This is a genomic window from Peptoniphilus catoniae, from assembly GCF_901447155.2.
GTDB classification, from domain to species: Bacteria; Bacillota; Clostridia; order Tissierellales; family Peptoniphilaceae; genus Peptoniphilus_E; species Peptoniphilus_E catoniae.
On the sequence record NZ_LR588416.1, the window covers coordinates 57,672 to 115,342 of the forward strand.

The 57,671-nt window shown below is 35.1% G+C and carries 46 protein-coding genes and 2 riboswitches (2 of these 48 cut by a window edge); of the genes, 13 read left to right on the top strand and 33 right to left on the bottom strand.

Annotated features, from left to right (window positions below; translation table 11 throughout):
- Window positions 1-1,489 carry the 5' portion of an excinuclease ABC subunit UvrB gene (gene uvrB / locus PEPCATONIAE_RS06475; protein ID WP_138160318.1) on the bottom strand. It extends 494 nt beyond the left edge of the window, so 1,489 of the gene's 1,983 nt are visible here — the first part of the coding sequence; the start codon lies at window positions 1,487-1,489; its stop codon lies beyond the left edge, outside the window.
- 141 nt (window positions 1,490-1,630) lie between these two features.
- Here uvrB and pgeF point away from each other — a divergent pair, with 141 nt between their 5' ends.
- Window positions 1,631-2,356 (top strand): peptidoglycan editing factor PgeF, encoded by a 726-nt coding sequence (pgeF, locus tag PEPCATONIAE_RS06480; RefSeq protein ID WP_138160319.1) that lies wholly within the window; start codon window positions 1,631-1,633, stop codon window positions 2,354-2,356.
- 22 nt (window positions 2,357-2,378) lie between these two features.
- Here pgeF and PEPCATONIAE_RS06485 read toward each other — a convergent pair whose 3' ends face one another.
- Complete coding sequence (locus PEPCATONIAE_RS06485; RefSeq protein WP_138160320.1) at window positions 2,379-2,897, bottom strand: folate family ECF transporter S component; 519 nt, start codon at window positions 2,895-2,897, stop codon at window positions 2,379-2,381.
- Window positions 2,898-2,944: 47 nt separating this feature from the next.
- Window positions 2,945-3,024: riboswitch (THF riboswitch) on the bottom strand.
- Between the two features lie 55 nt (window positions 3,025-3,079).
- Between PEPCATONIAE_RS06485 and PEPCATONIAE_RS06490 the strand changes: the two genes are divergently transcribed.
- A complete protein-coding gene (locus PEPCATONIAE_RS06490; protein ID WP_138160321.1) occupies window positions 3,080-4,360 on the top strand; it encodes a bifunctional folylpolyglutamate synthase/dihydrofolate synthase in 1,281 nt (426 codons plus the stop codon).
- A 432-nt stretch (window positions 4,361-4,792) separates the two neighbouring features.
- Here the strand turns inward: PEPCATONIAE_RS06490 and PEPCATONIAE_RS06495 are convergent, their stop codons facing one another.
- The 6 genes from PEPCATONIAE_RS06495 to PEPCATONIAE_RS06520 form a co-directional block, all read right to left on the bottom strand.
- The gene (locus PEPCATONIAE_RS06495; protein WP_138160322.1) at window positions 4,793-7,135 is read right to left on the bottom strand and encodes a VaFE repeat-containing surface-anchored protein; all 2,343 of its coding nucleotides are present in this window, start codon (window positions 7,133-7,135) and stop codon (window positions 4,793-4,795) included.
- A gap of 262 nt (window positions 7,136-7,397) precedes the next feature.
- Window positions 7,398-8,585 carry a beta-aspartyl-peptidase gene (gene iadA, locus PEPCATONIAE_RS06500; protein WP_138160323.1) on the bottom strand — a complete coding sequence of 396 codons (1,188 nt, stop codon included), beginning with the start codon at window positions 8,583-8,585 and terminating at the stop codon, window positions 7,398-7,400.
- Window positions 8,586-8,595: 10 nt separating this feature from the next.
- Window positions 8,596-10,299 (bottom strand): putative basic amino acid antiporter YfcC, encoded by a 1,704-nt coding sequence (gene yfcC / locus PEPCATONIAE_RS06505; protein WP_138160324.1) that lies wholly within the window; start codon window positions 10,297-10,299, stop codon window positions 8,596-8,598.
- Between the two features lie 111 nt (window positions 10,300-10,410).
- Window positions 10,411-11,250 (bottom strand): DegV family protein, encoded by an 840-nt coding sequence (locus tag PEPCATONIAE_RS06510; protein ID WP_138160325.1) that lies wholly within the window; start codon window positions 11,248-11,250, stop codon window positions 10,411-10,413.
- 6 nt (window positions 11,251-11,256) lie between these two features.
- Window positions 11,257-12,600 (bottom strand): phosphoglucosamine mutase, encoded by a 1,344-nt coding sequence (glmM, locus tag PEPCATONIAE_RS06515; RefSeq protein WP_138160326.1) that lies wholly within the window; start codon window positions 12,598-12,600, stop codon window positions 11,257-11,259.
- Window positions 12,600-13,925 (bottom strand): CCA tRNA nucleotidyltransferase, encoded by a 1,326-nt coding sequence (locus tag PEPCATONIAE_RS06520; RefSeq protein ID WP_138160327.1) that lies wholly within the window; start codon window positions 13,923-13,925, stop codon window positions 12,600-12,602. Before PEPCATONIAE_RS06520 ends, glmM begins: the two co-directional genes overlap by 1 nt.
- Window positions 13,926-14,040: 115 nt before the next feature.
- Between PEPCATONIAE_RS06520 and PEPCATONIAE_RS06525 the strand changes: the two genes are divergently transcribed.
- Together PEPCATONIAE_RS06525 and PEPCATONIAE_RS06530 are read left to right on the top strand one after the other, a co-directional pair.
- Window positions 14,041-14,685, top strand: coding sequence for a ferlin (locus PEPCATONIAE_RS06525; protein WP_180339365.1), 645 nt, complete (start codon window positions 14,041-14,043; stop codon window positions 14,683-14,685).
- Window positions 14,686-14,689: 4 nt separating this feature from the next.
- Complete coding sequence (locus PEPCATONIAE_RS06530) at window positions 14,690-15,595, top strand: copper amine oxidase N-terminal domain-containing protein (RefSeq protein WP_138160328.1); 906 nt, start codon at window positions 14,690-14,692, stop codon at window positions 15,593-15,595.
- 99 nt (window positions 15,596-15,694) lie between these two features.
- Here the strand turns inward: PEPCATONIAE_RS06530 and ilvA are convergent, their stop codons facing one another.
- From ilvA to PEPCATONIAE_RS06565, 7 genes are all read right to left on the bottom strand, one after another.
- Window positions 15,695-16,894, bottom strand: a complete 1,200-nt coding sequence (gene ilvA, locus PEPCATONIAE_RS06535) for a threonine ammonia-lyase (RefSeq protein WP_138160329.1) — start codon at window positions 16,892-16,894, stop codon at window positions 15,695-15,697.
- A 252-nt stretch (window positions 16,895-17,146) separates the two neighbouring features.
- Entirely contained in the window at window positions 17,147-17,503 is a 357-nt protein-coding gene (locus PEPCATONIAE_RS06540) for a desulfoferrodoxin family protein (protein WP_138160330.1), read from the bottom strand.
- An 81-nt stretch (window positions 17,504-17,584) separates the two neighbouring features.
- Window positions 17,585-19,162: an S-layer homology domain-containing protein gene (locus PEPCATONIAE_RS06545; RefSeq protein WP_138160331.1), complete on the bottom strand. Its 1,578-nt coding sequence runs from the start codon at window positions 19,160-19,162 to the stop codon at window positions 17,585-17,587.
- 121 nt (window positions 19,163-19,283) lie between these two features.
- Entirely contained in the window at window positions 19,284-20,120 is an 837-nt protein-coding gene (folK, locus tag PEPCATONIAE_RS06550) for a 2-amino-4-hydroxy-6-hydroxymethyldihydropteridine diphosphokinase (RefSeq protein ID WP_138160332.1), read from the bottom strand.
- 12 nt (window positions 20,121-20,132) lie between these two features.
- Window positions 20,133-20,606, bottom strand: a complete 474-nt coding sequence (locus PEPCATONIAE_RS06555; protein ID WP_138160333.1) for an HD domain-containing protein — start codon at window positions 20,604-20,606, stop codon at window positions 20,133-20,135.
- Window positions 20,606-21,160 (bottom strand): GTP cyclohydrolase I FolE, encoded by a 555-nt coding sequence (gene folE / locus PEPCATONIAE_RS06560; RefSeq protein WP_138160334.1) that lies wholly within the window; start codon window positions 21,158-21,160, stop codon window positions 20,606-20,608. The genes PEPCATONIAE_RS06555 and folE overlap by 1 nt, the downstream gene beginning before the upstream one ends.
- An 80-nt stretch (window positions 21,161-21,240) precedes the next feature.
- Window positions 21,241-21,323: riboswitch (THF riboswitch) on the bottom strand.
- Window positions 21,324-21,434: 111 nt separating this feature from the next.
- Window positions 21,435-22,754 (bottom strand): NCS2 family permease, encoded by a 1,320-nt coding sequence (locus PEPCATONIAE_RS06565; protein WP_138160335.1) that lies wholly within the window; start codon window positions 22,752-22,754, stop codon window positions 21,435-21,437.
- Window positions 22,755-22,858: 104 nt separating this feature from the next.
- On the opposite strand from PEPCATONIAE_RS06565, the gene PEPCATONIAE_RS06570 reads away from it, so the two are divergent.
- The 3 genes from PEPCATONIAE_RS06570 to PEPCATONIAE_RS06580 all read left to right on the top strand — a co-directional run bounded on the left by PEPCATONIAE_RS06570 (window position 22,859) and on the right by PEPCATONIAE_RS06580 (window position 30,637).
- Complete coding sequence (locus PEPCATONIAE_RS06570) at window positions 22,859-25,744, top strand: insulinase family protein (protein ID WP_138160336.1); 2,886 nt, start codon at window positions 22,859-22,861, stop codon at window positions 25,742-25,744.
- Window positions 25,745-26,072: 328 nt separating this feature from the next.
- Complete coding sequence (locus PEPCATONIAE_RS06575; protein WP_138160337.1) at window positions 26,073-28,019, top strand: DNA methyltransferase; 1,947 nt, start codon at window positions 26,073-26,075, stop codon at window positions 28,017-28,019.
- Complete coding sequence (locus PEPCATONIAE_RS06580) at window positions 28,019-30,637, top strand: DEAD/DEAH box helicase family protein (RefSeq protein ID WP_138160338.1); 2,619 nt, start codon at window positions 28,019-28,021, stop codon at window positions 30,635-30,637. Before PEPCATONIAE_RS06575 ends, PEPCATONIAE_RS06580 begins: the two co-directional genes overlap by 1 nt.
- A 188-nt stretch (window positions 30,638-30,825) precedes the next feature.
- Here PEPCATONIAE_RS06580 and PEPCATONIAE_RS06585 read toward each other — a convergent pair whose 3' ends face one another.
- The gene (locus PEPCATONIAE_RS06585; RefSeq protein ID WP_138160339.1) at window positions 30,826-32,031 is read right to left on the bottom strand and encodes a pyridoxal phosphate-dependent aminotransferase; all 1,206 of its coding nucleotides are present in this window, start codon (window positions 32,029-32,031) and stop codon (window positions 30,826-30,828) included.
- Window positions 32,032-32,046: 15 nt separating this feature from the next.
- Complete coding sequence (locus PEPCATONIAE_RS06590; protein WP_138160340.1) at window positions 32,047-33,258, bottom strand: dicarboxylate/amino acid:cation symporter; 1,212 nt, start codon at window positions 33,256-33,258, stop codon at window positions 32,047-32,049.
- A 174-nt stretch (window positions 33,259-33,432) separates the two neighbouring features.
- Here PEPCATONIAE_RS06590 and PEPCATONIAE_RS06595 point away from each other — a divergent pair, with 174 nt between their 5' ends.
- A complete protein-coding gene (locus PEPCATONIAE_RS06595; RefSeq protein WP_138160341.1) occupies window positions 33,433-34,710 on the top strand; it encodes an aminotransferase class V-fold PLP-dependent enzyme in 1,278 nt (425 codons plus the stop codon).
- A 78-nt stretch (window positions 34,711-34,788) separates the two neighbouring features.
- Here PEPCATONIAE_RS06595 and PEPCATONIAE_RS06600 read toward each other — a convergent pair whose 3' ends face one another.
- The 13 genes from PEPCATONIAE_RS06600 to PEPCATONIAE_RS06660 all read right to left on the bottom strand — a co-directional run bounded on the left by PEPCATONIAE_RS06600 (window position 34,789) and on the right by PEPCATONIAE_RS06660 (window position 47,924).
- Entirely contained in the window at window positions 34,789-36,045 is a 1,257-nt protein-coding gene (locus PEPCATONIAE_RS06600) for an ABC transporter permease (protein ID WP_138160342.1), read from the bottom strand.
- Window positions 36,032-36,733 carry an ABC transporter ATP-binding protein gene (locus PEPCATONIAE_RS06605; protein WP_282957739.1) on the bottom strand — a complete coding sequence of 234 codons (702 nt, stop codon included), beginning with the start codon at window positions 36,731-36,733 and terminating at the stop codon, window positions 36,032-36,034. The genes PEPCATONIAE_RS06600 and PEPCATONIAE_RS06605 overlap by 14 nt, the downstream gene beginning before the upstream one ends.
- Window positions 36,726-38,771, bottom strand: a complete 2,046-nt coding sequence (locus PEPCATONIAE_RS06610; protein WP_138160343.1) for an efflux RND transporter periplasmic adaptor subunit — start codon at window positions 38,769-38,771, stop codon at window positions 36,726-36,728. The genes PEPCATONIAE_RS06605 and PEPCATONIAE_RS06610 overlap by 8 nt, the downstream gene beginning before the upstream one ends.
- 117 nt (window positions 38,772-38,888) lie before the next feature.
- A complete protein-coding gene (locus tag PEPCATONIAE_RS06615) occupies window positions 38,889-39,530 on the bottom strand; it encodes an SdpI family protein (protein ID WP_180339366.1) in 642 nt (213 codons plus the stop codon).
- Window positions 39,508-39,798 (bottom strand): autorepressor SdpR family transcription factor, encoded by a 291-nt coding sequence (locus PEPCATONIAE_RS06620; RefSeq protein WP_138160345.1) that lies wholly within the window; start codon window positions 39,796-39,798, stop codon window positions 39,508-39,510. Before PEPCATONIAE_RS06620 ends, PEPCATONIAE_RS06615 begins: the two co-directional genes overlap by 23 nt.
- Window positions 39,799-40,013: 215 nt before the next feature.
- Complete coding sequence (locus PEPCATONIAE_RS06625; protein ID WP_138160346.1) at window positions 40,014-44,291, bottom strand: acyl-CoA dehydratase activase-related protein; 4,278 nt, start codon at window positions 44,289-44,291, stop codon at window positions 40,014-40,016.
- Window positions 44,292-44,458: 167 nt separating this feature from the next.
- Complete coding sequence (locus tag PEPCATONIAE_RS06630) at window positions 44,459-44,626, bottom strand: DUF362 domain-containing protein (RefSeq protein ID WP_138160347.1); 168 nt, start codon at window positions 44,624-44,626, stop codon at window positions 44,459-44,461.
- Window positions 44,627-44,691: 65 nt separating this feature from the next.
- The gene (gene rpsR / locus PEPCATONIAE_RS06635) at window positions 44,692-44,916 is read right to left on the bottom strand and encodes a 30S ribosomal protein S18 (protein WP_138160348.1); all 225 of its coding nucleotides are present in this window, start codon (window positions 44,914-44,916) and stop codon (window positions 44,692-44,694) included.
- An 11-nt stretch (window positions 44,917-44,927) separates the two neighbouring features.
- On the bottom strand, window positions 44,928-45,419 hold the full coding sequence (locus PEPCATONIAE_RS06640; protein WP_138160349.1) for a single-stranded DNA-binding protein: 492 nt from the start codon (window positions 45,417-45,419) through the stop codon (window positions 44,928-44,930).
- 8 nt (window positions 45,420-45,427) lie between these two features.
- Entirely contained in the window at window positions 45,428-45,712 is a 285-nt protein-coding gene (gene rpsF, locus PEPCATONIAE_RS06645) for a 30S ribosomal protein S6 (protein WP_138160350.1), read from the bottom strand.
- A gap of 111 nt (window positions 45,713-45,823) precedes the next feature.
- Entirely contained in the window at window positions 45,824-46,054 is a 231-nt protein-coding gene (locus PEPCATONIAE_RS06650; RefSeq protein ID WP_138160351.1) for a DUF951 domain-containing protein, read from the bottom strand.
- On the bottom strand, window positions 46,041-46,889 hold the full coding sequence (locus PEPCATONIAE_RS06655) for a mechanosensitive ion channel family protein (protein ID WP_138160352.1): 849 nt from the start codon (window positions 46,887-46,889) through the stop codon (window positions 46,041-46,043). Before PEPCATONIAE_RS06655 ends, PEPCATONIAE_RS06650 begins: the two co-directional genes overlap by 14 nt.
- Window positions 46,890-46,895: 6 nt before the next feature.
- Window positions 46,896-47,924: a hypothetical protein gene (locus PEPCATONIAE_RS06660; protein ID WP_138160353.1), complete on the bottom strand. Its 1,029-nt coding sequence runs from the start codon at window positions 47,922-47,924 to the stop codon at window positions 46,896-46,898.
- 145 nt (window positions 47,925-48,069) lie between these two features.
- On the opposite strand from PEPCATONIAE_RS06660, the gene PEPCATONIAE_RS06665 reads away from it, so the two are divergent.
- The 5 genes from PEPCATONIAE_RS06665 (at window position 48,070) to PEPCATONIAE_RS06685 (ending at window position 51,500) form a co-directional block, all read left to right on the top strand.
- Entirely contained in the window at window positions 48,070-48,744 is a 675-nt protein-coding gene (locus PEPCATONIAE_RS06665) for a response regulator transcription factor (protein WP_138160354.1), read from the top strand.
- On the top strand, window positions 48,731-49,810 hold the full coding sequence (locus tag PEPCATONIAE_RS06670) for a sensor histidine kinase (RefSeq protein ID WP_138160355.1): 1,080 nt from the start codon (window positions 48,731-48,733) through the stop codon (window positions 49,808-49,810). The genes PEPCATONIAE_RS06665 and PEPCATONIAE_RS06670 overlap by 14 nt, the downstream gene beginning before the upstream one ends.
- Before the next feature lie 77 nt (window positions 49,811-49,887).
- Window positions 49,888-50,028: a CD1871A family CXXC motif-containing protein gene (locus PEPCATONIAE_RS06675; protein ID WP_138160356.1), complete on the top strand. Its 141-nt coding sequence runs from the start codon at window positions 49,888-49,890 to the stop codon at window positions 50,026-50,028.
- Window positions 50,021-50,962 (top strand): 4Fe-4S binding protein, encoded by a 942-nt coding sequence (locus PEPCATONIAE_RS06680; protein WP_138160357.1) that lies wholly within the window; start codon window positions 50,021-50,023, stop codon window positions 50,960-50,962. Before PEPCATONIAE_RS06675 ends, PEPCATONIAE_RS06680 begins: the two co-directional genes overlap by 8 nt.
- Window positions 50,898-51,500: a TlpA family protein disulfide reductase gene (locus tag PEPCATONIAE_RS06685; protein WP_138160358.1), complete on the top strand. Its 603-nt coding sequence runs from the start codon at window positions 50,898-50,900 to the stop codon at window positions 51,498-51,500. The genes PEPCATONIAE_RS06680 and PEPCATONIAE_RS06685 overlap by 65 nt, the downstream gene beginning before the upstream one ends.
- Window positions 51,501-51,522: 22 nt before the next feature.
- Here the strand turns inward: PEPCATONIAE_RS06685 and PEPCATONIAE_RS06690 are convergent, their stop codons facing one another.
- From PEPCATONIAE_RS06690 to purH, 3 genes are all read right to left on the bottom strand, one after another.
- On the bottom strand, window positions 51,523-52,188 hold the full coding sequence (locus PEPCATONIAE_RS06690; RefSeq protein WP_138160359.1) for an S-layer homology domain-containing protein: 666 nt from the start codon (window positions 52,186-52,188) through the stop codon (window positions 51,523-51,525).
- 125 nt (window positions 52,189-52,313) lie between these two features.
- A complete protein-coding gene (locus tag PEPCATONIAE_RS06695; protein WP_138160360.1) occupies window positions 52,314-57,215 on the bottom strand; it encodes a phosphoribosylformylglycinamidine synthase in 4,902 nt (1,633 codons plus the stop codon).
- 8 nt (window positions 57,216-57,223) lie between these two features.
- Window positions 57,224-57,671 carry the end of a bifunctional phosphoribosylaminoimidazolecarboxamide formyltransferase/IMP cyclohydrolase gene (purH, locus tag PEPCATONIAE_RS06700; RefSeq protein WP_138160361.1) on the bottom strand. 1,055 nt of this gene lie beyond the right edge of the window, so only the last 448 of its 1,503 coding nucleotides appear in the window; its start codon lies beyond the right edge, outside the window; it ends in the stop codon at window positions 57,224-57,226.

A 57,671-nucleotide genomic window follows, 5' to 3' on the forward strand; every position in this document is an offset into this window, starting at 1 on the left:
ATACGTCATATTTACCAAGTCTTAAATCCCTGATAATTTCCATTCTCTCAAGAGTATCAACATCTGAGTGCATATAGGTTACCTTTGTTCCCATATTTTCAAGATATTTTGTAAGGTCCTCAGCCATTCTCTTTGTCAGGGTTGTAATAAGAACTCTTTCTCCCTTACTCCTCACCCTGTCTATTTCCTTTAATATATCGTCAATTTGGTGTTTAGTGGGCCTTACTTCTATTTTAGGATCAAGAAGACCCGTAGGTCTTATAATTTGCTCAACTCTTTTTTCCTCGTGTTCCCTTTCATAGGGACCCGGAGTTGCCGAAACATAAATACATTGGTTCATCATAGCTTCAAATTCGCTAAACCTTAAAGGTCTATTGTCCAAGGCTGAGGGCAGGCGGAAGCCGTAATCCACAAGGGTTTGCTTTCTCGCCCTGTCTCCGTTAAACATTCCTCTAATTTGAGGAAGAGTGGCATGGGACTCGTCTATTATAGTTATGAAATCCTTGGGGAAGTAATCTATTAAGGTGTAGGGTCTTGAACCGGGAGGTCTTTGTGAAAGGTGCCTTGAATAATTTTCAATACCTGAACAAAATCCCATTTCCCTTAGCATTTCCAAGTCGTAGTTTGTTCTTTGCTCAAGTCTTTGGGCCTCTAAAAGCTTATCCTGATCCCTTAGTTGATAAAGCCTTTCCCTTAATTCTTCCTCTATAGTTTCAATAGCCCTCTCCACTTTTTTATCCGTAGTGGCAAAGTGTGATGCGGGATAAATCATTACGTGCTTTTGATAATTTATAACCTCTCCCGTTAGGGCATCTATTTCAGAAATTCTGTCTATTTCATCTCCGAAAAATTCCACTCTTATAGACTTTTCAGATGACCAGGAGGGAAATATTTCGAGAGTATCCCCTCTGGCTCTAAAGGTTCCCCTTCTAAAATCTATATCATTTCTTACATATTGAATAGAAACGAGTTTTTTCATAACCTCGTTTCTGTCTTTTATCATACCCGGTCTTAAAGAAACCACCAGATTTTCGTAATCTATCGGGTCTCCCAAACCATATATACATGACACTGAAGCTACTATAATTACATCTCTTCTCTCAAAAAGGGACATAGTGGCTGAGTGTCTCAGTTTATCTATTTCATCATTAATGGAAGAGTCCTTCTCTATAAAGGTATCTGTTTGAGGTACATAAGCCTCAGGTTGATAATAATCATAGTAGGACACAAAATACTCCACTGCATTTTCCGGGAAAAACTCCTTAAACTCACTGGCAAGCTGATAGGCGAGAGTTTTGTTGTGGGCAATAACAAGGGCCGGTCTTTGAACCCTTTCTATAATATTGGCCATAGTGAAAGTCTTACCTGACCCGGTAACTCCAAGTAAAGTTTGGTGTTTTAAATTTTTATTTAGACCTTCAACTAAGCCGTCTATAGCTTGAGGCTGATCCCCTGTAGGCAAAAAATCCGAATGAATTTTAAAGTCCATGTTATTCCCTCCTTCCTATTAATCGAACAGTAGTTTATTATATCATATACAACTCTTCATATAAACATTTAATGACAATAGGCTAACTTTAATTGTGAAGCTTGAAAGATTTTAAAGTATAATATCCTTAGGGAGGTAGCTATGAATTCAAAACTTTTAAATGAAAAGGGTCTGCTCAATTATATAAGCGGTTCAGAATATGATATTTCTTATGAAAGAGAAAGAGAAAAGGTCAACGACTACATAGATAATATTCTCAAGTCCTTAAAGGCAAATGTAGAGTACAGATACTTCGCCTTTCAAACTCACGGGGATAATATTGAGTACTGTGACGGCAAAAGAGGAGAGGACTTTCCCCTGGGCAAAATCTTTTACCATACCGACGGACTTATTACAGATAGAGAAGATATAGCTTTAATTATAAAATTTGCAGACTGTACTCCTATTTTACTTTATGATCCAATAAAAAAAGTCCAGGCCAGCCTTCATTCAGGTTGGAGAGGAACTGTTAAAAGAATTTCAGAAAAGGCAATTGATAAAATGGTTAAGGACTTTAACTGTTCAAGGGAAAATATCTTCGCCTTTATAGGCCCCAGTATAGATATGGAAAACTATGAAGTAGGTCCCGAAGTCTACGAAGCCTTTAAAGATTTTAAAAATAGAGATAAATTCTTTGTGCCCTTTAAGGAAAAATATAAACTCAGTATGATAGATGCCAATAAGGACATACTTTTATCCTGCGGCATAGATGAAAACAAAATGGAAATTTCAAAGATTTCCACTTATAACAGCCTTTCCCTTAATTCGGCAAGAAGGCAAAAAGAAAATTACAAACTCAACTGTATCCTAAGCATAATAAAAAAATAGGGTCGGGATAATCCCGATCCTATTACTTGTCTATTGCCTTATATAAAGCCCTTATAACAATTATTGAAATAACAGCTTGAATAAAAGCTTTAATTACTCTTGCCGGCAACATTGCCATGGCTCCCTTATTGTATAAAAGAGTCAACCAATAAGTGTCAAGCCCTATATGAACTATAATACCTACCAGTGAACAAGCAACAATAGTAGCAAGAGTTAAGTTTTCCTTTTTACCCTTTAACATAGTCAGGTATACAATTCCGGGAATCACCCCTGTAAGAATTGAGCTTAGGGTAAATCCAAGGTGAAAAGCACCATGAGGATTAATCATTACCCCTACTATATCTGCAACAAAACCCACTATTCCACCTACAAAAGGTCCATACAGTAGCCCTGAAAGAATAATAGGAAAAGGTCCTATTCCCACTCTTAGGTCTTGAGTTACCATTACAGATGCGAACCTTGTTAAAACTATAGAAAGCGCTGCTAAAAAAGCTGCCCTTGCTATTACTCCTGTTGACAATTTTTCTCTCTGTTTTTCCATTAAAAAAAGCCCCTTTACTAAAATTACAAAGTAGGGCGCTAAAACAAATCAGCGGATGCGATAAAGGATCTTCGTTTAAGAACTACACCCCATTTCTTAACACTTGACGCCCTTTACCTACTCTGTTATATTCACTATATATTATTTAGAATAATTTTACAAGAATAAATATGAGGTGAAAAATGGACTATATTAAGTGGATGTTAGATAGAGGCGACCCACAAGGCGGTTATTCTTTAACAAGTGTAAAAAAATTATTGGAAATTCTTAATAACCCCCAGGACAAAATCAAAATCATACATGTTGCAGGGACTAACGGCAAAGGTTCAGTAGTAAATTACCTTTCACAAGCCTTTATTAAATCCAGTGCAAAATGCGGAACCTTCACCTCCCCCTATATAGACAATATTTGCGAATCCATTGAAATAAATGGAAACTATATACCGGAAGATGAATTTATAGACTACCTGAAAAGAATCTATCCATTAGTAAAAGACCTGGACGAAAAAAATTTTTATACAACCAGCTTTGAAATTTTCAGCGCTCTTGCCTACCTTTACTTCTATGACAAGAAGGTGGACCTTGCAGTAATAGAAGTTGGAATGGGAGGAAGAACCGACGGCACCAACACAATGAAGGCACCCCTGGCAAGTGTAATTACCTCTCTATCCTTGGACCACGTTGCAATTCTAGGCAACACTATAGAAGAAATAGCCTACCAAAAGGGCGGCATTATAAAAGATGGAGTGGATGTATTTTTATACCCACAAGTTCAAGGAGCATATGAGGTTATAAAGGACATAGCAGAGGAAAAACAGGCTAAGCTTTACACCTTCTCCCTGGAAGATGTAAAAATTTTAAAATCAGATGAACATGGTAATGTATTTACCTTTAAGGGAGAAGAATACAAAACCTCCCTTATAGGGCCTCATCAAGCCTACAACGCTTCTCTTGCCATAACGGTACTTAAAAACCTAAAGGACAAATTCAATTTAACAGACTCCATAATAAAAGAAGCCATAAGAGATGCAAAAAATATTGCAAGACTTGAGCTTATGTCACATGATCCCGTGCTTCTCCTTGACGGATCACACAATATGGACGGCATAAAAGTTCTTTTGTCCTCTTTAAAAAACTTCAACTACAATCGATTGATACTGGGCTTCAGTATGCTTAAGGATAAGGACATAAAACACGTTTTAGAAAAACTTATTCCCCTTACAGACCAAGTAGTCCTTACTGAAATTAACAACCCGAGAAAATCAGACTTAAAAGACTTGAAAAATGCAGTGGAAAAATATAAAAAAGATACCTATGCCATAACCAATATAGAAGAAGCTTTTAAAAAAACCATAGAACTTGCCAATAAAGACGATTTGATTTTATGGTGCGGCTCCCTCTACCTAATGGCCGACATTAGAAAATGTGCTTTAAAATATTTAAAAAATAAAAATGCACAGTAGATAAATCTACATCACCCGGTCATCTTGAGTGAACGAAGCATCCCACCCTCAGTCATTTCGACTGGAGCGAATGCAATGAGCGAAACGGAGAAATCTCTCTTTTTATTGCAAGATCTCTCCATGCGTTCGCTGTCACTCCTTTATTCGAGATGACAGGATTTTTAATACCCGGTCATCTTGAGTGAACGAAGCATCCCACCCTTAGTCATTTCGACTGGAGCGAATGCAATGAGCGAAACGGAGAAATCTCTCTTTTTATTGCAAGATCTCTCCATGCTTTCGTTACACTCACTTAGTCGAGATGACAAATTTGGAATAGTCATTTAGTCGAGATGACTAATTTAAAAACTGCTTCCTTTGTATGGATAACTAATATCACACAGTTAAAGGCATAAAAAAACCTATGTATTAAATAATACATAGGTTTTTATTTTATCTTCTCTTCTTTAAAAATCCTAGAGCCGCACCACTTAGTATTGCAGTTAAGATACTTAATCCCATACCAGGATCGTAAGTCTTAGGTGCCATATATACAGGTGTGGGTTCTGCAGGTTTTTCTGGAACAAACACTTCTTCTTTTGGTTCTTCCACTAGCGGTGGTGGTGTTTCTTCTTTTGGTGGTGGTGTCTCTTCCTTTGGTGGTGGTGTTTCTTCCTTTGGTGGTGGTGTTTCTTCTTTTGGTGGTGGCGTTTCTCTATCTGGTGGCGGTGTTGTTGTTGAAACTATTTTAAAGCTTTGTGCCGGATTTTCTTTATTGTTTTCAAATCCTGCTAACTTTCCATCTTCGTAAATGTCATATATTAGAACAAACTCGTCACCGTCTTTGTAGATACTTGAATCAAAGGTTATGGTTATAGTCGCTTCTCCATTTGGACTTGTGAGTTTTCCGGTTTCATAAACTATAGGACTTTCAGTCTTTACTTCTTCGCCGGTTCTCTTGTTAATAAGTTTACCAACAAATTTATATTCTTTGCCTTGGCTTAATTTGTCAAAGGTAATTTTATCTATAACCTGTGTTCTTCCGCCTTGTTCTACAGTTTTTCCTTCTCTATTTGTGCCGTCTGTTGCCAAGGTTTCAAACTTAAATGGTTCATTGGATATTTTAAATAAGACGAATCTAGGAGCGCCATAATAGCCTACTCCACCTCCACCGCCGCCGCCGGATGAACCTCCGCCAACAGGAGTGGGTATCATAAACTCTGAAACTTCAAAGTCAGGCATTGACTGAACTGCAGGTAATCCAGAATTAGGTGCTTCCGGATTAGGTGCTTCCGGATTTACAGGACCCATCGGTTGTTGTTTTAGTTCTTCGCCCTTTATATTTGTTTCATTAGGGCTATATCCCATTGTTAGACCATTGTCTTTATGATTTCTTACATAGAAGGTTTTTAGGTCGTAGTTAAGATTTGCCTCACTTCTTTGCTCTTCAACTTTATACAAGTCGGATTCGTTAGTATAGGTAATTACATATTGAAAAGCAGACAGGCTTTCGCCCTTGTTTACTTTTTGAGCCAATCTCTTTTTAGCAAATTCTTCTATGAGTTTCTTGTCAATTTTCTTTACTTGTTCCGGAGTAATATCTTCATAGGAATATTTTTCTTCTCCATCTTTTCCGTTGAAGTTAAAAGATTCCTTTATAATATTTCCATACCTTATGTGAATAGTTATAGTTCCCTTTTTAAAGTTTTTAGGACTGGTATTTCTCATAAAAGGTGCTATAATGTGAGGCTTAGGTATTCCTTCATGGCCTTGGTTCGGATTAGAACCTTCTCCCTGATCTACAGGAGGTTGAGGACTGGGTATAGGTACAGGATCAGGTGCCGGTCCAGGACCTACAGGAGGGTTAGGTACCGGTACAGGAACCAAGATTTCATTGGAAGTTTCCTTCATGTTTTCAATATCAATACCTTTTTCCGGTTGACCTTCACTGTAAATGTTAAGCTTCAGTTCTTCAGATAAAAGACCTTCGTCTTTAAGTTCCTTAATTATCTTTTGTATTTCATCATTAGGCACTTCAATACCTGCACCCTCACTTTTTGCAAGCATATAGGTTAGTTGCGATAAAACTATTGAATGTGTTTTACCGTCTTCCTTAGTAGTAACTACAAGGCTTTCACCGGTTCCAAGATTTGTTATCTTAAAGGTAACTCCCGGCATAGGCTTATCATTTTCATTAACTTTTTCTATTATAAACCCGCGATGCAGCGGTCCCTGGCCAGAAAATCCGCCGCCTCCACTGCTAAAGCATCCGGAACCTCCACCGGAGGATCCACCTCCGCCACTTTTTACAGCTTCAGGTTCTTGGATATCTGATATTTCAAGTTCTTCTGCATCAGTTTCAGCATCTTGAGCAAGACCTTTGCTTTCAGCCTCTTCTATGACTTCACTTTCTTTGTCTTCTAAAGTTCTTTCTTCATGCTCTTCTGAACTTGCTTCCGCAGCTTCTATTTCAGATTTTTCTAAAGTTGGTTCTTTTGCTTCCTTTTCTGCTTCAGACTCTTCTAAAGTTGGTTCTGCAGATTCTGGTTCTTTTTCCAACTCTTCTGAAACTACTTCTGTTGCTTCTGTTGCTGCTTCAGATTCTTCTAAAGTCCTTTCTGTTGCTTCAGACTCTTTAGGTTCTTCTGCAGGTGCTTCTGTTGCTTCTACTTCAACTGAAACAACTTTATCGGCAAGATTTGCAGTTTCTGCAGATGTTTCTTCTGCAAAAACTCCTACAGGCAGAAAGAGCAAAAGCATTGAAAGCAGCATTAGCACTTTGATTTTTCCTTTCATCCTTCTCTCCTTTCATAAAATAGAAATACCCCTCAAAATAATCTAAGGAGAGGTAAGTTTTCTCTTCTTTAAAATCGTTTTATTTTAAAGATGATATATTATGTATACTAAAATTAAGTTATATAAATTATACCATAATTATGATATTTATCCAGCTACTAATAGCTAAATTCTACTTTTTAATGCCAATAAAAGTAAATTATATATAAAAAAGATCCGGAATAATCCGGATCTGATTTTTATTATTAATTTGAGGCTTTTTTTATCTTTCTTCAAAAGTGCCGAAAACTATAGGCTTTTTACTTTCCACCATAAGTTTACCTTTAGCAAATACAGAGTCTATGTCTAAGGTATTTTCGTCTAAGAGATTTATATCGGCATCCTTGCCTACTTTAATCTCGCCCTTGTCGGCAAATTTTAAAATTCTTGCAGGGTTTGTTGTAAGTCCTCTAAGTGCAATATTAAGAGGTATATTTTCTCTAAAAACACATTCTTTTATAGCTTCAAGGAGGCAACTTGATGTACCTATGCCTATGCCTATATACTCATTTTTATCATTAAACATAGGGAAGCTTCCTTGGCCGTCTGAGGTGAAGGTAAAGTTATCAAGGCTGATTTTTTCATCTATAATTCTTTTAAGTGCCTTGGATATTCTGACCTCCCCATATTCTCTTTCCCAAAGGTCAGGGTCCTCTGCTCCTGTAAAGTCAGCGTAACCTCCCCTTTTCATGTACTTAATTGTTTCTTCAAAAAGTTCGGGATTTCTGCCTGAGTGTGTAGGCAAAAACTGTGTAATGGGAATTTCAGTTTCATCTACTGCACGGTTTAAATAATCCAGGTTGCTTTTTCCGTCACCCATGTGGATATTAATAATACCTGCCTTACCTGAAAGCATTCCTGCTACTCTTACATTTGCAGCAAGGCGAAGAAATTCTTCAAAGGTTGGTTGAGATGATCTGTGATCAGACAGGGCAATTTCTCCTGTACCTATAACTTTGTCAATAGCCATAATATCCTTCATTATGTCCCCTGTTAGGGTAGGTGTGGGGATTTGATAGGCTCCTGTATAAATATAGGTGCTTACTCCTTCCTCTTCCAAACCTCTGGCCTTGGCAAGAAGGGCATTAATATCTCTACATATACCATCTGTACCTAAGGTGCCCACTACTGTTGTAACTCCAGCCATTGTAAGGGTGGTAAGTTTTATTTCAGGAGTTCTGGTTTTAAAGCCGCCTTCTCCTCCTCCGCCTAAAATATGAACGTGGCAGTCAATAAATCCCGGGGTTAAAATTTTTCCTGTGCCGTCAATTTCTTCTACTTCAACGACTCCGCCTAAATCTATTTTTATTTCGTCTTCTATGGCGGCGATTTTATCTCCTAAAATCAATATATCTTTTATTCCCTTTTCTTCAGGGGAATAAACTTTTGCATTTCTAATAATTTTAATCATAATTCATCTCCTATTGGAAATTAATTGCAACTGCTATTACCAATATAATTGATCCCAGCAAGAAGAAAAATCCTTGCATTTTTATTTGGAATTTAGCCCATTTTGACCAGTCTATACCTGCTACTCCAAGTACACCTATAAGGCTGGCACTTACCGGAGTAAAGGCATCCATAAATCCTGCTCCCATTTGGTAGGCAAGTACGGATATTTGTCTTGAAAGTCCAACAAGGTCTGCAAGGGGTGCCATAATAGGCATAGTCAATGCTGCTTGACCTGAGTTTGATGTTACTACAAGGTTAAAGCAACTTTGGAAAAGATACATTCCTATTGCAGCTATAGTTCTCGGAACTCCTGCAAAGGCATTGCCTATTGAGTATAAAATAGTGTTTAAAGCTGAAAAGCTGTTTGCATCACTTCCGCCTAAAACTATAAGTATACCTTTAGCCATACCTACTACAACGGCGGTACCTGCAAGGTCTGCGGCTCCTGATTGGAATTTTGAAGCCATATCGTTAATTGTCATATTGTTTAACTTAAAGATTACTGCAGTTATACCTGTAACAAATCCCATTACAAAGAATTGAGATGCTATTTCAGGAATATAGTAGCCTTTTTTCATAACTCCCCAAACTATCCAAATAAGAACTAAAAGCATTTCAAAAAGTATAAGTTTGTGACCAAGTTTAAATTCTCTTGCTCCCTGGTCTTGTTCAAGCTTTGCTCTAAACTTGTTATCTGTTTCATATACAACAGACTTAGTAGGGTTCTTTCTGATCCTTTCGGCATATATCATAGTATAGGCTGCGCCCAGACCTGTAACTATTACCCAGCAGGTAAGTCTGAATCCCGCTCCTGAAAGTACTGGGATACCTGCTATACCTTGGGCTATTGCAACGCTAAAGGGACTCATCCAGGAAACGGCATTTCCAAGTTGTGAAGCGACAAAGGTTACAGTAACTGCCACTATGGAGTCGTAACCCAGGGCTATTACAAAGGGAACCATTACCATGGAAAATGGTATAACCTCTTCACTCATTCCGAAGGTTGCTCCACCTAAAGAGAATAAATAGAACAATATAGGTATTGCAAGCTTTTCAAGACCTCTTGTTTTATTAATTACTGCATAAATTCCAGCATCAATAGCACCTGTAGACATAACTATTCCAAAAGCTCCACCTACTACTAAAAGCAAAGCTACTATACCTACTGCAGAACCATACTTGTCTCCTGATACCAAGCCTTCAAATACATAGTTTAAAAATCCGAAACCGTTAAAGTCATCAGTTCCCCAAATGCCTGCGGTTTTATTTAATTTTTGTGACTTGTCATAAAAATCTTCACCATAAATTTCATAAAGGGTGTCATCTGTAAGACCTGCGGCATCAAGGCTTGACTCATCAAAAGTCTTATTTGCAATAAGATCTCCAAAGGCTTCTTCATCAATATCAAATTTTTCTAAAGTTTCTTTGTCCTCGTATAGCTTAGGAAGATTTTGATCTAAAAAATCAGCGTCTCTGTTATACATATAGCGGAAGGTTTCAGATCTTAAAACCGTTCTAGATGCAGTTTCTCCATTTGCATTTAAGTACTCCACATCATGAGTGGAAAATTTTCCGGCAGGAACTAAGAAGGTTAAAGCCCAACAAATTAAGACTACAACAAATATAATTGCATAGGTATGCGGCGTTTTAAATTTCGTAACGTCCTTTTTCATAAAATACTCCTTTCAGTTAATTAACTTTGGTTATTTTTACTTTCTGCTGTTTTAGAATAAATATATAATCTATATTTTAAATCCTAAAGGATTTATTTATTAATTAAGATTTTAAAAACCTATTACTATTCCTCCATTGTCTGCATATCCTGATGATAGGCCCTTAGTATGAACTATTATAATATCCTTGAAATTATAAAGGTTCTTTACTTTCTCTTTTAGCTCATTTGCCATATCAAGTCTATTTACATGGGATATAACTAAAATCCTCTCCTCAAAATTGTTACATACACTTCCAAGGGCATCTGCAAGCTTCATAATTGATCTCTTAAATCCCCTGTTCATTTCAAAGAGAGATATCTCTCCATTTTTTCCTTCCATAACCGGTCTTATGTTTAAAATATTTGCAATAAGTCCTGAGGTTCTTTTAATTCTGCCGTTTTTAATAAGGTTATCCAGACTTTCCAAAACAAAAAATGTAAAGTTGCTTTTAATTTTTTCTTCTATAAGATTTACAGCTTCGTTAAAATCCTCAGCCTTATCTAAAACTTCAATCATTTTTAAAAGTACTGAAGTTTGACCGGCACTTGCAGCTTGAGAGTCCACTATATAGACATTTTTGTCAGGATACTCTTTTTTAAATTCATCTACAGCTACTGCTGCAGAATTGTAGGATCCTGAAAGCTTTTTAGAAATAGTAAGTATAAATATATTGTCCTCTTTTGTATTCTTTAGGTGGTTAAGATATTCATAGGGTCCGGGGCAAGCTGTTTTTATAGGATTTTTACTATTTAACATAGCCTTTAAATAACCTTCAATGTTTAAGGTATCATCGTCTACGTATTCATAACCCTCCACTGTAATTTTAAAGGGCACGTAAGATATGTTAAATTCTTTTTCCATTTCTTTTGATAAGTCACAAGCCGTATCTGAAATTATTTTGTATTTCATAATTTATTAATTTAACCTTTCTTCTATATATTCAGCAAGATCTTCTGCATATTTTTTCAAAACTTCTTCATCTTCCCCTTCAATCATTACCCTTATTTTACTTTCGGTGCCTGAAGGTCTTATAACTACTCTTCCCTTACCTGCAAATTCTTTTTCTATATGATCTATTTTTTCTCTTATATCAGCAAAATCCATATATTTGTTTTTAAGATCTGATCTTACTTTTGCATTTACAAGGACCTGAGGGTAGGTAGTCATTAAGGAGTTAAGTTGAGATAGTTTCTTTTTTGTATTTGTCATTACTTCAAGTAGATGTAAACCGGTAGCAAGCCCGTCGCCTGTTGTGTTGTAGTCTAAAAATATAATGTGACCGGACTGCTCTCCTCCAAGTACATAACCCTTGTTTATCATTTCTTCAAGAACGTATCTGTCCCCGACTTTTGTATGAACTAAATCTACTCCTATAGTATCAAGGTATCTGCCAAGACCTATATTTGACATAATTGTACCTACTACAGTGTTTCCTTTAAGCTTGTTTCTATCTTTCAGGTAGCCTGCACAAATTGCTAAAATATGGTCTCCGTCAACTATCTTTCCTTCTTCATCTACAGCTATAATTCTGTCAGCATCTCCATCAAAACTCATTCCTATATCGGAGCCGGTTTCTTTTACCAATTTACAAATTAAATCGGGATTTGTAGATCCGCACTTGTCATTTATATTTTTGCCGTTGGGCTTGTTATTTATAACTACAACCTCTGCGCCCATTGACTCAAGTAGGGGACCTGCTATTTCAGATAAGGCTCCGTTGCCGGTATCTAAGGCGATTTTCATTCCCTTAAGATCCATATCTGCAAGGCTTTTTAAATAATTTGCATACTTGTCTTTAAGTGTGTCTTTTCTAGTTACACGACCTATATCTTCTCCCGTTACATTTTTATAGAGTTTAGTTTCTGAAAATATGTAATCTTCAATTTGATCTTCTATTTTGTCAGGTAATTTGTAACCGTCCTTGGAGAAAAATTTTATTCCGTTATGCTCAAAGGGATTGTGGGATGCTGATATTACAATTCCCGCAAGATAATCTCCCTCTCTTGTCAAATAGGCAATGGCAGGTGTAGGTATTACTCCTGCAAGCTCCACATCAAGTCCTATTGACAAAAGCCCTGATACTAAGGCGGTTTCTAAAAGGTCTCCGGAAAGTCTTGTATCTCTTCCTATTAGAATCTTTCCTCTTTTTCCCTCGGCAAGAATATAGCCTGCAGCTCTTCCTAATTTATAAGCAAGTTTAGGGCCAAGCTCCAGGTTTGCTATACCTCTTACTCCGTCAGTTCCAAATAATTTTCCCATTACATCACCCATTTATCTTTAATTAATTTCAGTAAAGTCTCCCTTTGGTTTAAAGAAGGGTCATCAAGTACAAGTTCATTTGCAAATTCAAGTATCTCTCCTATTATTTTACCCTCTTTGAAGCCTAAATTAATTATATCTTTACCATTTATCCTTAAATAATTTTTCTTTGAAATATTTTTATCTTCATTAAGAAGCTCTATTATTCTGTTTCTTCTATCTTTAAGAAAGCTTACGTCCCTGTCAATAGTGGTGCAGTAGCAATCTGAAATAAGGAGATTATATAAATCAAGTATGTTTTCTGGTCCAACTCTTCTTATTTGACGTCTTAATGCCTTGTCGGACATGATTTCATGGACCTTCATGTGGTCCTCTATTAAAATCTTAACCTTTTCTATAAGCTTATTGGGGTACCTATAGTATCTTAAAATTTCCTCGGCACGGTTTGCTCCCAATATATCGTGATTAAAAAAGTGGCCTCTTCCATCTTCACCTATAGAAAGGGTGTCGGGCTTTGAAATATCGTGAAAAAGTGCCGCCAGCCTTATACTGAGGACTGGATCTGTATGATCCACAACACACTTAATATGGTCAAATAAGGTTCTAATATGATAGGGAGTCATTTGGTCGTAGCCCACTGTCCTTTGTAAATCTGGAAAGAGAACCCCAAGGACACCTGTATCTTCCATTAGGCTAAGTGCGTCTGAAGGCTTGTCGGAAACCATAATCTTATTAAATTCCATGGCTATTCTTTCTTTGGAAATAGACTTTAAAAGTTCTCTGTTCTCAAATATGCTTTCCCTTAAATCTTCATCTAAGGTAAATCCAGCTGTCGAGAATCTTATTGCCCTTAATATTCTTAAAGCGTCTTCCTTTAATCTCCTGTCCGGGTCGCCTACAGATCTTATAATTCTGTTTTTCAAGTCCTCTTTGCCGCAAAAGGGATCTATTATATTAAAAAACCTATCCATAACCATGGCATTAACAGTAAAATCCCTGCGCTTTAAATCTTCTTCAAGACTTTTAGTATAGACTACGGACTTGGGCTTTCTATGATTAATATAATCGTTTTCCAATCTGAAGCTTGTTATCTCAACCTGGTATCCCTTGTGTAGAATGGTAACTGTTCCAAATTTTTTACCTACTGTATGAAGAATTTCATTTTTAAATAGGGCCTCAACCTCTTCAGGTCTTGCATCTGTAGTGAGGTCAAAGTCATGAGGGAGCTTGCCAAGTAAATAATCCCTTAAAGCACCCCCAACTATGTAAGCCTTGTAACTATTTTCATTTAAGATTTTAAGTATCTCTAAAATTTCATCAGGCATAATAACTCCTTAATAAATAAATTATATCACACCAAAAGACAAGTATGCCGATAAATCCTATTTATATACAAAAGCTTTTGTCTTGTGTTATAATTGACAGGAATAGGAGGTAATTATGAAAAAGAAATTATTACTTATATCACTACTCTCTCTTAGCCTTGCCTTAAATGGTTGCGGCAAAAAAGATGAGACGGCAAATGCTAAGACGGACAAAAGCAGCGAGCCTTCAGTAACTGTTTTAGACAACGAAGATAAGAATGCTTCTGAAGAAAATCCTTCTAACGAAGATAAAAATGCTTCTGAAGAAAATCCTTCTATGGATAACACCGTAGAAGAGCTTGCAGGCGACAAGACTGCTGAAGGAGAAAGTAAAGAGGAAATAAAAACCACTTCAATAAACAAGGAAACCATTAACAATTTAATTGAAAATTCAGATTATATATCAAGAGTAAGAATTCAAATGGATCCTGAAAACAATGCTACATCAACTTTTATAGAAGACTATAGAGGAGACCTTTCAAGAATTGAAATGACTCTACCTAAAAATCTTCTTGCCAACAGGGAATATATAATCTTTTATGTAGACGGAGCCAAGGGTCAAATAGAACCTACAAGAGGAGACGAATCCTTTATAGAAATAGAAAGCACAAATGATGCTAACCTTGAATATATTGAAAAGGTTTTTGAAAGTTCAAAGGCACCTACAGTAAAGGATAGTAGCGAAAAGCCTAAAACAGACCAAAAAGATAAGAAGGATTGATAAAATGAAAAAATTTTTAATATTTACCCTTGCCCTTGTTATGGCACTTGAAGTTAGCGTATTTGCAGAAAGAAGCATAAGCATAAGCTTAAATGGCAAGGAAATTAAAACCGATGCTCCTGCCTATATTAAAGATGACAGGACTCTTGTTCCCATAAGATTTATTTCAGAAGCTTTGGGTTACAAGGTGGATTGGAATGAAAAGGATAGACAGGTTACAATTTCCAAAGAAGGTATTGAAATGGTTCTTACCATTGGTAAAAAGGAAGTTTTAATTAACGGAGTAAGTAAAAGCAATGATGTTGCTCCTGAAATTACCAAGGACAGAACTTTTGTACCTATAAGGTTTATAGCTGAAAACTTCGGCATTAAAGTTGACTGGGATAAGGATAACTATGTAGTTATTTTAACCAGCAAGGAAGACAGTCTAAAGGACCCCTATGCAAAGGAACTTAAGAATATAGCGTCAGATTTTCAAAAATCCCTTGAAGATTTAAGAACCTACTACTTTGAAGATGTGTCCAAGTACAATAATGATCAAATTCTTTCAAAGCTTAATGAAATTAAGGACAAGGTTCGCTCCTTGGCAAAGAATTTAGACCAAATGGAAGCAAGGGATCAGTATAAGATTTCCTATAAGCTCCTAAAGGAAGCTATAGTATTAGGAGATAACATAATTGACAATTACAACCAGGCTCTTCTTGCAGGAGATAAGGATATTGCTAAAAGGGTAGTGGACTTGCATACTCAGCTTGCTATTAAAATAAGTGAGTTTAAATCAGCTCTTGATGCTGAATCAAAAGGACTGCCCTACAGAGAAGATAAGGACATTAAAAGCTACAATGATGCCGGTGAAAAGGGAAACCTTTTAAATGATCCAACACTTAAAAATTTATTTAACCAACTATAAAACAAAAAGACTGTGATTTTCCTTCACAGTCTTTTCTTTTATATATAAATTTCAAATACTACTTGTCTAAGCTTTACTTACTTTTAATTAAATAAAAGCTTAATCTAAATCGAAACCGCAGGATTTAAGTTTTTCTCTTATCTCTTCTGCGTGTTGGGAATTTCTTGTTTCACAGCTTATGTTTAGAAGGAAGCTGAACATTTCATTGGATTTTTTTGCCGGATTGTATTTAACCTCAGTAATGTTTCCGCCAAGATCTGCAATAATCTTTGTAGCCTTTGAAAGCTCTCCCGGTTTATCTCTAAGCTCTATATTTAAAATCGCCTTTCTTCCGGTCTTTATTAATCCTCTTTCTATTATTTTTGAAAGGATGTTTACGTCTATATTTCCTCCTGAAAGTAGGGCTACGGCTTTTTTACCCTTTAAATCAATATTTCCATATTTAATTGCTGCAAAGGCTACTGCTCCTGAACCTTCACAAACAAGCTTTTGTTTTTCCAAAAGCATTAAAAGTGCAGATGCAATTTCATCTTCTGTTACAGTTACTATATCATCAACATATTTTCTTACTATTTCATAGGTAATGCTTCCCGGGGTTTTAACGGCAATTCCGTCTGCAAAGGTATTTACCTTTGAAAGGTTAATAATTTCTCCGCCTTCTATGGAATTTTTCATTGATGCCGCATTGGCAGCTTCAACTCCAATTATTTTAGTGTCGGGTTTTAAGGCCTTAATTATAAAGCTAACTCCACTAATAAGTCCTCCGCCTCCTATAGGCACAAAGACATAATCAGCATCTGGTAAATCTTCCAATATTTCAAGACCTATTGTTCCTTGACCTGCAATTACATCTACATCGTTAAAGGGATGGATAAAGGTTTTGTTATAAGTATTGTTGTATTCTTTAGATGCAATATAGGCATCGTCGTAGCTATCACCTTTAAGTATTACCTCTGCTCCAAAAGCCCTTGTAGCTTCAACTTTTGATAAAGGAGCTTGTTCCGGCATAAATATAGTTGCCGGAATACCTAATTTCTTACATGACAAGGCTACCCCTTGAGCATGATTTCCTGCAGATGTTGCTACAACTCCTCTTTTTTGCTCTTCTTCAGTTAATTTTGATATTTTATTGTAAGCTCCTCTTATTTTAAAGGAACCTGTTACTTGAAGATTTTCAGTTTTGAGGTAGATATTCTCTCCAAGGTTTTGTGCTTCTATTAAATCTGTTTTTCTTGCAATGGATTTCAATCTAGAAGCCGCTTCATAAAAACTGTCAACTGTAAGCTTGCCATCTGTCATTTTTTATTTCCCCCTTAACCTTTTCATTAAAAATTTTTTAACTTAAAGACGTTTTTTATTTATATGTTTTTATAAGCCGGACCTTTTATTCTGACATAAATCCAAGGCTCTCTTTTTATTCTAACATTTAATGATTGGTAAAAAAAGTTTTATTTTATCTTTTAAGTGTTCTAAATGATAATGACTTTCTGAACATATTGGACAAATAAAAAAAGGTACACCATTAAAGGCATACCTTTTAAGAAAACTTTTTTAAATTTCTTGTGAATTTTCCCAAAGTCCGTGAATGTTGCAATAGCTCATTGCATATACAACACCTTTTTTATCGGTTTTAATTTGAGCTTTTACATAAGGCTTAGAAAATACTTCTTCTTCTCCATGTGCGGAAAATTCATAGCTTCCTACTTCAATTGGGAACTTGAATCCTTCAGGTTGGAAAAATACTTTAATCCATGCTATATGATGTTCTAAAGTATTAGGATGTTCAATTTCTTCTCCTACTTGAGCTACAATTGATAATTCTCCATCTTTTTGCTCTACATGTAAAGCAGGCACGTGCTTTTCATTTTTCCAATCTCCTGATTGAACAAGTTCTGTTAATTTTTTCAAATTTATTACCCCCTAAAAAATTTTTTAAACTTACATATATGTTTTACCCAATTTTGTATATTTAATTCTTTGACTTTTAATTTAATTTCCACTTACTTCAAGAATTTCATAGTAAGCCCAAAAATCTTTACTTAAATCCTTAAAAGGATTCTTGGAATACTTGTCCATAAATTCTTTATCAGGGACTCTATCAGTAAGCTTATTAAGTACTACTGCGACCTCCGCTCTTGTTATTGCCGCATCAGGTGCAAACTGATTTTCGCTTCTTCCTCTCATGTAGCCTCTTGAGGTTACATGGTCTATGGCTGTCTTTGCCCAATGGTCTTCATCTACATCTTTAAATTCCTTAGCGGGGACTTTTTCCATGGAGTCGGTTAATTTTGAAATTACTGCAGCAAATTCAGCTCTTGTTATGGATTTTTCCGGCTTAAAGGTGTTGTCTGAATAGCCTCCGAAAATTCCTTCTTTTTCCATGTAGCCTACTGCATCTGCATACCATTTATCCTGATCCACATCTTTAAAGCTTGAGAAATTTCCTCTAGGCTCCTCACCTGTCTTTATTCTTGCAAGTACACTTGCCACCTCTGCCCTTGTCATTTTTTTATTACAGCCGAAGTTTGCATCTGCATAGCCTTGCATTAAAGGCTTTCTAAGATAAGTCGTCGCTTCTTTTATTTTTTTTATGGCATCGGAGATCTCTTGACCTTTAACATCGGATTTTACTAAAACATATTGACCGTTTGCTACTGCCGCTCCAAGCCTTGCAGAGTCTTCTCTACCTGCTTTAAATACATTTATCTTCCTTGCCATGTCTACATGGTCTTGAAGAATAGTAATATTTGCTTCCTCTGAACTTATTAAAGATTTATCAGCTATGTTATCGGTAATATATTTATCTTCAGCAGGTTTTACCACAAGAGTATCTTCAGCTGAATATTTTTTATCCTTAACCATGTACTCGCTTTTAACTATAAGCTTAGTGCCTACTTCTTTTTTGCCTACCTCCACTGCAATTTTTCCATCTTTATCGGCAACAGCATTTATATTGTCCTTGCCCTCTTCTATAATTGTAAGATTGGCTCCCGGTTGTGTACTTCCTCTTAATATTTTTTCATTGGAATAAAAGCTTTTTAGTGCCAGCTTTCCATCTTCCACCTTGGTATTGGAGGTAAGATTTTTTTGAATTGAGTTTTCTTTCCCCTCCCTGTCCACATAAGTAACTACAAAAGAGTTTTCAAAGGAGTCTCCTGATGAAGCTTCCTTAACCTGAGTTTTTATATCAACTCCGAAATTTGACACTCCTGCTAAAGCATCCGCATCATTAACGGAGACTGTTACAAGATTTTGAGTTTCATCCTTTATGTTTGTTATGTTTAAAACAAGTTTAGCATCAACTGCCTTTACTCCTACAAAATCCGCTGAGGTTACCTTTAAATTTTTATCCAAGAGTAAGGTAACTGCAAATGATCTATATCGGTTTTCGTAGTTTTCAGGAAGCTTAATATTTAATTTATAATCTAAATTATCCCCTTTTTCCGCCTTGTATACTGCCGGTTGTTCCAATACCACAGATATATCTTCCATTCCATAGGAGGGTACTGAAACAATCATAATAAATACGAGAATAAATGCGTATATAAAACCTAATTTCTTATTCACACAAATCACCTCTTTACCTTTATTATAATTGACTTGGTGAAAATTTGCATTAAATTACTGTTACAAATTAACTAAATAAAACCCCTTCTGAAATTTTAAAAAAAATCAGAAAGGGTTTTGTTTACAAATATTTAATTTCAGAATTTTTATTTTTTACTTCTTCATATAAAACACTTATGGATTTATTAAGTACCGGGTGAATAAAATGAGGAGCTATTTCATAAAGCTGCTGCAAAATAAAATCTCTATATTGAATGTAGGGGTGAGGAACTATAAGCTTGTCTGTGTAAATTATCTCATAGTCCACAAAAAGTATGTCCAGGTCTATAATTCTGGGACCCCATTTTTCAATTCTTTTTCTTCCCATTTCTTCTTCTATGTCATTAAGTATTTTTAAAAGATCCTCAGGCTCCTCATAAGAGCTTGCTATAACTATTTGGTTTAAAAAGTCTGCCTGGTCGGTTTTTCCCCAAGCCTTGTTGCCTAATAGACCTGATGATTTTCTTATCTTAATGCCCTTTTCTTCCATTAGACTTATAGCCTCTTTAAGATTCTTTTCCTTGTCTCCCATATTAGTGCCAAGGCCTATATAAAAATCTCTCCTTCTTCTGGTCATTTTTACAGAGGCACTGTTAAGAGGCAGACCTATAGGTGCCCAGGGCTTTTTTACTTCAAGATCAACCCTCTTTACCTCTTGATAGCTATCAAAAATAAATTTTATAATATCAAGGCAGGAGGTCTCAATAAGGTCAAAGCTCCTTTCCTTAAATCTTTTTGTAATGTCCTTGCAAAGCTTGCCATAGTCAATGGAATATTCCAACCTATCTCCTAATGCCGCACTTGTAAAACTGTAAAATATATCGGCACTAATAAGAAATTTTTGTCCCAAGGTCTTCTCTTCCTTAAAGACTCCATGATTAGCATAAATTTCCAAATCTTTTATTTTTAAACAATCCATATTTCACTCTCTTTAGTAATTTATTTCCAAATTCTTTTTAGAATCAGGCCAGTTACACTTATCCCTTGCAGGGCAGGTAAAACAGTTTCTTGATAGTTTGTCAGCTCTGTAAAAAATTTCATCAAACTTTGACCCTTGCCCCTTTCTATGATTAAGTATGGCAGATAAAATAATCTCCCTCTCCTCTAAACTAAAATCCGTCTTATCTAAAAAGTCCTTGGCTATCTCATAGGAGGCCTCATTGTGGGGAGTACCATCTTCTATTTCCTTTACTCGTCCTATATCGTGCAGCAGAGCTGCTGAATAAATCAAATCCCTTGATAGGTCAAGGCCCTCTTCATAGGCAAGTATAGTGGCTATCCTTCCCACTGCCATAAAATGGTCCAAATTGTGTTTGCAGAAGATCCTGTACCTTTCCAATAGGTTCAGTTTATCTAAAAATTTCTGATAAGCTTCATCAAAAAAAATAATATTTGTGTTTTTCATTATAGTCCCATCATTTTAAAGGCTTCATCTCTTAAATTCTTGTCAGTTTTAATAAGTCCCTCAGCTATATAAGTTCTTGTAGAGGTGCCGGGTTTCTTTACCCCTCTCATATTCATACACATATGCTCAGCCTCCACTACAACTAAAACTCCCTTAGCATTTAAAAACTTCATAATTGCATCGGCTATTTCAAGATTAAGTCTTTCCTGAAGCTGAGGCTTTCTTGAATAAACATCTACAGTCCTTGCAAGCTTAGAAAGTCCTGCAACTCTTTGGTCAGGTATATAGGCTATATGCACCTTGCCCCAAAAGGGTAGAAAATGATGCTCGCACATGGAATGAAAGCTTATATCCTTTTCAACTACCATGCCTCCTTCAACAAGCTCAAAGGTTTTAGATAACTCTTCACTTGCATCCTTGCCAAGACCTGAAAATATTTCTTCATACATTCTTGATATTCTTGCAGGTGTTTCAACAAGTCCTTCTCTGTTAGGGTCCTCTCCTATAGCTTCAATAATCATTGAAACAGCTTTCTCAATTTTTTCCTTGTCCATTAATTTATTACATTCCTTTGCTTTTTATTAATATAAGAATAACCATTATCAAAGAGATAATGGCCCCGCAAAAAAAATCATATAAGCGGAAGCGATAAAGCATCAATTTCGTTAAAGGGCTACTTCCCATCCCTTTACACTTACGCACTTTACCTACTCTATATCAAACAACATTATACCATTAGAAGATAATTTGTAAATATTTGTAGCCTAATAAAAAAACCGGCTCCTATAAGAGCCGATTTAATGTCTTTAATCGATCTTTCAATTAATTTTAAAATGGAAATAAAGGACTTAATATTCTAAGGAAGAATATTATGGCAAGCACTGCAATCATTGGAGTGATTTCCTTCTTCTTTCCTGTTAAAAGTTTAAGCAGTACATAGGACATAATACCAAAGCTGATACCTTCAGCTATTGAATATGCAAAGGGCATCATTGTTATAGTTAAAAATGCCGGTACTGATTCTGTAAAGTCATTAAAGTTAATTTCCTTAATAGGACTCATCATGAAAAGTCCAACTATTACAAGAGCTGCTGCCGTAGATTCCGGTGGCACTATTGAAAATAGTGGAAAGAAAAATAAGGATATAAAGAAGAAAAATGCCGTTGACAAAGCCGTCAATCCTGTTCTTCCTCCATCAGCAACACCGCTGGCTGACTCTACAAAGGTGGTAACTGTACTTGTACCTAAAAGAGCACCTACTGTTGTTCCAATAGCATCAGCCATTAAAGCATGACTTGCATTAGGAAGTCTACCCTCTTCATCAAGCATTCCCGCCTTAGTTGCTACACCTGTTAGGGTACCTATAGTATCAAACATATCCACAAATAGGAATGTAAACATTATAGAAAACATTTCAAAGGTGAAGATATGATCGAATTTAAGCTTAAAGACAACAGGTCCTATATCAGGCGGTAAAGAAAATATAGATTGTGTAGGAAGTGATGAAACACCTAAAATCACAGCCACAACTGTAGAGCCCACTATACCTATAAGCAAAGCTCCCTTTACTCCCTTTGCAGTTAAAAATGCCATAAGGAACAAAGCAAAGAAAAATACGAAGGTGTTTTTAGTAAGAAGGTTGCCTAGAGTAAGAATTACTCCATCTCCCTGTCCAATTACGCCTGCATTTGAAAAGCCTATAAAGGCGATAAACAATCCTATACCTACACTGACAGCGTTCTTTAGGACAATAGGTATTGATGTAAAAATTGCCTCTCTTACGCTGAATAAGCTCAATAAAATAAATATAATACCTTCAAGAAATACAGCAGTAAGAGCAAATTCCCAAGTCTTACCAAATGATAAAACTACAGTGTAAGTAAAAAATGCGTTAAGTCCCATACCCGGAGCAAGTCCGAAAGGAAGATTAGCATACAGTGCCATTACCAACATGGCAATAACTGAAGAAACAATTGTAGCTGTAAATACCGCTCCCTTATCCATACCTGTTTCAGAAAGTATAGACGGATTTACTATAAGTATATAGGACATGGTCATAAACGTAGTAAGCCCCGCCATAAGTTCGGTTCTGGTATCAGTACCTGCTTTTTTTAAACGGAACTTCTTTTCTAAAAAATTATTTTCCATTAGATCCCTCCCGGACTCTATTATACCAAATAGCTAAGTTTATAGTATCCCTCTATAAAAATTTTTCTTTAAATCGTGTATAATATGTATCTAAGGAGGTCTAAATGAAAAATTATAAATTAATTAATGATGAATATATAAAAGACGTAGACTCAGAAGTTAAGGTCTATGAACACATAAAAACTAAAGCTAAAGTCCTCACCCTTTCAAATAAGGATGAAAATAAGGCTTTTAGTATATCCTTCAGAACCATTCCCAAAGACTCAAAGGGAGCAGCTCATATAGTTGAGCACTGCGTTTTGTCAGGATCAAGAAAGTATAAAACTAAAGAACCATTTATGGATATGATAAGGGGAAGTATGCAAACCTTTTTAAATGCAATGACCTATCCCGATAAAACTATGTATCCTGTAAGCTCAAGAAATAAAAAAGATTTATACAACCTTATGGATGTTTATCTTGATGCGGTTTTTTATCCCCTTATGAGGGAAAAAGAAGAAATTTTTAAACAGGAAGGTTGGCACTATGAGCTTGAGGATAAAAGCTCTCCACTTATTTATAATGGTGTAGTCTATAACGAAATGAAAGGTGTCTATTCAGATCCCCAAAACCTTATTTCAGATCTTATCTGCCTTAACCTTCATAAGGATTCTTCCTATGGAGTTGATTCAGGGGGAAATCCTAAAGATATACCTAGCTTAACCTATGAAGAATTTTTAAGCTTTCACAAAAAATTCTACCATCCATCAAACTCTTATATCTATCTCTATGGCGATTTAGATATGGAAGAAGCTTTGAGCTTTATTGATGAAAACTACCTTAAGCACTTTGACTACAAGGATATAGATTCAAAGATCATTCTAAATGAAGCCTTTAAAGAGCCTAAGCACATTAAGGGAAGCTTTGATGCTGATGAAGATAAAAAAAACAGAGACTACCTTGCCTATAGCTGGTGTATGGGGACTGCGGACAACAAATTGGATTCCTTTATGCAAAACTTTTTAATCGAGCTTTTAGTTAATTCCGACTCAGCTCCCCTTAAGATGGCGCTTTTAAAAAAGAATTTGGCAGAAGACATTTATGCCGAAGGATCATCTTCCCTTGCTCTGGACTTTTCAATTATTGCTAAAAACACCGACGCTTCAAGAGCAGAGGAATTTAAAAATACAATTTTTTCAAGCCTTAAGGATCTTGTGAAAAACGGTGTCAACAAGGATCTCTTAGAAGCGACTCTTAACAAATTTGAATTTGCCTTTAGAGAAGGTGGCGGTGCCTTAAAGGCAATTATCTATAATATCAGGGCCATGAACTCCTGGCTCTACGACAAATCTCCCCTTGACAGTTTAAAAACCGACGACTTAATTAAACAGCTGAGGGAAAGCATAAATACGGACTTTGTGGAAAGATATATAGAGAAGAAACTTTTAAACAACAGCTATGCTCTGCTTTTAGAAGCAAGACCTGAAGTAGGCAAGTCTAAAAAAGAAGCCCTGGAGCTTTCAAATAAACTTGAAGCCTATAAAAAATCCTTAAGCGATTCAGAAATTAACAACCTGATTAAAAAGACAAAGGAGCTTTTTGACTTTCAGCTTACAGAAGATAGCCCTGAGGATAAGGCGACTATACCCACTCTTGAAATATCAGACATAAAAAAAGAAATAACTCATATTCCAAGACAGGTAATTGAAGAAGAAGATACCACTTACCTTTTTAACCCACAATTTACCAACGGTATATCCTATCTTACTATCTCCTTTGACACAAGCCACATTAAAACAGAGGACCTTGAAAACTTAAGCCTGCTTTCAACTCTTCTCGGCAAACTGTCAACTAAAAACTATTCCTACTCAAAGCTGGATTCGGAAATCTATAAGGTTATAGGCAGCTACTCTATAAGTCCCACCTCCTATGAGGACTACTCAAATAATAAAGAGCTTAAGAGAAGACTTAACCTAAACTTTAGCAGCCTGGACATTAATTTAAAAAAATCATTAGATATAATTTCAGAAATTCTTTTTAAATCAGAGCTTGAAGACAAGGATAGAATAAAGGAAGTCCTTCTTATGGAAAAATCTTCAAACGAATCAAGTATTTTGCAAAGCGGTCACATTCTAATGATGGAAACAGTAAGAAGTTATTCCTCCAAGCAATCTTCCTATAATGCAAAAACAGGAGGACTGCCCTACTACTTCTACACCTGCGATCTGTTAGATAGGTTTGAAGAAAAATGGGAGGATTTTTATAAATCTATAAAGAAACTTTTAGCCGAATCTATAAACCGAAAAGGATTGGTAATAAACTTTACAGGTTCAGAAGAATCCTTTAAGGAAAATAAAAAATACCTAAAGGAATTTGTAAGCTCCCTTCCTAACAAAAGCTATAAAGCTTGGGACTATGAATTTAAAAAAGAAGCCAAGAACCAAGCCTTCTCCATGCCCTCAAATGTGCAGTATATATCCAAGGGCTATGATTTAGATTCACTAAAGGCAAAGTATAACGGAACCTACTCAGTCCTTTCAAATATACTTTCATCAACCTACCTCCACGACAATATAAGAGCCAAGGGAGGAGCCTACGGCGGCGGGATGAAAATTTCAAGAACAGACCTTGCAACCTACTCCTACAGAGACCCAAATCTTATTAAAACTGTAGAGGTCTATAACAATATCTATAAATTTGTAGAAAATTTAGATATGAACAAAGAGGACATTAAAAACTTTATTATCGGAACTATGAATACCTTTGATCCCCATCTTCCACCATCAGGTAAAGGCAGCCTTAACTTTTCAAGATATATGACAGGCACAAGTGAAGAAGAGGTTTCAAAGTTTAAAGAAGAGGCGATTAATACAGAGCTTAAAGATTTAAAAGCCCTTGCTCCCCTTCTTAAAGAAGCCATGGAGAAAAATTATATTTGCGCCATAGGCGGAGAAGAAATCCTTAAGGAAAATAAAAATCTCTTTAAAGAAATAATAAAACTTAATAGATAAAAATAATTTCTTTTAGTAAATCTTAATTAGGTATTTATTACCTTAAAATTTAATCGGCATAAAGGTATTAACCTTTGTGCCGATTTTTATATTTCTACTTTCCTCTAAAGTCCGACAAAGGCAAAAGGTAAAAGTTATTTTGCTATTAGCGAATGACAAAATCAAGACCGACTCAATGAATTTGTATATATTAAGCTTTAAAATAAGCTATAATATTATAAAAGAAATTAATAGATTAGAATGTGATTATGGAAATATTAAGTAGAATTTGTAAGTATTTTAAATGTGATATCTCAGAAGTATTGTAATATAGAATGGAGAAAGAATAATGAAAGAAAGTTTGTATGATAGACTAGGAGAACTTTTAAAAACAAAAGAAGAGTACAGGTCGGAAGATGGAGAACTGTTAAAAGCCAAAGTGTATTCAGATATTATGACCATGGATAAAAATTTAATTTCATTATTACTATCTGATGAAGAAGTTAAAGAAGCCTTCTTCTTAAAAGTGGATGATACTCTCGTTTTTGACAAGCAAAAATTTGCCTGGATAATTGATTCAAAAGAATTCTTGCCGGACTCTTACACGTCTTATACCAATAAAATTGGTTTAACAAGTGATGGAGATTTTATATCACAAAAAAGTGATGTGGTTTTGGATTTTCCCTATAAGGACTGTGTTCTTGAAGGAGGACAAACAAAGGACGACCAAAACAGAAAAGAAATTTTCTATAATGAAACATTAGCTCAAGATGAAATAAGACGCATGCTTGATCCAAAAGTATTTACAAAGGCAAAAAGATATACAAAAGGCGGTGTAGAAGGAGGAATTACTTTTAATGAAGATGATAATTTAATCATCAAAGGCAATAACTTAATCGCACTTGAAAGCTTATTAAAAAGATACGAAGGACAGATTAAGTGTATCTATATAGATCCTCCTTATAATACTGGAAGTGATAGTTTTGGTTACAATGATAATTTTAATCGATCAACATGGCTAGTATTTATGAAAAATAGACTGGAGGTAGCAAAAAAACTACTTTCACCAGAAGGTATAATCTTAATTCAAATAAGTTTCCATGAATACCCATATTTAAGAGTAATTGCTGATGAGGTTTTCGATAGTGGAAAACATTTATTAGATTTTAATACTCTTGTAAGACACCCTGAAAGAAGTTTGACTGGAGATAAAGAATTTAATGATGTAATAGAATATACATTATTATATTCTAGAGATAAGAATTATAAAATGCCAAAGCAAATTATAGAGAAGACTAACGATGACTACCAATATGATTTTGAGTTTAAAAATAATCCAAATGAAGTGTTAAATTTAGGAGATAAATTAGTATCTGTATATTATCCGGAAAATGTTAACATAATTAGAAGAAAAGGCCATTCAGATGGATTAAAATCAATGTCGATAAGAGGCAGTATAAGAGAAAAGAATTCAAGCGGTAGATTTTATGTGGCTAATTTAGAACCTTTAATATCAAAATATCCAAAGGGGACTATATTTACAGTTCCTGATATGGGCGATGATGGAAGGCTATTTAGAATATTTGAACTCCCAAAAGGAAATAATAAAAATGGTTTTTATTATCAGGGAAAGCCTATATCTTCAAATGTTACATTAAAACCATACCCTAATTTTTTAAATTTTGTCAAACAATATAATTTAGTAAGCGATGAAGGAAATGTATCTTTTAGAAATGGGAAAAAGCCAGAAGAATATATACAATTTTTTTTAGATATTTTAACAAAACAAAATGATATAGTTCTTGACTTCCATCTTGGTTCAGGCACAACTGCAGCAGTTGCTATGAAAATGAATCGTAGGTTTATTGGTGTGGAGCAAATGGATTATATTGAAGACATAACGATAGAGCGTTTAAAAAAAGTAATAGACGGTGAGCAAGGCGGTATTTCAAAAGCTGTCAATTGGCAGGGAGGAGGTTCTTTTGTATACTGTGAGCTTATGGAAAATGGAAATGACCTTATAAGAAAAATAGAAAACGCTGATGAGAATACTGTAAAAGATGTAAAAGCAAAAATCTACAAGGATGAAAGAATAGTTCCTTATATCACCACAGAAGAACTGGAAAGTGTGGACACTGAGTTTGAAGAATTAACTCTTGAAGATAAGAAAAAAGCTCTTATAAAACTAGTCGATAAAAATAAGCTCTATGTAAATTATTCTGATATAGATAATGCTGACTTTAATATTTCAGAAGCAGATAAAAGGTTTACTAAATCTTTTTATGAGGTGGACTAATGGATGATAAATTTTTATATGAAGAATTAGATTCAGTAAAAAAATTTGGTTTTCTAAAAGAACTACCTAACACCCTTGAAAGTGGACTTTCAGAAAAAATCCTTTTAAGAGATTATCAGAAAGAGGCCTTTCAGTATTTTATAACATATGTAGAAAACAAAGAGCTATCTAAGAATAAACAGATTCATACATTATTTCACATGGCAACAGGGTCCGGAAAGACCGTTATTATGGCGGGGCTTATCCTGTACCTATACACCAAAGGATATAGAAACTTCCTTTTCTTTGTTAACCAGACCAATATACTGGAAAAAACCAAAGAGAACTTTTTAAATGCTCTTTCAAATAAGTATCTATTTAGCAAAGAAATCGAATATTTGGGAGACAAGGTCAAGATTAAAGAAGTAGACAATTTTATGGGACTGAATAGTCTTTCAAAGGATATTAATATATGCTTTACAACTACACAAAAACTACACTTTGATCTATTAGCTCCAAAGGAAAACTCCTTGACCTATAAAGATTTTGAAAACACAAAAATCGTCTTTATATCGGATGAATCTCACCATGTAAATACCATAACTAAAAGACTGACAAAAGATGAAGAGGCTGACAAAAACTCTTGGGAATACTCAGTGATGAATGCATTTCACAGAAATAAAGATCATGTACTCCTAGAGTTTACGGCAACGGCAGATATTAAGGATAAGAATGTAAGAGCAAAATACTTGGATAAGATGATTTATAATTATCCACTCTTAAACTTTAGACAGTCAGGCTATACTAAAGACTTTCAAAATTTTGCTACTAATTCGACCCTTTGGGAAAGATCATTGATGGCTATTGTAATGAGTGAGTATAGAAAATATCTCTTCTCTGATTCCGGTGTAAACATTAAGCCTGTTGTTCTTTTTAAGTCCCAAAGGATTAATGACTCGGAAGAATTTTATGATGAATTTTTTGAAAAATTGAAAAGTCTATCGACAAGTGATTTAGAAAGCTTATACAATACGGAGATAAAAGAGCTAAGTTCTGCTCTTGAATATTTTAAAAAGAAAGATAATTCTCTAATGCTTCTAGTTAATTCATTAAAAGACGGTTTCACAAAAGATAAGTCCATTATCATGAATGGAGCGGCTGACAATACGACAGACCAGCAACTACAGGTAAATTCACTGGAAGATAAGGATAATCCAATTCGTTTTATTTTTGCCGTGGATATGCTTAATGAAGGATGGGACGTTTTAAATCTATTTGATATCGTAAGGCTTTATGATACCCGTCAAGGTGGAAAAGGAATATCTAACTATACTATTAAAGAAGCTCAGCTTATTGGACGTGGAGCCAGGTATTGTCCATTTAAGGTGGATGAAAGCCAAGAGAGATTTAAAAGAAAGTATGATTACGATTTAGACAATCCCAATAGAGTGCTTGAAACTATGTATTTTCACTCGAGAGACGACTCTAAATATATTTCTGAGCTAAGACAAGCACTTATTGCAACAGGAATGGAAGACCAAGACCCGATAAAGATCACCTATGAAGTAAAAGATTCTTTCAAAGAGTCTGAAATTTATAGAAAGGGCTTTGTATTTTCAAATACACGTGTACAAAAGGATAGGTCTAATGTTAAAGGGCTTGAAGAAAGTAAAAAAAATACTATTCATCCTTATACGGTAAGGGATTCAAGTGGAATGATTCATACTCTTTTTGGACAAGATAAAGTGCTTGAAGAACCGGCAAAATATATGCTTAATACCTCTTATAAGTTTAAAGATATACCCTATAATATTTTATCTGGTGCTGCAGAAAGTTTTAGAGAACTTAGATTTTCTGTTTTAAAAGAGAAGTATCCAAGATTAGAATCAGTCAGAGAATTTTTAACTGATGACAATTATTTAGGGAATAATGTTTTAGAGATTGTCCATAGTAATAAGATGGTCGCGGGAAGAGATATATTTAATGGGCTTATAAGAGCCTTTAACAGCATTTCTTCTTTTATATTAAGTCTAAAACCTGAGTATGAGGGATCGAGAGTATTTTCTCCAAGCAAATTGTCCGATGTTATAAGGAATAAGTCTATCTATCTATCAAGTATCGATACTAGTGGAGGTATGGGCGAATCCCAAAACACCAACCCAAATAAGAATTACCAACTAAGCCTTTTTGACCAGGACTGGTATGTTTACAATGACAACTTCGGAACAAGCGAAGAAAAACTCTTTATTAAATATTTTAATAGGGAGATTAAGCCTAAATTAGAAGAAAAAGGGGTTAAATTCTTCCTGGTAAGAAATGAAAGAATTCCAGAGCTTGCGATTTACTCTTTTTCTGATGGAGAAAGATTTGAGCCTGACTTCTTGCTTTTTGTTGAAAAAGATAAGTCTAGTACTAGATCAAACTACCAAGTTTATATAGAACCTAAGGGAAGTCATCTTTTAGATAAAGATGAGTGGAAAGAGAAATTTTTACTCGAAATAAAAGATGAACACGAAGTGGAAAACACCCTAGTTACTGCTAACAAAGATTATATGATTTTAGGACTACCTTTCTTTAATGCAGAAGAGAGAATGGAAGATTTTGAAAAGAAAGTTAGAGAGTGGTTGGAACAAGTGTAGAAGATATAACTAGTGATGAGTAGAAAGGACTGGAATATATATTTTAATAGCATGAAGAAAGAGACTAGGTAGGCTTTAATGCTGCCTAGTTTTTTCTTACTTTCTTTACTTAATTATATACTTTTTGAGCTTAAAGCAAAAATAAACCCGGTGTACTGCCGGGTTTATTAAGTGTATTTATTTAGATTTTATTTTTTATATCTTTCTGCCAAGGCTATAATTCTATCTACTGCATCTATTGCCTTTTTCTTGTCTTGTGAGAAGTTAAGTCTAATGTGTCTTGTAAATTCTTCTCCAAATTCTGTGCCGGGTGTTACAATTACATTTGCTTGAATTCTAAGAGCATTTACAAAATCATTAAGGCTTATTTTAAGTTCAGGAAGCATTGGGAACACATAGGATCCTCCCTGAGTCTTTCTTGTTTTAAATCCAGCCTTGTTAAACTTTTCAACTAAAGCGTCTCTAATTTCTTCGTGATCTTTTATTCTATCCTTTAACCAATTTTCAGGTTCACTGAACCAGTCTTTTAAAACTGCTTGTGAGTATCCTGCAGCTCTTAGAGATACAATAGCCTGTAATTTTTCCATTCTTGCAATTATGGTCTTTGAGCCGTATCCTACTCCAAGTCTGTATCCACTCATGGATTCTGTTTTTGAAGGTCCTAAAATTGTTATAAGTTTATCCTTGTTTTTCATTTTTGAAATCATGTGAGTAAACTTTTCGCCTGAAAAAATTTGTCTTGAATAAAGTTCATCAGCTATTACTGTAACATCGTACTTATCTGCCAGGTCTGCAATTTTTTCTATTTCCTCTTCGCTATAAATTACACCTGTGGGGTTATTGGGATTTGAGAAAAGTAAAAGTTTTGAACCTTCCTTAAAGGTCTTTTCCAATTCTTCAAAATCTATTCCGGCCTTATCGCTTTTATCTTCATATTTTATTCTTACATATTTTGGTTCACCATCGAAAAATTCCACAAGTTTTCTGTTGGCAAAGTAGTCAGGGGCAATTATAGTAGCCTTATCTCCTACAACAAGGTTTGCTCCTATAGCAAGAAAAAGTGCTCCTTGGGTTCCGGGAGTAATAATAATTGAATCCTTATCTAATTTTTCACCTGCAAATTCGCTGATTTTTTCGGCTAAATATTCTCTAATGGATTCTTTACCTCTGTACTCTGTATAGGCTTGAGCTCCTCCGATTTTAAAACCTTCGTTAAATCTCTCTATTGATCCCGGAATAGGTGTATGGGCATCAACATCTCCGTGAGAAAAGTCAACAGGCTCTCCCTGAATATTTTCACCTAGATAGTTAAAGCTGTCTTCTTTTTTTCTGACTTCCTGTCCTGGAGCATTGTCCACTCCTAAAACCTTAAACTTCTCAAAAATATCTCTCATTTTTACCTCCATTTATTAATTATTATATAAAACTTTCTCATCAATTTCATTTACTGACTTTGCCACTATCAAGGTACCTGCCAAATCTCCTGTAATATTTGCAGTTGTGTGAGGTATATCTATAACAGGCCAAATTGCGGCTAAAATCGGCACCAAGGTCAATGGCATACCCAAAGTTTGTAAGAGAACTGTAGACATTACAATGCCCGCTCCCTTTACTCCGGCAGCTCCTATGGAAAGAACAAGTCCCATAAAGACAAACTGAACCAGGGATGCAAGTGTTATTTCAAAACCATAAAGATTTGAAGCAAATACTGATATTACTCCAATTGCTACAGCCATTCCATTCATGTTGCAAGTATTTCCCAAGGGTAGAGTAAAGCCGTAAACCTTCTCGGAAACTCCAAGTTGCTTTTTGGCAAGGTCAATTGATACAGGAAGAGTTGCAGCAGATGATGTGGTTGAAGCTGCAACAATCATTGATGGCGCTATCTTCTTAAAAAATAGCATAGGGCTTACTTTGGCAAGTACTTTAACTAACAATGCCTGCATAATAAATATTACAACTATACAAGCTACATAGTCTGTTATTATCATATTAAGCACCTGCATTAACATTGAACTTGAAAGAGTAGTCATCATTTCAGCTATAAGGGCGAAAATACCTATTGGAGAAAACTTCATAATAACTTCTGTCATTTTAAGCATCATATCTGCGCCTTGTTCTATAAGTTTTACCAAGTCCTTTGTGTGCTCTCCCAACATAAGAAGTATTACCCCTGCCATTATGGCAAAGACAATTATTTGTAAGGTGTTTCCTGTTGAAAGGGATTCAAAAATATTTGTAGGTATCCAACTTATAAAGTTGTCGAGAAAACTGTATTCCGCAGCCTCAACAGTTTGCTCTGTAAGAAGGTCTGTAACTCCCTTACCCGGTTGACTTACAAGGGCAAAAGCCATTCCTATAGCTGCAGATATGGCAGATGTAGCCACATAAAAAGCAACTATTCTTATTCCAACTGTTTTCAGCTGGTTAACATCACCCATTTTACAAACTCCACTTATTAAAGTAGTAAGTACCAAAGGTGCAATTAACATTTTTAACAGCCTTAGAAAAATTTGTCCTAAAAAGCTTATGTATGGCACGTATCCCGGCAAAAATATTCCCAAAAGGGCGCCGAGAATTATAGCTATTACTATTTGCTGCCAAAGTTGTAACTTTTTCATAAGAAAACCTCCTTATTTCTTCAGTCTTTTATGTTATAATTATATCATCAAATTATAACTTTATGGTGATAAAATTTGTTTTTAATCTTTAAACCCTTTACTTATCTATAATTATATAATTAAATTTTACTCACCTATATGAAAAAAGTTTAAAATTTATAAAAGGAGGAGTTTATGTATAAGCCGGTTTTTAGTGAAAGTTTATTAAATGAAATAAGAAGTAAATTCGCCTATCTCAATTATGACCCGACTTATGGAAAAAGAATTTTTCTTGACAACGCAGGAGGGTCTTTAAGACTTACCGAGTCAATTACCGACAAGGTCTATTGGGACCTATTTCCTGATTGCCCTTTAAGGTATCACAAGAGAGCACTTGATATAAACAAAATTGTTACAGACTCCGAGAAGGAGCTTTTAACCACAGTTTTTGGGGCCTCAAAGGGCAGTATTATGACTGAAATCTCCGCTTCCTCCTGCTTTTTTAAAGCAACAAGAACTATAGTTGATGGTGTTAAGGGAAAAAATGTTGTTACTTCCAATGTGGAACATCCTTCAGCCTATGACTCCTTAAAAATAGCTGCAGAGAGAAATAATTTGGAATTTCGTGTAGTTGAAGTTGATAAGGAAACTGGATTTATAAATCCTCAAGACGTGGCGGATCTTGTTGATGAAGATACAGTTGTAGTAAGTATAATTGCAGCTTCAAATATCAGCGGCAACATTATGGATCTTAAAAAAATTAATGAACTTATTAGAAAAAAGAAAAAGGATGTTTATTTTATATCCGATGCGGTACAACATATGCCTCATGGCCTTGTTGATGTAGTTGAAGAAGGTCTTGATTTTGTGAACTTCGCCTTGTATAAGTTTTTCGGCAACAGAGGTTTAGGAATAGGCTACTGTTCTGAAAGGATGTCAAAGCTTAATCACGATAAACTTATTGCCAAGGATGATTCTGAATGGATGGTAGGTACTCCGGCACCGACTCTTTATCTGTCAACTTTAAAGGTTATAGATTATGTTTGCTGGATCGGCAGTCACTTTACTGAATCCAAGGATAGAAGGACTCTTTACTCTCAAGGTATTAACAAAATAGCCGAGCAGGAAAGAGCACTTCTTTACTACGCCCTTGAGGGAGATAAAACAGTGCCAGGTTTAAGACACATTGACAATGTAACTGTTCATATAGATACAGAGGATCTAACAAATAGAGATTTAATTATGGCAATAGAAATAGGAGGTATATCCTTTGAAGATGTTGTCGAAGAATACTCTAAAAGAGGAGTCACTCTCTTTAACAGAGTCAACACTTCAATATACTCAAAGAGAATTGTTGAGGCTTTAGGTTTAACAGGTGCCATAAGGGTTTCTCCTCTTCACTGTCAAAACTTTGACGAAATAAGAGAGTTTTTAATTATAACTAAAGAGATAGCGGAAAAATTTAAAAAGTAATTTAAGCTTTATTTGAAAATTTTCCAAAAATAACTCCCGGCTTTTCAGTCGGGAGTTTTTATTAAAGGTTTATAATTTTTATTCATATCTAAGTGCATCTATAGGGTTTAACTTTGCAGCCTTGTTGGCAGGGTAGTAACCGAAAAATATGCCTATAGTCATGGAGAATCCTACTGCAAGGATTACTGAACCGATTGATGGAAGTGTCGGCTCTTTCATCATACTTGATCCTGCATAGCCTATAATAGCTCCGAGAATTATGCCGAGAATCCCTCCTATTACACAAATAATTATACTTTCTATAATAAATTGCAGCCTTATATCCTTGTTGGTAGCTCCAAGGGCCTTTCTTATTCCGATTTCTCTGGTCCTTTCAGTAACTGAAACAAGAAGTATATTCATTACTCCTATACCTCCTACTAAAAGGGATATAGCTGCAATGGCACCTATAGCAAGTTGAACATTTGCCATGGCGGAGTTTGTCTCATTCATATTCTCCTGTAAAGAGTAGGTATCTATTTCCGATGACTTTTCCAAGTATTTGCCTTCATTGAAATATTTTTTAATTTTTTCTGAAAGCTCATCTACATTTTTGCTGTCCTTACCTAGGACTAAAATATATTGGTAATTCTCCTCATCTCCTGAGGAATTAAATTGGGAATTTGCAACAGTTGTAGCTATGTAGAGACTGGTTGGAGAATCTTCATTTTCTCCACCGAAAATCCCGGCATTAAAAGGTACATACTTATATATGCCCACTACTCTATAGCTTCTAAGAGAATTATTAACTGATACTTCTATTTCTGATCCTAAGGCTTTTTCCGTACTTCCTCCGTAGATTTTATCTACAACCTTGTCTGAAATTATCCCCACTTCTCTTCTTCTTTCAATGTCTTCATCGTTAAGAAATCTGCCTGCAAGAATTTCAAGCTTATCCATGTCTTTAGTGCCCGGTGATGTTCCTAAAATTGAAACATTTGCAGTTTCTCTATCCTTTGTTACAGTTCCTGAATAAGGACCTTCTGAAAGAACTATGGATTTAATATCTTCTTTAAAGGTTTCCTCCATCAAGTCTATATCTTCTTTTGTCATAAGGTCGGAGGAGGAAATATCATCGTAATTATAACCTTCCTTTGGACCAACCATAACCTGTATAGCTGCGGCATCCATTTGAGAAAAAGCTGATGATATGGTATTTGATAGGGATCTTCCTATTGTAAGGATACCTATTACTGAAGCTATACCTATTATTATCCCAAGCATAGTTAAAAAGCTTCTCATTTTATTGGCAAGTAGACCTGACAAGGATGTTTTAATATTTTCAAGTATTTCCATTTGCCACCTCAATTCTGCCATCTGTCATAGTTAAAATTCGTCCCGTTTCTTCTGCAAGCTCGGTATTGTGTGTAATAAGGACTATGGTTTTGCCCCTTTCTTCATTAAGCCTGTGGAAAATATCCATAACATTTCTGCCGGTTTTTGTATCAAGGGCTCCGGTAGGTTCGTCTGCAAGGATAATATCAGGGTCATTTGCCATGGCTCTTGCTATGGCGACTCTTTGCTTTTGTCCTCCTGAAAGCTCGTTAGGGTTATGACTTGCCCTGTCCTCCATATCTACTACTTTAAGAAGGTTCATGGCTCTTTCATTTCTCTCCTTGGAAGAAACCTTGCCATACATCATAGGCAGGGCAACATTACCTAAGGCGGATATTCTTGGAATAAGGTTAAAGTTTTGAAAGACAAAGCCTATTTTTTTATTTCTTATTTTAGACAGGTCCTTGTCCTTAGTTTCCATTGTGTCTTGACCGTTTAAGTAATAGCTTCCTTCAGTGGGTCTGTCTAAAAGTCCTATAATATTCATTAAAGTTGATTTACCTGAACCGCTGGCTCCTACTATGGAAACAAATTCTCCCTCAAAAATTTCCAAGGATATACCATGTAAAATTTCAAGCTCATTAGGCTGACCTATATAGTATCTCTTTACTATATTGGCCATGTCTATAATTTTTACTTCCCTATTCATTTTTTGCCTCGTCAGATTCTTCTATAGGACCCACTTCCATGCCTGCACTGTATTTATCAGGCATATTAATTACATTTAGACCTTGAAGCTTTGTATCAGATGTTATTACGGCTTCATAGTCGTTCTTTTCTTTAACTATTACAGGAAATTCCTCAAGGGTATACTTATTAACCTTTTCTCCTATATGGGCAAGGATAAAGCTTTTTCCATTCTTTTCATAAATTGCATTTACAGGTACTGTAAATACATCCTTTTTACTTTCAAAAATATATTTAACTCTAAGGGTCATTCCCGGTTTTATTTCATTGTTCACGTCTTCAATGGTAAGTTTTGTTTCATAATAAACCTCCCCTGATCCTTGAGTGTTAATGGCTTTATTTTGAATAGGTGTAGGATTTATAGATTCAACCTTTGCCTTAAATACCTTTGATGAACCGAGAGCGGAGCTTGTAACCTCGGCATCCATACCGATTTTAATATTATTTATATCAAATTCCTTAACCTTGGACTTTACTATAATTCTATCTACCGTATCAACCTGTGCAAGGTAGTCTGCCGGTACCTGTCCTTTTATCATGTTAATCTCTGTAACTGTACCTGATATAGGTGCCTTTATTACAGTTTTTTCAAGATCTTCATAAAGATGCTTTAAATCAACGCTGTTTACACTGTTGTCTCCTGATGCTCCTGCTATATCAAGGTTGCTTTTTAAAGAGCTTATTTCATTTTTTGCAGCAGCTTGTGCCACATCGAGATTTCTAAGGGCACTTTCATAAGCGGTTTTTAAGTCATTGGCGTTTTTTCTATAGACCTCAAGCTGATCCTGCCTTGACATTTCAGTTTTGCCCTTTTGGTCCTCTCCTAAGCTTAAATCGCTTTTAGCCTTGTTAAGGACAAGGCCCTGTTGATCTATTTCCATATTGGAAGCCTCTATTTGCTTTTGTGAGCTTTCTATTTCAGCTTCATACTTTGCCTTGTCAGTTTGAGCTAAGGTTAAATCTTCAGTTAAGCTTTTTAGCTCAGCCTTTAAGGCTTCAAGCTCTCTTTTATCTGCTTCAAGCTTTCCAAGATTTGAATTATCTTGAGGCAAAGAATTAATTCTGTCTATCTCTTTTCTTATTTGAGTCTCTCTTTCTCTTAGTGAATTTAAAAGTGAATCTGAACCGGGTACACTTGTGTCTACAGAATTTATTTTAAGACCTATGTCTATAAGCTCCTCATTAAGTCTATCTAAATCTACTGAAGAATTTGTCTGACTACTTGAGGCTGACTCTATAAGTCCTGTAAGATCATTAATTCTTTTATTTAAGTAGGACTCTCTTTCCTTTAAATTATGTATTTTTGAGTTTACAGAATTTAGCCTAGAGGAGTTTTCCCCTATAGTTCCTTGAAGACTTAAAAGCTTTTCCCTTGACTGGTTATAATTTAGCTGTGCCGCATCTACAGAATCCTTTGCTGTCTTATCTGTTGTATTTTCCTGAAGAATTTGAGAATTATATCCTAAGCTGATGGATCTTTCATAGTCATCATAAGTCCTTTCAGCACTTTGCCATTGGTCATAGGCTGCAAGAACTGCATTATTGGCAGCTATTAAGTTTGCATTGGTACCTTCATCTAAGCTTTTTTTAGCATCATTAAGTCTATCCTGAGCATTTTTAACCTGTGTTGATGTAGACTTGTTGTTGGCTGCAATTATAGCCTGCTTAGTTTCTATCTGTTGCCTTATAGTGGCATCATCAAGTCTTGCTATAACTTGGTCCTTTTCAATTTTATCTCCAACCTCAACATTTATTTCCTTAACGGGAAGAGCCTTTTCGCAATAGATTTTCAAACTGTCTTCACTTACTGCCTCACCTTGTTCGGTAACTGCAGTTTCAAAATCTTTTTTTTCTAAAGTGGTAACTTCACTTCTAGCTATTGGAGGAATTTCCTCTCCCTTAAAGAATATTTTCTTAGCAGCTATAAGTAGGAGTAAAATTATAGGCAATATAATTAATAATTTTTTGTGTTTTGATATAAAATTTTTTAGCTTTGACATCTCTGCCTCCTTCCTCACAATTATACTATAAGTAATGAATCTGTTTATTAATAAATCATTAAGACTTTCTAAATTATTTCTAAATTTACAAAAAATTACCGTCTGAGACGGTAATAATCAGTTAACCTCTTCTTTCTTGTAAAGTAAATAGGAGTAGGCTACGGGGATCGCCACCATTAGTGCAATAAGAGTAATTTCTATATAAGCGAGAATATTATAGAAAAATATAGAGGCAAGAAGCATTAGTATCCCACATACAACCCAAAGATATCCCGCCAATCTGTGAGTCTTTTCCCAAACATAATCACTGTTTAGAGTCCAGGGAACTCTTATGCCTATAGAGTAATTTCTCTTAGTCTTAGGCAGATAGTTTCCTATAGCTATAAACAAAAGGCTTAAAAATATAGTTAAATAAAATCCTACTTTTATATCTTTTCCCAAAGCATAAGCTATAGTTATATAAGTAGTTACAAGACACAAAATAGGCACTCCTATAAGAACTACATTAAGGGCATAGTCCCCTTGGTTTTTCCTTTTAGGATCAGCTGATGTAACAAAATATGAAATAATATATATGCCCAGCATAATAAGAGGCAGACCGAAAAGGGCAAAGGACTTACTTGCAAAACTATCAGGTATATCATTTGAATTAAAATGAATAGCTACAGTATCCGGCAGCCTATTATAATAAACAAATCTTATAATAAAGGGAATTATAAAAATTAATAAACCTATTTTAAATGTCGTCTTTCTTTTCATTTCCATCACCTTCTATAAAATTTAAAATATTTCCAACAAGCTCTTCAAAAACTGAAGCATTTAAACTGTAGTAGATAAAATTTTTCTCCCTTGTATCAATTACAAGACCCGCATCCTTTAACAATGAAAGATGATAGGAAAGAGTTGCCTTAGTCATATTAAAGTTTTCTGCAATTTCTCCGGCACTCATTCTTCCACCCTTAAGCATTAAAAGAATTTCTCTTCTGTTTTTATCTCCCAGGGCCTTAAAAGTTTTTTCAAAATTCATATACTCACCTGTTTCGAATTTTTTCTAATTAGATTTTAACAAGGTCCTAATAAAAATGCAAGAACTATTTAGAAAATTTTCTAAATATTTTTAATGCTTTAGACAACTGTTAAGGTCTATTGCTTTTCTTAAAGCAAGATATAAAAACTTTTCCTTTAAATTAAAAAGACCTTCATAAGCTCCTTAATGTAAGGTTACTATGAAAGGTCTTTTCTTTATCTTCTCGCCGATCTTTTATATCTGTCTGGAATTTTATAGTAGACTGCCGTTCTGCCTTCTTTTTCTTTCTTTTCAAGATTCTTCTTTGCTTGTGAAAGCATTAATTTAATTCTGTTAAATTGATTTACCTCACTGGCAGAGGCATCAAAGTCTATTGGTACTATATTTGATTCAGGGTAATGCTCCCTTATGGCCTTTATTACTCCCTTGCCTGTTATGTGATTAGGCAGGCAACCGAAAGGTTGTACACAAACTATATTGGGAACTCCCATTTCTATAAGCTCAACCATTTCAGCTGTTAAGAGCCAGCCCTCTCCATATTGATTGGCAAGGTCCACATAAGGCTTTGCAAGATTCATTAGCTCTTTGACTTTTTTTGGAGAATCATATCTTGATTTGTTAAGCCTTGCCCTTATATGCTTCCTATACATTTCAATATAGGCTATACCCATGTTGCAAAGTATTGCGGGAAGCTTATCCTTGGACAACTTTTCATTTTTTATTTGTGCATTTTTAAATGAATACATTAAAAAGTCCGTTAAGTCCGGAACGACAACCTCCGCTCCTTCCTCCTCAAGCTTTTCAACTATGTGATTGTTGGCTGCAGGCAAATATTTTACCAAAATTTCTCCAACTATACCTACCTTAGGCTTGCTTTTATTTTCTATTTCAAGATTTTCAAACTCAAATATCATCTTTGAAATATTTTTTCTAAAGCCTGCTATGGAAAAGTCTTTAGTCTTTGAACACTTTTCTATCCATCTTCTCTTTAGGATTTTACTTGAGCCCTTTATCTTTTCGTAAGGTTTAGTAGCATTGTAAAGCCTCATTATTAAATCCCCATACATCATGGAAACAATAAGCTTGTTTAGAATTCTGATTCCCTGTACAGGTCCTATTTTTAAACCGGGATGACTTTCTATACCCTGGAAGGATAGGGCAAGCACCGGCACATGACCGAAGCCTGCATCTTTTATGGCCTTTCTTATAAAGCCTACATAATTTGATGCACGACAAGCCCCGCCTGTTTGAGTAATAACTAAGGTAAGATTGTCAGTATCATACTTGCCGCTTTTTAATGCATCTATAAACTGTCCTACTACAAAAATTGACGGGTAGCAGGCATCATTGTTTACATAATTAAGACCTTCATTTACCACTGACCTTGAAAGATCGTGAAGAACCTCAACATTAAAACCTTCATCATTTAAAATATTTTGAAAAATTTCAAAGTGTAAGGGCGACATTTGAGGTAAGAGCAGGGTATGCTTACCCCTCATTTCTTCAGTATATTCAAGGGGCTTTTCATTAATAACTGAATATGTCTTATCTCTTTTTCTTTTTTCTGAGGCTTCTATTAAGGACCTTATCCTTATTTTAATAGCTCCCAGGTTATTTACCTCATCTATTTTAATTACTGTATATATTTTGTTATAGGCCTTTAAAATTTCATTTACCTGATCTGTGGTAACTGCATCTATTCCGCAACCGAAAGAATTTAGTTGAATCATTTCAAGGTTATCCTGTGTTCCTACAAACTTAGCTGCTCTATATAGCCTTGAATGATAGTTCCACTGATCAAGAACTCTAAGTCTTCCTTCAATTTCTGTTAAATGGGCAATACTGTCTTCTGAAATCACTCCCAAGCCTAAAGAGTTAATAAGCTCTGAAACTCCATGGTTAATTTCAGGGTCTATATGGTAAGGTCTACCGGCAAGAACTATTGCCTTTAGGTTCTTTTCTTTTATTTCCCTAAGGGCTTCTTCACCCTTAGCCCTTACATCCATTCTGTACCTGTCCATTTCCCTATATCCGCTTTTTACAGCCTTCTTTAATTCCCAAAGAGAAATGTTATTAAAGACCTGGCTTAATCTTTCAGCAAGTTTTTTTCTGTCGTCAAAGGATATAAAAGGATTTAAGAATTTTACCTTATTCTTTGACAGGTTTTCAAGGTTATTTTTAATTACTTCACTGTAGCCCGCAACAACAGGACAGTTTAAAGTATTGTCGGAATTTTTATAATACTTTTCTTCATAGAAAACTGAAGGATAAAAAATAAATTTTACTCCCTTTTCTATTAGGTCTTCAACGTGGCCGTGAGTTAATTTTGCAGGATAACATGCGGTTTCTGATGTAATGGACTCTATACCCTTTTCATAAAGCTTTCTGTCGGACTTGTCTGAGAGTACAACTCTGTAGCCAAGCTGAGTAAAGAAAGTATGCCAGAAGGGATAATTTTCGTAAATGTTAAGAACCCTCGGTATACCTACAGTTCCTCTTCTTGCATCCTTTTCATCAAGAGAATCGTAATCAAAGAGCCTTTTGTACTTATAGGTATAAAGGTTAGGTAGGGCATCTTTTTCACTTCTTACTATACCTGCTCCCCTTTCACACCTGTTTCCTGTAATATATCTCTTGCCGTTGGAGAAAATATTAACGCTTAAACTGCAATTATTAGTACATTGTCTGCAGTTTGTAGATATGCTTTTATATTTAAAGCTTGTAAGCTCATCCTTCTTTATAATATTTGATAATCCTGTTGACCTCTCCTTGGAAATAAGTGCCATGCCCAAGGCTCCCATTAAACCTGCAACATTAGGTCTTGTGGCTTTTACTCCCGTAACCTCTTCAAAGGATCTAAGAACAGCATCACTTAAAAAGGTTCCTCCCTGGACAACTATGTTTTTGCCCAGCTGTTTAGGATCTCTGATTTTAATTACCTTTTGAATAGCATTTTTAATAACAGAATAGGAAAGACCTGCCGCAATATCAGCTACACTGGCACCTTCCTTTTGTGCCTGCTTTACGTTAGAATTCATAAAAACAGTACATCTGCTGCCCAGGTCTACAGGCTTTCTTGATTTTAAAGCTTCCCTTGAAAATTCCTCCGGTGTCATTCCTATTGATGAGGCGAAGGTTTCAAGAAAAGATCCGCAACCTGAAGAGCAAGCTTCATTAAGAAGTATTGACTCAATAACTCCATCGGAAATCTTCATGCTTTTCATGTCTTGACCGCCAATATCAAGAATAAAGTCAACATCAGGATCAAAATATTGAGCAGCCCTAAAGTGGGCGATGGTTTCTACTTCACCGAAATCCAGGTTAAGTGCGGCCTTTAAAAAATCTTCGCCATAACCTGTAACTCCTGACGCTGCTATATAGGATTTCTCATTTTTTCTTTCATATATCTCTTTTAAATTTTTTATTGCTATATCTAAAGGCTTACCCTGATTAGATCCGTAATAGGAAAATAGAATTTCATTGTTTTCAGATAAAAGCACAAGCTTTGAGGTTGTAGAGCCTGAATCCATACCAAGATACATGGGGCCCTTATATGTTTCTAAATCTCTTCTGGGCATTTCCTTAGTTCTGTGCTCTTGTCTAAATACCTCAACCTCATCTTCGCTTTCAAAAAGTGGTTTCAATATAGATTTTTCTTCAAAAGGAGCTTCTTCAATATGGTTAACTCTATCGTATAAATCTATAAGAGAAATATAGTCATAATCAAAGCTTGCCAAGGCTGCTCCCATAGCAACAAATATTTGTGAATTGTCAGGAGCAATTATTTCATCTCCCGTTAAGGCAAGAGTTTCTATAAATCTCTCTTTAAGCATAGGCAGAAAGTGCAAAGGTCCTCCTAAAAAAGCAACCCTGCCTCTTATAGGTCTGCCACAAGCAAGATTTGATATTGTCTGATTTACAACTGACTGAAATACGGAAATGGCAATGTCCGACTTGTCGGCTCCTTGATTAATTAAGGCCTGAATATCAGTTTTTGCAAAAACTCCGCAACGTGATGCTATAGGATATATTTTTTTATAGTCCTTAGCCAATTCATTAAGGCCTGAAGCATCTGTTTGTAAAAGAGTTGCCATTTGATCTATAAAGGCTCCGGTTCCTCCTGCACAAATGGAATTCATTCTTTGTTCAACAGTTCCCCTAAGGTAGGTGATTTTTGAATCCTCACCACCAAGCTCTATAGCGACATCAGTTTGTCCTATAAACTTTTGTATAGCTTCTGTTGCAGCAATAACCTCCTGTACAAAGTTTATGCCCAGCATCTTATGAATGGAAAGCCCTCCAGATCCTGTTACGGCAATTGTAACGCTGTCGTATTTGAATTCATTATAAAAGCCGTTTATTATATCTCTTATAGTTTTCTTTACATCTGAGTTGTGCCTTTTATATGTTGAATATAAAATATTGCAATCATTGTCCATGGCCACAAGCTTAACTGTAGTTGACCCGACATCAAGACCTATATGAACTCTCATTCAAATACTACCCCCCTTCATCTTTCTCCCCCTATATTCGTATAGATATTATACTACAATTAGGTTTAAATATGTACGATATATGAATGAATGTACATACTTCACAAAATTTTTACAACTAAAAAAGAGACGGCCTAAGCCATCTCTCTTCTCTTATTATTCAGCTATTATTCAGCGTGTGCAGCTCCAGTTGGACAAACACCTTCGCAAGATCCGCAATCAATACAAGAATCTTGATCTATTACATAAATGTCTCCTTCTGAAATACATCCTACTGGACACTCAGCTTGACAAGCACCACAAGCGATGCAATTTTCGTCGATTACATATGCCATTAAAAGCACCTCCATGAAATTTTATTTAATATTAAATGTTCTAAGTAATTTTATCACAAAATCTATTAATCTGCACTATATGGTAAAAGTGAAATTTGTCTTGCTCTTTTAATTGCTATAGTCATTTGTCTTTGATGCTTTGCATTAAGGCCGGTAATTCTTCTTGGAAGAATCTTGCCCTTGTCGCTTACATAATTCTTTAATAGAGCCACATCTTTATAGTCGATTTTTTTGTTTTTATCTTTTTCAAAAGGATCGACTTTTTTTCTGGGTCTAAATCTCCTTTGCATGTTCATCCTCCTTAAAAGGGTATATCGTCATTATCTACAGGGAAAAATCCTTCATCGCCTACTTTATCATCTTGGCTATTAAAGTCATTTGAATAGGCACTGTTTACCGGTTGATTGTTGAAGTTTTGATTTATAGGAGGTCTTCTCATTGCATTGTCAGTTTGACCTGAAAGACTCTCTATAAAATCTACACTTTCAGCTATTACATCTGTTGTATATACGGTTTGACCATCTCTTTCATAGCTGCCTGTTTGAATTCTACCTGTAATTCCTATTCTATTTCCCTTTTTAAAATAATTTGCAATAAGTTCTGCCGTTTGTCTCCAAGCAGTACAGCTTATAAAATCAGCTGTTTGTTGATTGGAGGCCTCAGCCTCTCTTTTTCTTTCCTTGGACATTCTTCTGTCTACTGCAATTGTAAATCTTACTACTGCAGCTCCGTTTTGAGTATATCTTAGTTCCGGATCTCTTGTAAGTCTGCCTATTAATGCTACATTATTCATATTTACACCTACTTATCAAGTCTTACAACCATGTGTCTCATAACCGGATCAAGGATTTTTGAGACTCTGGAAAATTCGTTAACAGTATCAGGTTCTGCTTCAAATTCTACTAAATAGTAGAAAGCTTCCTTAAAGTAATCGATTTCGTATGCCAATTTTCTCATACCCCATTCGTCTACCTTGTTTACAGTACCATTATCTTCAATAATCTTTTTCAGTCTTTCAAAAGCTTGAACTCTTTTTTCCTCTTCAATGTTTGGATAGAACATAATTACTACTTCATATTTGTTCACTCTATTCACCTCCCTATGGACTTGCGGCCTATATATCTATAAGCAGAGTCGGTTTAACTCATACATTATATATGAGTCTATATTTTTAGTCAATAAGTCATGCTTTTTATTTCAAGAATTTTCTTCACCCTTCTTGTGATGAACTATACTGACAAACTTGTCTCCTTCTTTTATTTTGCGAACTCTTTTTTCAAATTCCATTCTGCTTAACCAAATTTGTCTGTCGCAGCCTAGGCATCTAAGCTTTATATCGACACCTGTTCTTGTTATTTCCCACTTGTTCTCTCCGCAGGGGTGTCCTTTTTTTAAAGTAATTATATCTCCAAGCTCATATACCAGCATTTTTCACCTCTGTTCTGAATTTAGGCGGAGCAATATTATTTTCTATAAACATTTCCACCACCCTTTGTCTAATTTCGTACTCAACATCAAATTGCAGGCCCGGACCTGCATTTGCAGCTACAGTTATATCGTAACCGTCTTTACCGTTTCCTGTAACTCCCCAAATATTAGGTCCTGCTAATATTCTTTTATCCTTTTTCAAATAATCAAGCTTTTCTCCAAGAAGCTTAATAACCTTTTGAGGTTCTTCCTTTAAATCTACAGAGAAAACTACCTTGGCTCTCATATCTCCCCTTTGTTTATTTGTAACAATTGAGATTTTACCGTTGGGAATAATATGTATATCTCCTGAATAATCTTTAATTGTTGTAGTCCTTATGCCAAGTTCTTCAACTACTCCCGACTTACCCTCTATTTGAACCCAATCCCCTACACTGTATTGATCTTCAAGTATTATAAAAAATCCGTTTATTACATCCTTAACAAGGCTCTGAGCTCCAAAGGATAAAGCCAGGGAACCGATTCCCAGGGTTGCAATTAAAGATGAAGTATTAACTCCAACCATATCTAAGGCTATTGTAGTTGCAAGAAAATAAATTAGAAATTTTATAACCTTATTAAGAAGCTTTACCAAGGTAACGATTCTCATAAAGGACTTGGAATTTTCTTTTTTAGACAGAATACTTCTGTTTATAACCTTTGAGGTTAAGGAAATAGTTATATAGGCGACTAAAAAAATCGCAAAAATAGTAAGAATCTTTCCAAAAATATTAAGATCTCCATTTTCTCTTTTTATTAAATCATTGAAAAAATACTTAATAGAATTAAAGTCCATTATCCTTTAGTTCCTTCCATTAGATATTTTGTATAAATTAATCTTGCCTTCTTTAAGAGATCCCAGGGTAACTCCTGAAATTTCTATTTTATCAACCTTGGTTCCAAGTCTTGTATAAAATTGAGACTTTTTCCCAAGCTCTCCTCCTATGTCGCTTTCACCATAAGCATAAAGGGAGTTTGAAACCTGAGTAAGCTTGTTTACATTGGCTGATAAAATTATTTTGTTAACCTCTTCAGGCTTAAAATTGTATTTTGAAATAATATTTGAATGAAGCAAATATATATTTCTATCAATAACCATAATATCACTAATGTTAGGTATCTCTTTTCTGGCTTCCTTGTCCCCTTCATAAACATAGAGGTTTTTGTCAGTTGCCATAATTGTTCTTTTCTTTGACCTGTTAATATATAAACTTACCTCAGATGAAAATTCCTTAATTTTTTTGTCATTTCCTGTTTTCATTACAAGGATGGTCTTGTAGCCTGTAGCATCTTTTAAAATCTCCGCCACACTGAATTTATCCGACTCATATAAATCATAGGTTAGAATAGTATTAACTGTGGAATACAAATCACTTAGACTGCCGTCCTGATTTAGAAGCTTAAGATCTTCACCATCTTCTCTCTTTAAATGAAGAACAATCTCTCTGTTATTGTAGCTGATATTATACAAATCACTTGGCAGCTTAAAAACTCCTAAAGAATCTCCCGTATCATTATACTGATAGAGTTTTTTTAAGTCCTTGTCATATAAAAATACAAAGTTGTTGGCAAAATAAACCTCTATGCTCCTGTCTGTGAACTTTACGGTTTTCATAAGATTTCCGTCCTTGTCGCAAAAATACAAGGCATCATTATCATAGAGCATAATACCGTTAATACCTATTTTAAAATCCTTTACATATTCTATTTCACCAATAGTTCTATCAAAAACTATATCTCTTTTCCCGTAAATACCGGATCTTTTAATAAAAACCACTGCAATAATTACAAGCAGTAGGGATAAAAGTCCGATTTTAATATATCTTTTCAAAGCCAACCTCCAAGGAAATTATAACACAGTTATCCTTTCTTATTAAGATGAACCTATTAGAGGACTTTAAATTTTAATTAAATCTTCTTATGATTTGTTATAATGAATCTGTAGATTAGTGTAAATTTTATAAATAAGGTGAGACATGAAAATATTAATTGTAGAAGATGAAAAAGAACTTAACGACACCTTGGCAAAAAGCTTAAGGCTTTCAGGTTATTCCGTAACATCGGCCTATAGGGGAGATGAAGCTGAAGAGCTTAGTTATGTTAATAGTTATAATTTAATAATTTTAGATCTTAATCTGCCGGGCATGTCCGGTTTTGATCTTTTAAAGAAAATAAGGCAAAGAGACAAAATAGTAAATATTATTATCCTAACTGCCCGCTCTCAAGTCGATGACAGAGTAAAGGGTCTGGACCTCGGTGCCAATGACTATATGGTAAAGCCCTTTTACACAGAGGAGCTTGAAGCCAGAATAAGAAATCTTTTAAGAAGATCAGGAGAAATATCATCCTATCTTATAAAAATAGGCGAATTTACCTTTGATACAAAAAATAGAACTGCCTATGCTGATAGTAAAGAAATAAAACTCACACCTAAGGAGCTGGGTATTTTGGAATATCTTTTACTGTCTATGAACAGGTATGTAACTATTGAAGAACTTATGGAGCATATTTGGGAGGATGACCTGGACTTTTTCTCCAATACGGCAAGGGTCCATATGGTTTCTCTTAGAAAAAAATTAAGGGCTGCTCTTGGCAAGGACCTTATTGAAAATAAAATCGGAAGAGGTTACATAATTAATGAAAAGAAATAGTATAGTTTTTAAAACCGTCAGCGTTGTTATACTTATATTTTTTCTCATGCTTCTTATTACAAATATAGCGATTAATAAGAAAAATGAAAGTCTAACTGAAGACATAATTAACAATCTTGAAATAAGTAGTGAAAGCTCCAATATAGACAAGGAGAACACGATAGTTGTCATTAATAAAACCTATGACAATACCATTTTCGACTTCAGAACCTACTCCTTAATAGTAATGGGTTTTGTGTCAGTTCTTGGAGGAGGTATCTTTTACCTTTGTATTAAAAAAATGCTTAACCCTGTATCAAAGCTTGCAGAGGAAATTAAAGCAGTTGATATAAATAACATATCTGAAGATCTGGAAATTATTAAACCTATAAAAGGCTCAAGTGAGGTGGAGGAGCTAAGAGTCTCCTTTAACAGCGCTTTTAGAAAAATCTATCAAGACTATAAAAGCAAAAGAGACTTCAGCGAAAGTGTAGCCCACGAGCTTAAAACTCCTCTGGCTATAATAAAGGCAAGACTTGACCTTTTTAAAAAGGATCCGCAAGATATAGAAGACTTCACCCAGTCCATGGACAAAAATCTCTCTCGCCTTGATGAAATGATTGAAAGTATTTTAATCTTAAGAGAAAACAAAACACCTAATTTAACAGAGACGGATTTTAGAAGTCTTATTGAAGAGCTTGAGCCTGACTTTATAAATATTTACGGTTCAGATATTAAAATAGATATTTTAGGAGACCTTAATATAAAAACAGACCCTCTTTTAATACAAAGAGTCATTTATAATCTTTTAGACAATGCCTTTAAGTATAGCAAAGGCAAACCCGTAAGGGTAATCTTAAGCAATGAAGAAAAAACCTTTGAGCTAATTGATCAGGGTCCCGGAGTTTCTAATAGCGATCTTGAAAATATTTTTGAAATTTTTTACCGAGCCGACAAGTCAAGGAGTAGAGACACAGGAGGTTATGGCATAGGCCTTGCCATAGTAAAAAGCATAGTTGCTAAACTCAAGGGAAGAATTGTAGCTAGAAACTTAGATAAGGGCATGTCCTTTAAAATTTATTTTTAAATTTATTTTAATTTATATAAATCTTTATCTAATCTTTATATCCTAAATGTTAAAATACCTAGCGAGGTGAAAAAATGATGATTAAATCAAAATACATAAGGGCAAGCTTGTTTTGTCTATCTATTTTCTTTATAGCCTATGGAGCCTACAGAGGAGAGGCCGACTCCGTTTTATCAAAGGCTATTAGAATTTGTTTGGAGTGTATAGGAATTGGATGAGAAAAAAATAAGCTTTTTTAAAAACAGAAGACTTATTCAAGGTTTTTCCACTTTGGTATCCAACATACACCTCCCAAATTTTGTAAAGGGTACCATTTATACAGGAAAACTTAAAAAAGTTTGCTTACCCGGCCTTAACTGCTACTCCTGCCCCGGAGCGACAGGCGCTTGTCCTATAGGTGCCTTTCAAGCAGTAGTAGGTGGTAAAAATTTCAGTTTTTCTTACTACATAAGTGGAATTTTAATATTTTTAAGTCTTTTGGTGGCAAGATTGATCTGCGGATTTATTTGCCCCTTCGGGTTTTTTCAGGACCTTGTTTATAAAATCCCCTTTAAGAAATATTCCACTAAGAAACTTAAACCCTTAAGGTATATTAAATATTTAATAATGATTTTTTTAGTCTGGGGTCTTGTGGCAATTACAGCAAACAAGTCAGGTATATCCATCCCTTACTTCTGTAAGTATGTATGCCCTCAAGGTATCCTTGAAGGTGCTCTGCCTCTTTCCCTGGCAAACCCCTCAATAAAATCTGCCCTTGGTAAACTTTTCTACTTTAAGTTTAGCATTTTGGCATTAACGATTTTTTTGTCCATTATTTTTTATAGGCCCTTTTGTAAATGGATCTGCCCCCTTGGAGCTTTTTACTCCTTGTTCAATAAAATATCTCTGTATCAAATACACTTTGACAAGGAAAAGTGCATAGCCTGTGGCAAATGCCTAAGGGCTTGTAAAATGGACGTAAATGTAATTAAAGATCAAGCTCATCCTGAATGTATAAGATGTAATGACTGTGTAAGAGCTTGCCCAACAGGAGCCCTCTTTACTTCAGTAGATAAATTAAAAAACAAATCAGAAAGGAAAATTATTAATGAAAATGAAAAAACTTCTAGCCCTTGTGCTTCTTGTAAGTCTAAGTCTACTTGCAGCATGTAATAGCAACAAGGAAAATAATCAAGTAAATACTTCCGAAAACACTTCTCAAAACGCTTCTTCAACTCAAGAAGACAAGAGTCAAACTCCAAAGACCTTTCCGGCTTTTACAGCTAAGGACTTTAAAGATAATGATGTTGATGAAAGTGTTTTTAAAGACAAAAAACTCACCCTTGTTAACTTTTGGTTTACAGGTTGCAAGCCTTGCATAGATGAAATGCCCTACCTTGGAGAATTATCCAAGAAGTTGGAAGAAAATGGTATGCAGTTAATAGGTGTTTGTGCAGATGCCGATAAGGAACCCTATCTAACAGATGCAAAAAAAATAGTTGAAGATTCAGGAACAGACTTTAGACAAATGGTCTTTAACGGTGGAGATATTATGAATGGATTTTTAGGAAACATAATGGCATTTCCTACAACCTATATAGTAGACGGTGAAGGTAACATAATTTCAGAACCTTTAATCGGAACTCTTGATCAAGCTAACAATGCCGAAAAAATAAATTATTTTATAGAACAATATAAAAATGCAAATTAAAAAAGAGTCTTACGACTCTTTTTTAATTATAGAGATTTTTATCTCCAAACTTGATTTTACTGTCAACTACAACTCTCTCTCCGGGAAGTCCGTATTCATCCATTAACAAAAATAAAATCTTACAAATCTCAGCTCTTGAAATTCCTTCATTTGGCCTTAAAAGAGAATCCTCCGCCCCGTTAATAACTCCAAGACTTACAAGTCCGCCTGCATAACCTCTGTTATCTTCTGTAAATAAAGACCCATCCTTAAATTTGCTGAGAACCTGAGGATTTTGCTTTAGCTTATACATATATCCAACTATTCCCATAACATCCTGTCTGGAAATAGCTGCATGAGGATTAAGCTTTCCTGTAGTCGGGGTCAGGTAACCTGCCTTTATAGCCTTTGACACATCTTCATAAAACCAATCCGTAGTCTTTACATCTGAAAAGGTAACTGCATAAGTTTTTTTCAAATTGGCCATTGAATTTATTATAGAAAAAAATTCAACTTTTGAAATATTGTTATCAGGCTTAAATTTGTTTCCATCATATCCGGTTACAAATCCGATACTGCTCATTTGATCTATATAATCCTGTGCCCAATGTCCCACAGTGTCGGAATATTTAACTGCAAAAACCGGATTAGAGCTAAATACAAGCAGAAGAGTAAGTAGAATTAACAGCAGCTTTCTACCTTTTTTCATTAACCCTTCACCCTTTTTCCTATGTTAAACCATTATTTAACTGTCTATATTGTATCATGCTCCTATATGTTTATATTTTAAGTTTGTATTACATAAAAAATCCCTTTTGTAACACAAATGAAACATTACTTCCTAAAGTAGTTTACGGCACCCTTAAATATATTTTGCAATTCTACATCATAGATATTTTTATAAAGGTCCTTTGCAACTCTCTCAGAGTGTCCCATTTTACCAAGAATCTTTCCGTCCTCTGATATAATGCCTTCAATATTATATTCTGATCCGTTTGGTGAAACCTTATAAACTGCCGCAACCTGTTCCTTATCTAAAAGATCCTTTAGGACTTTTTCATCTACAACAAATCTTCCTTCCCCATGAGATATTGGCAACCTATAAATTTTTTCCTCTGACAATTCACTTAACCAAGGTGAGTTTACAGTAAGAACTCTTGTATCAACAAACCTTGCTATATGTCTTTTTGCTCCATTAAGAATAAGAGTCGGTGAGTTTTCACTTAGCTCCTTAATTTCACCATAGGGTAGAAGTCCTGACTTAACTAAAGCTTGGAAGCCGTTACATATACCTATAATTAAACCGTCATTTTCATTTAAAAGTTTATTAATGGCAGCTGCTACCTTCTCTGATCTTAATACATTGGCTATAAACTTACCTGAACCGTCAGGTTCATCTCCTAAAGAGAAACCTCCCGGCAATGCCAATATTTGAGATTTTTCTATAAGAGCCGCCAATTCATCAAGGGACTTAACTATATCCTCATGGCTTTGATTTTTAAATACATAAATTTCAGCCTCTGCCCCTTGTTCCTCAAAGGCCTTCGCAGTATCCCATTCGCAGTTGGTTCCCGGAAATACAGGTATTACAACCTTAGGTCTATCTACAGGCTTGTAGGATTTCATTCTTCTCTTTTTATTCTTTTTGTTTTCTATGCCCGGATCTTTTTCTTCCTTATAAGGTTTAAACACGTCATCAAGGCTATGAAGATAATTTTCCTTTAATTCCCTTTCGTCAAGCTCAATGCCATTTACTCTTATGCCTTCCTTAAAGCTTCCGATTTCTTTTATAAAGTCCCTGTCCTCTTTATATTCAACTACAAAGCTTCCGTATTTAGGACTGTAAAGATCTTCAAGCTCAATATCAAAGCCTGTATTTCCAAGTGCTTGTTCATAAATTTGAACAAGAGTTGATTTGGTAACAGCAAAGGCGGAGATTACATTTTTATCTTTAATCTCTTTATTTAACCTTTCCATCTTTTCCTTCAGGTCTTTTAAATCAAGCATACCCTTGGAATTAATTTTACTTTCAATTAATCCAAGTTTGCCTTTTCCCTTAAGATCTTGTGAAACTATATTTTCAATGTCAGCTGTTGTTACTGCAAAAGAAACAAGAGTCGGTGGAACGTGAATGTCTTCAAAGCTTCCACTCATAGAGTCCTTTCCTCCTATTGGAGGTGCTTCAAAGAACTTCGATGCTTCAAAGGCACCTAAAAGTGATTTAAGAGGTTTTGACCAAACTTCCTGAGAATCCATTTTTTGATAAAATTCCTGGAAGGACAAACGTATTTTATCAAGAGATGCTCCTGTTGCAACAAGCTTTGCAATAGACTCTATAACTGCATAATAGCCTCCAAGATATTGAGATTCTTCACTTAAGTATGGATTAAATCCATAGGACATTAAAGAAACTGTTTTAGTATCTCCCTTTAAGCTTGGAATTTTTGCAACCATTGCTTGAGTAGGATTGTATTGTTGATTTCCTCCAAGAGGATTTAATACTGTTGCTCTACCTACAGTTGTATCAAAAATTTCGTAAAGATTCCTTTTGGAAGTGTTATTTAAATCCTTAAGGTATTTTGCTAAATTTTTAGGATCCTTATCTGAATTATTAAGAACCTTGGCTACATCTTCAGATGTAACCTTTACCTTTTCTTTTCTATCTGCTCCGTTGGTGTTAATAAAATCGTAGGACAAGTCGCAAATTAGTTGATCTTCATAGTACATAAGCATTTTGTTATTATCTGTAACATTTGCAACTATTCTAAGCTCAAGATTCTCTTCAAGAGCATATTTTTCAAATTCCTTATAGTCGTTCTTATCTATTACTATTGCCATTCTTTCTTGAGATTCTGAAATTGCAATTTCCCTCGGCTTAAGTCCTGCATACTTTAAAAGCACCTTGTCAAGATAAATTTCAACTCCATCGTGCAATTCTCCTATGGCAACTGAAACTCCACCTGCTCCAAAGTCATTACACTTTTTAATCATTTTGGCAACCTTTGGATTTCTGAAAAGTCTTTGAATTTTTCTTTCTTCAGGGGCATTTCCCTTTTGTACCTGTGCAGACTCAGTAACTATTGAACTTACAGTATGGGTCTTTGAAGATCCTGTAGCTCCGCCTATTCCGTCTCTACCTGTTCTGCCTCCTAGAAGCACAACTATATCTCCGGGAGTCGGTTCAATTCTTCTTACGTTTTCTTCAGGTGCCGCTGCTATTACAGCTCCTGCTTCCATTCTTTTTGCCACATAACCCGGGTGATAAATTTCATCTACATAACCTGTTGTAAGTCCTATTTGATTACCGTAGGATGAGTATCCCTTAGCTGCTTCCGTTGTTATTTTTCTTTGAGGAAGCTTGCCCTTTAATGTGTCCTTTATAGGTGTTTTAGGATCTGCCGATCCAGTTATTCTCATTGCCTGATATACATAGGATCTGCCGCTTAGAGGGTCTCTTATTGCTCCTCCAAGACAAGTGCTGGCTCCTCCTAGTGGTTCTATTTCAGTTGGATGGTTGTGAGTTTCGTTTTTAAACATTAATAGGTAGTCTTCAAGTTCTTCTTTGCCGTCTTTGTCAACTCTTACTTTTATCCTTACTGAGCAGGCATTGATTTCAGAGCTTATTTCTAAATCTTCAAGTTTGCCTTTTTCCCTTAGATACTTTGCTAAAATAGTGCCGAAGCTCATTAGAGATATAGGCTTTTTAATATTAAGCTCTTTTCTCATTTCAAGATAATTGTCGAAGCTTTCCTTAATCATTTTGTCAAGCTCAGTCAAAGGGTTAAAGTCTATGTTAAGCTCCGTATTAAAGGTTGTATGCCTACAGTGATCTGACCAGTAGGTATCAAGTATAGCAATTTCAGTTTCGTTAGGATCTCTATTTTCGGATTTAAAATAATCTCTTACCATTAAGGCGTCTTCAAAACTCATTGCTAAAGATTGTTTATCAATAAAATCTCTTAATTCTTTGTCATTGTAGTCGATAAAACCTTCATATACCAGATTCTCCCTGTTAACACTTTTTGTTGATGAAAGTGTTGTAGGTACATTAAGAATTGGAACTCTGTGGGAGTCTACGGGGTTTATAATGTAATTTTCTATTTTCTCAAGGTCTTCTTCCTTTACTCCCTTAAAATCATAAACTGTACTGTAAGAAACCTTTATATCCTCGTCTACAACTAAGGAGATAGTATCAAGTAAGCCTTGCTCTCTTTGGCTGAATTGACCCGGTAAATAAGCTGATGCTATAGGATTTTCAAGCTCCTTTTGAAGCTTAAGAGCATCTTCTCCTATATAAATATCATCTACCGGCCTTTCTGAAAGAATGGTGTATTTTATCTTGTCTATTACCTCTTCGCTTGTTTCTATGTCGTATCTCTTGTATAGCTTTACAGAATCTAAATCTATACCTAGAGATGATTTTATTTCTTCAGTTAAGCCCTTAGATTCAAAATCAAATTCATCCTTCTTACATACATAGACTCTTTTTACTCCGGGGCCTATGTCCTTTCTATAATACATTCCGTCAAAATGTACTTTTTTAGCATCTTCATAAACCTGTTTAATCGCTTCATCAAAGGTATCGGCACTATAAACAAGATTAAGGACTCTACCTCCATCAGTAACAAGCTTTCCGTCTTTTAAGGCTGTCCCTGCATGATATATTTTTGATTTAATACCATCATCAAAGCTTATTTTCTTGCCCTTTTCATAGGATCCCGGATATCCTCCGGAAGCAAGTACAAGACAAAGAGTTTTCTTCTTGTTTAGCTTTAATTCTACTTCTGATAGTCTTGCTTCAGAGGTTGCTTGTAAAAGCTCCAACAAATCATTTTCTATATTTTCAAGGATAACTTGAGTTTCAGGGTCTCCGAATCTTACATTAAATTCAAGAACGTCTATGTCCTTATCCCCTATCATCAATCCTATAAAAAGAGTACCTCTATAGTCTATTCCTTCACTTTTTAAGCCCTGAAGAACGGGATCTAAAATTTCTTTTCTTATTCTTTCAAGGAAGGGTTCAGCTTCTATATTAGGTGAGAAGGTTCCCATACCACCGGTGTTTGGACCAAGTTCACCTGTAAAAATTTTCTTGTGGTCTCTTGAGGTAGGTAGGGCCAAAATTGTTTTTGAATCAGTAAGACTTATTAAGGACATTTCAAATCCACTTAAAAATTCCTCTATAACAACCTTGTCACAGTTAAATTTATTTTTATTTAATACTTCATCTAAAAAGTCCCTTGCTTCTTCAAAATCAGATGTAATAAATACACCCTTTCCTGCAGCAAGTCCGTCAGCTTTTATAACAGTTCTTCCCTTTTCATTAAGAAGTTTTTCAGCAAAATCAACCGCTTCCTTAAAATCTTTTGTCTCAATATAATCAGCTGTAGGAATCTTATATTTTTTAAGAAATCTTTTAGTAAAAGCCTTACTATTTTCAAATTCCGCAGCTTCTTTATTAGGTCCATAAATCTTTAGACCTTCATTTTGAAATTTATCAACTATACCACTGCAAAGAGCCGCTTCAGGTCCTACAACTGTATAGTCAATTTTTTCTTCCTTTGCAAACTTGAGCAAGGAGTCTATGTTCTCGGCAGATATTCCTGTATCCTTGCCAAGCTTACCTGTTCCTCCATTACCTGGAGCAAAATATAGTTGTCTTGTTGAGTCTTTTTCAAGAAGTTTAGTTCCTAAAGCGTACTCTCTACCTCCCGAACCTACTATTAATATTTTCATGGCTCCTCCTAATGTTTAAAATGCCTATTTTTACTAAATACCATTGAAATGCCAAGCTCATTGCATTTCTTAATGGAATCTTCGTCTCTTAATGAACCTCCCGGTTGAATTATGGAAGTAAGTCCCATTTGTCCTGCAAGCTTTACACAATCGTCAAAGGGGAAGAAAGCATCTGATGCCAAAACTCCTCCGTCAAAGCTCTTGTCGTAGTGATTTTTAATATTTTCAAGAGCCCAAATCCTTGAGGTTTCTCCTCCTCCTATTCCTATAGTTGTCTTATCCTTAACTACAACTACAGCATTGGACTTAACGTGTTTTACTACCTTCATTGCAAATTTTAAATCCTCAGTTTCCTTTTCTGTAGGAAGCTTATTAGTTACGGGACTAAATTCATCTTCAGCCTGATCTTTTTCTTGACAGAGAACAGCTCCGTTTAAGTATTTAATATCCATGTCA

Excerpts from the sequence above, each read along its gene's own strand:
- pgeF (WP_138160319.1), top strand. The coding sequence starts at position 1,631 with ATGAATTCAAAACTTTTAAATGAAAAGGGTCTGCTCAATTATATAAGC.
- PEPCATONIAE_RS06485 (WP_138160320.1), bottom strand. The coding sequence starts at position 2,897 with ATGGAAAAACAGAGAGAAAAATTGTCAACAGGAGTAATAGCAAGGGCA.
- PEPCATONIAE_RS06490 (WP_138160321.1), top strand. The coding sequence starts at position 3,080 with ATGGACTATATTAAGTGGATGTTAGATAGAGGCGACCCACAAGGCGGT.
- PEPCATONIAE_RS06495 (WP_138160322.1), bottom strand. The coding sequence starts at position 7,135 with ATGAAAGGAAAAATCAAAGTGCTAATGCTGCTTTCAATGCTTTTGCTC.
- iadA (WP_138160323.1), bottom strand. The coding sequence starts at position 8,585 with ATGATTAAAATTATTAGAAATGCAAAAGTTTATTCCCCTGAAGAAAAG.
- yfcC (WP_138160324.1), bottom strand. The coding sequence starts at position 10,299 with ATGAAAAAGGACGTTACGAAATTTAAAACGCCGCATACCTATGCAATT.
- PEPCATONIAE_RS06510 (WP_138160325.1), bottom strand. The coding sequence starts at position 11,250 with ATGAAATACAAAATAATTTCAGATACGGCTTGTGACTTATCAAAAGAA.
- glmM (WP_138160326.1), bottom strand. The coding sequence starts at position 12,600 with ATGGGAAAATTATTTGGAACTGACGGAGTAAGAGGTATAGCAAACCTG.
- PEPCATONIAE_RS06520 (WP_138160327.1), bottom strand. The coding sequence starts at position 13,925 with ATGCCTGATGAAATTTTAGAGATACTTAAAATCTTAAATGAAAATAGT.
- PEPCATONIAE_RS06525 (WP_180339365.1), top strand. The coding sequence starts at position 14,041 with ATGAAAAAGAAATTATTACTTATATCACTACTCTCTCTTAGCCTTGCC.
- PEPCATONIAE_RS06530 (WP_138160328.1), top strand. The coding sequence starts at position 14,690 with ATGAAAAAATTTTTAATATTTACCCTTGCCCTTGTTATGGCACTTGAA.
- ilvA (WP_138160329.1), bottom strand. The coding sequence starts at position 16,894 with ATGACAGATGGCAAGCTTACAGTTGACAGTTTTTATGAAGCGGCTTCT.
- folK (WP_138160332.1), bottom strand. The coding sequence starts at position 20,120 with ATGGATTGTTTAAAAATAAAAGATTTGGAAATTTATGCTAATCATGGA.
- PEPCATONIAE_RS06555 (WP_138160333.1), bottom strand. The coding sequence starts at position 20,606 with ATGAAAAACACAAATATTATTTTTTTTGATGAAGCTTATCAGAAATTT.
- folE (WP_138160334.1), bottom strand. The coding sequence starts at position 21,160 with ATGGACAAGGAAAAAATTGAGAAAGCTGTTTCAATGATTATTGAAGCT.
- PEPCATONIAE_RS06565 (WP_138160335.1), bottom strand. The coding sequence starts at position 22,754 with ATGGAAAATAATTTTTTAGAAAAGAAGTTCCGTTTAAAAAAAGCAGGT.
- PEPCATONIAE_RS06570 (WP_138160336.1), top strand. The coding sequence starts at position 22,859 with ATGAAAAATTATAAATTAATTAATGATGAATATATAAAAGACGTAGAC.
- PEPCATONIAE_RS06575 (WP_138160337.1), top strand. The coding sequence starts at position 26,073 with ATGAAAGAAAGTTTGTATGATAGACTAGGAGAACTTTTAAAAACAAAA.
- PEPCATONIAE_RS06580 (WP_138160338.1), top strand. The coding sequence starts at position 28,019 with ATGGATGATAAATTTTTATATGAAGAATTAGATTCAGTAAAAAAATTT.
- PEPCATONIAE_RS06585 (WP_138160339.1), bottom strand. The coding sequence starts at position 32,031 with ATGAGAGATATTTTTGAGAAGTTTAAGGTTTTAGGAGTGGACAATGCT.
- PEPCATONIAE_RS06590 (WP_138160340.1), bottom strand. The coding sequence starts at position 33,258 with ATGAAAAAGTTACAACTTTGGCAGCAAATAGTAATAGCTATAATTCTC.
- PEPCATONIAE_RS06595 (WP_138160341.1), top strand. The coding sequence starts at position 33,433 with ATGTATAAGCCGGTTTTTAGTGAAAGTTTATTAAATGAAATAAGAAGT.
- PEPCATONIAE_RS06600 (WP_138160342.1), bottom strand. The coding sequence starts at position 36,045 with ATGGAAATACTTGAAAATATTAAAACATCCTTGTCAGGTCTACTTGCC.
- PEPCATONIAE_RS06605 (WP_282957739.1), bottom strand. The coding sequence starts at position 36,733 with ATGAATAGGGAAGTAAAAATTATAGACATGGCCAATATAGTAAAGAGA.
- PEPCATONIAE_RS06610 (WP_138160343.1), bottom strand. The coding sequence starts at position 38,771 with ATGTCAAAGCTAAAAAATTTTATATCAAAACACAAAAAATTATTAATT.
- PEPCATONIAE_RS06615 (WP_180339366.1), bottom strand. The coding sequence starts at position 39,530 with ATGAAAAGAAAGACGACATTTAAAATAGGTTTATTAATTTTTATAATT.
- PEPCATONIAE_RS06620 (WP_138160345.1), bottom strand. The coding sequence starts at position 39,798 with ATGAATTTTGAAAAAACTTTTAAGGCCCTGGGAGATAAAAACAGAAGA.
- PEPCATONIAE_RS06625 (WP_138160346.1), bottom strand. The coding sequence starts at position 44,291 with ATGAGAGTTCATATAGGTCTTGATGTCGGGTCAACTACAGTTAAGCTT.
- PEPCATONIAE_RS06630 (WP_138160347.1), bottom strand. The coding sequence starts at position 44,626 with ATGGCATATGTAATCGACGAAAATTGCATCGCTTGTGGTGCTTGTCAA.
- rpsR (WP_138160348.1), bottom strand. The coding sequence starts at position 44,916 with ATGCAAAGGAGATTTAGACCCAGAAAAAAAGTCGATCCTTTTGAAAAA.
- PEPCATONIAE_RS06640 (WP_138160349.1), bottom strand. The coding sequence starts at position 45,419 with ATGAATAATGTAGCATTAATAGGCAGACTTACAAGAGATCCGGAACTA.
- PEPCATONIAE_RS06650 (WP_138160351.1), bottom strand. The coding sequence starts at position 46,054 with ATGCTGGTATATGAGCTTGGAGATATAATTACTTTAAAAAAAGGACAC.
- PEPCATONIAE_RS06655 (WP_138160352.1), bottom strand. The coding sequence starts at position 46,889 with ATGGACTTTAATTCTATTAAGTATTTTTTCAATGATTTAATAAAAAGA.
- PEPCATONIAE_RS06665 (WP_138160354.1), top strand. The coding sequence starts at position 48,070 with ATGAAAATATTAATTGTAGAAGATGAAAAAGAACTTAACGACACCTTG.
- PEPCATONIAE_RS06670 (WP_138160355.1), top strand. The coding sequence starts at position 48,731 with ATGAAAAGAAATAGTATAGTTTTTAAAACCGTCAGCGTTGTTATACTT.
- PEPCATONIAE_RS06675 (WP_138160356.1), top strand. The coding sequence starts at position 49,888 with ATGATTAAATCAAAATACATAAGGGCAAGCTTGTTTTGTCTATCTATT.
- PEPCATONIAE_RS06685 (WP_138160358.1), top strand. The coding sequence starts at position 50,898 with ATGAAAATGAAAAAACTTCTAGCCCTTGTGCTTCTTGTAAGTCTAAGT.
- PEPCATONIAE_RS06690 (WP_138160359.1), bottom strand. The coding sequence starts at position 52,188 with ATGAAAAAAGGTAGAAAGCTGCTGTTAATTCTACTTACTCTTCTGCTT.
- PEPCATONIAE_RS06695 (WP_138160360.1), bottom strand. The coding sequence starts at position 57,215 with ATGAAAATATTAATAGTAGGTTCGGGAGGTAGAGAGTACGCTTTAGGA.